The organism is Aeromonas sobria (assembly GCF_000820145.1).
GTDB lineage: Bacteria > Pseudomonadota > Gammaproteobacteria > Enterobacterales > Aeromonadaceae > Aeromonas > Aeromonas sobria.
Genome location: NZ_CDBW01000029.1, coordinates 57672 through 115342 on the forward strand (window position 1 = coordinate 57672; position 57671 = coordinate 115342).

At 57.7% G+C, this 57671-nt stretch carries 51 protein-coding genes and 1 other annotated feature (1 of these 52 only partly in view); of the genes, 31 read left to right on the top strand and 20 right to left on the bottom strand.

From position 1 onward, the window contains the following. The 3 genes from BN1135_RS13360 to ppnP form a co-directional block, all read right to left on the bottom strand. A protein-coding gene (locus BN1135_RS13360; RefSeq protein ID WP_042021848.1) for an L-serine ammonia-lyase crosses the window boundary here: on the bottom strand, window positions 1-71 show its 5' portion. Its footprint begins 1300 nt before the window's first position; 71 of the gene's 1371 nt are visible here — the first part of the coding sequence; the start codon lies at window positions 69-71; its stop codon lies beyond the left edge, outside the window. A 275-nt stretch (window positions 72-346) separates the two neighbouring features. Further along, complete coding sequence (locus BN1135_RS13365) at window positions 347-1732, bottom strand: L-serine ammonia-lyase (RefSeq protein ID WP_042021850.1); 1386 nt, start codon at window positions 1730-1732, stop codon at window positions 347-349. 154 nt (window positions 1733-1886) lie between these two features. Further along, window positions 1887-2171, bottom strand: a complete 285-nt coding sequence (gene ppnP, locus BN1135_RS13370; protein WP_042021852.1) for a pyrimidine/purine nucleoside phosphorylase — start codon at window positions 2169-2171, stop codon at window positions 1887-1889. A 270-nt stretch (window positions 2172-2441) separates the two neighbouring features. Here ppnP and BN1135_RS13375 point away from each other — a divergent pair, with 270 nt between their 5' ends. Further along, entirely contained in the window at window positions 2442-3683 is a 1242-nt protein-coding gene (locus BN1135_RS13375; protein WP_082186799.1) for a dicarboxylate/amino acid:cation symporter, read from the top strand. A gap of 1420 nt (window positions 3684-5103) precedes the next feature. On the opposite strand, the gene pfkA is transcribed toward BN1135_RS13375, so the two are convergent. From pfkA to elyC, 3 genes are all read right to left on the bottom strand, one after another. Then, entirely contained in the window at window positions 5104-6075 is a 972-nt protein-coding gene (gene pfkA / locus BN1135_RS13380; RefSeq protein ID WP_042021853.1) for a 6-phosphofructokinase, read from the bottom strand. A gap of 147 nt (window positions 6076-6222) precedes the next feature. Further along, window positions 6223-6978: a triose-phosphate isomerase gene (gene tpiA, locus BN1135_RS13385; RefSeq protein ID WP_042021855.1), complete on the bottom strand. Its 756-nt coding sequence runs from the start codon at window positions 6976-6978 to the stop codon at window positions 6223-6225. Between the two features lie 135 nt (window positions 6979-7113). Further along, window positions 7114-7884 carry an envelope biogenesis factor ElyC gene (elyC, locus tag BN1135_RS13390; protein ID WP_042021961.1) on the bottom strand — a complete coding sequence of 257 codons (771 nt, stop codon included), beginning with the start codon at window positions 7882-7884 and terminating at the stop codon, window positions 7114-7116. Window positions 7885-7994: 110 nt separating this feature from the next. Between elyC and cmoM the strand changes: the two genes are divergently transcribed. The 6 genes from cmoM (at window position 7995) to BN1135_RS13420 (ending at window position 16472) form a co-directional block, all read left to right on the top strand. After that, complete coding sequence (gene cmoM / locus BN1135_RS13395; RefSeq protein WP_042021857.1) at window positions 7995-8771, top strand: tRNA uridine 5-oxyacetic acid(34) methyltransferase CmoM; 777 nt, start codon at window positions 7995-7997, stop codon at window positions 8769-8771. Between the two features lie 89 nt (window positions 8772-8860). Then, window positions 8861-10195 carry a chromosome partition protein MukF gene (mukF, locus tag BN1135_RS13400; protein ID WP_042021858.1) on the top strand — a complete coding sequence of 445 codons (1335 nt, stop codon included), beginning with the start codon at window positions 8861-8863 and terminating at the stop codon, window positions 10193-10195. Next, window positions 10176-10913, top strand: a complete 738-nt coding sequence (gene mukE, locus BN1135_RS13405) for a chromosome partition protein MukE (RefSeq protein ID WP_042021861.1) — start codon at window positions 10176-10178, stop codon at window positions 10911-10913. The genes mukF and mukE overlap by 20 nt, the downstream gene beginning before the upstream one ends. A 66-nt stretch (window positions 10914-10979) precedes the next feature. Next, window positions 10980-15407: a chromosome partition protein MukB gene (gene mukB / locus BN1135_RS13410; protein WP_082186800.1), complete on the top strand. Its 4428-nt coding sequence runs from the start codon at window positions 10980-10982 to the stop codon at window positions 15405-15407. Between the two features lie 225 nt (window positions 15408-15632). Next, a complete protein-coding gene (locus tag BN1135_RS13415; protein ID WP_042021863.1) occupies window positions 15633-16019 on the top strand; it encodes a septal ring lytic transglycosylase RlpA family protein in 387 nt (128 codons plus the stop codon). A gap of 141 nt (window positions 16020-16160) precedes the next feature. Next, on the top strand, window positions 16161-16472 hold the full coding sequence (locus BN1135_RS13420) for a putative quinol monooxygenase (RefSeq protein WP_042021865.1): 312 nt from the start codon (window positions 16161-16163) through the stop codon (window positions 16470-16472). 443 nt (window positions 16473-16915) lie between these two features. Here the strand turns inward: BN1135_RS13420 and hisIE are convergent, their stop codons facing one another. Genes hisIE through hisG form a run of 8 tightly spaced genes read right to left on the bottom strand, consistent with a single transcriptional unit; the run spans window position 16916 to window position 24182 of the window. Continuing rightward, entirely contained in the window at window positions 16916-17566 is a 651-nt protein-coding gene (hisIE, locus tag BN1135_RS13425) for a bifunctional phosphoribosyl-AMP cyclohydrolase/phosphoribosyl-ATP diphosphatase HisIE (RefSeq protein WP_042021867.1), read from the bottom strand. Further along, window positions 17559-18332, bottom strand: coding sequence for an imidazole glycerol phosphate synthase subunit HisF (hisF, locus tag BN1135_RS13430; RefSeq protein ID WP_042021868.1), 774 nt, complete (start codon window positions 18330-18332; stop codon window positions 17559-17561). Before hisF ends, hisIE begins: the two co-directional genes overlap by 8 nt. Next, window positions 18332-19093: a 1-(5-phosphoribosyl)-5-[(5-phosphoribosylamino)methylideneamino]imidazole-4-carboxamide isomerase gene (gene hisA, locus BN1135_RS13435; protein WP_042021869.1), complete on the bottom strand. Its 762-nt coding sequence runs from the start codon at window positions 19091-19093 to the stop codon at window positions 18332-18334. Before hisA ends, hisF begins: the two co-directional genes overlap by 1 nt. Continuing rightward, the gene (gene hisH / locus BN1135_RS13440; protein ID WP_042021871.1) at window positions 19094-19735 is read right to left on the bottom strand and encodes an imidazole glycerol phosphate synthase subunit HisH; all 642 of its coding nucleotides are present in this window, start codon (window positions 19733-19735) and stop codon (window positions 19094-19096) included. It lies immediately after the preceding gene. Then, window positions 19735-20865, bottom strand: coding sequence for a bifunctional histidinol-phosphatase/imidazoleglycerol-phosphate dehydratase HisB (gene hisB, locus BN1135_RS13445; RefSeq protein ID WP_042021873.1), 1131 nt, complete (start codon window positions 20863-20865; stop codon window positions 19735-19737). The genes hisH and hisB overlap by 1 nt, the downstream gene beginning before the upstream one ends. Window positions 20866-20880: 15 nt before the next feature. Next, window positions 20881-21951 carry a histidinol-phosphate transaminase gene (gene hisC, locus BN1135_RS13450; protein ID WP_042021874.1) on the bottom strand — a complete coding sequence of 357 codons (1071 nt, stop codon included), beginning with the start codon at window positions 21949-21951 and terminating at the stop codon, window positions 20881-20883. Further along, on the bottom strand, window positions 21948-23273 hold the full coding sequence (hisD, locus tag BN1135_RS13455; protein WP_042021876.1) for a histidinol dehydrogenase: 1326 nt from the start codon (window positions 23271-23273) through the stop codon (window positions 21948-21950). The genes hisC and hisD overlap by 4 nt, the downstream gene beginning before the upstream one ends. Before the next feature lie 12 nt (window positions 23274-23285). Next, the gene (gene hisG / locus BN1135_RS13460; protein WP_042021878.1) at window positions 23286-24182 is read right to left on the bottom strand and encodes an ATP phosphoribosyltransferase; all 897 of its coding nucleotides are present in this window, start codon (window positions 24180-24182) and stop codon (window positions 23286-23288) included. A gap of 25 nt (window positions 24183-24207) precedes the next feature. After that, window positions 24208-24336 (bottom strand) — a sequence feature (His leader region). A gap of 187 nt (window positions 24337-24523) precedes the next feature. Between hisG and BN1135_RS13465 the strand changes: the two genes are divergently transcribed. The 7 genes from BN1135_RS13465 (at window position 24524) to rnd (ending at window position 32156) form a co-directional block, all read left to right on the top strand. Then, window positions 24524-24769 (top strand): hypothetical protein, encoded by a 246-nt coding sequence (locus tag BN1135_RS13465; RefSeq protein WP_042021880.1) that lies wholly within the window; start codon window positions 24524-24526, stop codon window positions 24767-24769. Between the two features lie 67 nt (window positions 24770-24836). Next, window positions 24837-26756, top strand: a complete 1920-nt coding sequence (locus tag BN1135_RS13470) for a DNA repair helicase YoaA (protein ID WP_042021881.1) — start codon at window positions 24837-24839, stop codon at window positions 26754-26756. 90 nt (window positions 26757-26846) lie between these two features. Further along, a complete protein-coding gene (gene tsaB, locus BN1135_RS13475) occupies window positions 26847-27548 on the top strand; it encodes a tRNA (adenosine(37)-N6)-threonylcarbamoyltransferase complex dimerization subunit type 1 TsaB (protein ID WP_042021882.1) in 702 nt (233 codons plus the stop codon). Window positions 27549-27659: 111 nt separating this feature from the next. Beyond that, window positions 27660-28175, top strand: coding sequence for a Slp family lipoprotein (locus BN1135_RS13480; protein WP_042021965.1), 516 nt, complete (start codon window positions 27660-27662; stop codon window positions 28173-28175). Between the two features lie 23 nt (window positions 28176-28198). Continuing rightward, complete coding sequence (locus BN1135_RS13485; RefSeq protein WP_175479114.1) at window positions 28199-29062, top strand: alpha/beta fold hydrolase; 864 nt, start codon at window positions 28199-28201, stop codon at window positions 29060-29062. Between the two features lie 197 nt (window positions 29063-29259). Further along, a complete protein-coding gene (gene fadD, locus BN1135_RS13490) occupies window positions 29260-30936 on the top strand; it encodes a long-chain-fatty-acid--CoA ligase FadD (protein WP_139245207.1) in 1677 nt (558 codons plus the stop codon). Between the two features lie 107 nt (window positions 30937-31043). Beyond that, window positions 31044-32156 carry a ribonuclease D gene (rnd, locus tag BN1135_RS13495; RefSeq protein ID WP_042021888.1) on the top strand — a complete coding sequence of 371 codons (1113 nt, stop codon included), beginning with the start codon at window positions 31044-31046 and terminating at the stop codon, window positions 32154-32156. 462 nt (window positions 32157-32618) lie between these two features. Here the strand turns inward: rnd and rne are convergent, their stop codons facing one another. After that, window positions 32619-35753 (bottom strand): ribonuclease E, encoded by a 3135-nt coding sequence (rne, locus tag BN1135_RS13500; RefSeq protein WP_042021890.1) that lies wholly within the window; start codon window positions 35751-35753, stop codon window positions 32619-32621. 414 nt (window positions 35754-36167) lie between these two features. On the opposite strand from rne, the gene rluC reads away from it, so the two are divergent. Together rluC and BN1135_RS13510 are read left to right on the top strand one after the other, a co-directional pair. After that, complete coding sequence (gene rluC, locus BN1135_RS13505) at window positions 36168-37112, top strand: 23S rRNA pseudouridine(955/2504/2580) synthase RluC (RefSeq protein WP_213391084.1); 945 nt, start codon at window positions 36168-36170, stop codon at window positions 37110-37112. Beyond that, window positions 37112-37756: an HAD-IA family hydrolase gene (locus BN1135_RS13510; RefSeq protein WP_042021894.1), complete on the top strand. Its 645-nt coding sequence runs from the start codon at window positions 37112-37114 to the stop codon at window positions 37754-37756. Before rluC ends, BN1135_RS13510 begins: the two co-directional genes overlap by 1 nt. Before the next feature lie 62 nt (window positions 37757-37818). Here the strand turns inward: BN1135_RS13510 and BN1135_RS13515 are convergent, their stop codons facing one another. The 5 genes from BN1135_RS13515 to BN1135_RS13535 form a co-directional block, all read right to left on the bottom strand. After that, window positions 37819-39312: an efflux transporter outer membrane subunit gene (locus BN1135_RS13515; protein WP_042021896.1), complete on the bottom strand. Its 1494-nt coding sequence runs from the start codon at window positions 39310-39312 to the stop codon at window positions 37819-37821. Beyond that, window positions 39305-42379, bottom strand: coding sequence for an efflux RND transporter permease subunit (locus BN1135_RS13520; RefSeq protein ID WP_042021898.1), 3075 nt, complete (start codon window positions 42377-42379; stop codon window positions 39305-39307). Before BN1135_RS13520 ends, BN1135_RS13515 begins: the two co-directional genes overlap by 8 nt. Next, on the bottom strand, window positions 42376-43527 hold the full coding sequence (locus BN1135_RS13525; protein WP_052443845.1) for an efflux RND transporter periplasmic adaptor subunit: 1152 nt from the start codon (window positions 43525-43527) through the stop codon (window positions 42376-42378). Before BN1135_RS13525 ends, BN1135_RS13520 begins: the two co-directional genes overlap by 4 nt. 108 nt (window positions 43528-43635) lie before the next feature. Beyond that, window positions 43636-44520: a LysR family transcriptional regulator gene (locus BN1135_RS13530; protein WP_042021900.1), complete on the bottom strand. Its 885-nt coding sequence runs from the start codon at window positions 44518-44520 to the stop codon at window positions 43636-43638. 112 nt (window positions 44521-44632) lie between these two features. Then, window positions 44633-45214 carry a Maf family protein gene (locus BN1135_RS13535; protein WP_042021902.1) on the bottom strand — a complete coding sequence of 194 codons (582 nt, stop codon included), beginning with the start codon at window positions 45212-45214 and terminating at the stop codon, window positions 44633-44635. A gap of 120 nt (window positions 45215-45334) precedes the next feature. Here BN1135_RS13535 and yceD point away from each other — a divergent pair, with 120 nt between their 5' ends. From yceD to BN1135_RS13610, 15 genes are all read left to right on the top strand, one after another. After that, complete coding sequence (gene yceD / locus BN1135_RS13540) at window positions 45335-45856, top strand: 23S rRNA accumulation protein YceD (protein ID WP_042021904.1); 522 nt, start codon at window positions 45335-45337, stop codon at window positions 45854-45856. A 19-nt stretch (window positions 45857-45875) separates the two neighbouring features. After that, window positions 45876-46043 carry a 50S ribosomal protein L32 gene (gene rpmF / locus BN1135_RS13545; protein ID WP_042021907.1) on the top strand — a complete coding sequence of 56 codons (168 nt, stop codon included), beginning with the start codon at window positions 45876-45878 and terminating at the stop codon, window positions 46041-46043. Between the two features lie 9 nt (window positions 46044-46052). Further along, the gene (gene plsX, locus BN1135_RS13550) at window positions 46053-47072 is read left to right on the top strand and encodes a phosphate acyltransferase PlsX (RefSeq protein ID WP_042021909.1); all 1020 of its coding nucleotides are present in this window, start codon (window positions 46053-46055) and stop codon (window positions 47070-47072) included. A gap of 7 nt (window positions 47073-47079) precedes the next feature. After that, the gene (locus tag BN1135_RS13555; RefSeq protein WP_042021911.1) at window positions 47080-48039 is read left to right on the top strand and encodes a beta-ketoacyl-ACP synthase III; all 960 of its coding nucleotides are present in this window, start codon (window positions 47080-47082) and stop codon (window positions 48037-48039) included. Between the two features lie 73 nt (window positions 48040-48112). Then, the gene (fabD, locus tag BN1135_RS13560; protein WP_042021913.1) at window positions 48113-49048 is read left to right on the top strand and encodes an ACP S-malonyltransferase; all 936 of its coding nucleotides are present in this window, start codon (window positions 48113-48115) and stop codon (window positions 49046-49048) included. Window positions 49049-49061: 13 nt separating this feature from the next. Then, the gene (gene fabG / locus BN1135_RS13565; protein ID WP_042021916.1) at window positions 49062-49796 is read left to right on the top strand and encodes a 3-oxoacyl-ACP reductase FabG; all 735 of its coding nucleotides are present in this window, start codon (window positions 49062-49064) and stop codon (window positions 49794-49796) included. 157 nt (window positions 49797-49953) lie between these two features. Then, window positions 49954-50190, top strand: coding sequence for an acyl carrier protein (acpP, locus tag BN1135_RS13570; protein ID WP_042021919.1), 237 nt, complete (start codon window positions 49954-49956; stop codon window positions 50188-50190). 81 nt (window positions 50191-50271) lie between these two features. Then, on the top strand, window positions 50272-51513 hold the full coding sequence (gene fabF, locus BN1135_RS13575; protein WP_042021920.1) for a beta-ketoacyl-ACP synthase II: 1242 nt from the start codon (window positions 50272-50274) through the stop codon (window positions 51511-51513). Window positions 51514-51581: 68 nt separating this feature from the next. Beyond that, window positions 51582-52388, top strand: a complete 807-nt coding sequence (gene pabC / locus BN1135_RS13580; RefSeq protein ID WP_042021921.1) for an aminodeoxychorismate lyase — start codon at window positions 51582-51584, stop codon at window positions 52386-52388. Beyond that, window positions 52378-53379, top strand: coding sequence for an endolytic transglycosylase MltG (mltG, locus tag BN1135_RS13585; protein WP_042021922.1), 1002 nt, complete (start codon window positions 52378-52380; stop codon window positions 53377-53379). The genes pabC and mltG overlap by 11 nt, the downstream gene beginning before the upstream one ends. Continuing rightward, window positions 53379-54020: a dTMP kinase gene (gene tmk / locus BN1135_RS13590; protein WP_042021923.1), complete on the top strand. Its 642-nt coding sequence runs from the start codon at window positions 53379-53381 to the stop codon at window positions 54018-54020. The genes mltG and tmk overlap by 1 nt, the downstream gene beginning before the upstream one ends. Continuing rightward, entirely contained in the window at window positions 54005-54952 is a 948-nt protein-coding gene (gene holB, locus BN1135_RS13595) for a DNA polymerase III subunit delta' (protein ID WP_042021924.1), read from the top strand. The genes tmk and holB overlap by 16 nt, the downstream gene beginning before the upstream one ends. Window positions 54953-54976: 24 nt before the next feature. Further along, the gene (locus BN1135_RS13600) at window positions 54977-55756 is read left to right on the top strand and encodes a TatD family hydrolase (protein ID WP_042021925.1); all 780 of its coding nucleotides are present in this window, start codon (window positions 54977-54979) and stop codon (window positions 55754-55756) included. Window positions 55757-56042: 286 nt separating this feature from the next. Continuing rightward, window positions 56043-57071, top strand: a complete 1029-nt coding sequence (locus BN1135_RS13605) for a site-specific integrase (protein ID WP_139245204.1) — start codon at window positions 56043-56045, stop codon at window positions 57069-57071. Between the two features lie 161 nt (window positions 57072-57232). After that, window positions 57233-57523 carry a RepB family protein gene (locus BN1135_RS13610; protein ID WP_042021926.1) on the top strand — a complete coding sequence of 97 codons (291 nt, stop codon included), beginning with the start codon at window positions 57233-57235 and terminating at the stop codon, window positions 57521-57523. Window positions 57524-57671 lie beyond the last annotated feature (148 nt).

Here is a 57671-nt window from a genome sequence, read left to right on the forward strand (position 1 = left end):
TTCATCGGGCCAACTGTGTGGGAAGAAGAGGGGCCTACACCGATTTTGAAGATATCAAAAACGCTGATCATGTCACAATTACCTCAGGGTAGAAGGGGGCGGCATGCCCACTCACAGAAATTTGGAAGATCCATGGGACGCGCTTGTCAGCGCAGGTCACAGAACCAGATAACCGTAGTGTAACGGCTCAAGACCTAAAAAAAGTTGAAATAGATCTATTTTTGTTGAATCTGAGGCGGGATTATAAAATTAATTTTGTTGCTTATCCATTTTGTTAAGCGTTTACCCATAAAAATACCCGGCGATGCCGGGCATTTAGGAACCAAATGGAGTCAGTTTCTGTTTTTTAACATTCAGTAATGTTAACTGCCAGGCCACCGCGGGCGGTCTCCTTGTATTTGGTCTTCATGTCGTTGCCGGTCTCCCACATGGTTTTGATCACCTTATCCAGCGATACCTTGTGCTCGCCGGTGCCGCGCAGGGCGAGGCGGGCGGCATTGATCGCCTTGACTGCCCCCATGGCGTTACGCTCGATGCAGGGCACCTGTACCAGCCCGCCGATGGGATCGCAGGTGAGGCCAAGATTGTGCTCCATGCCGATCTCGGCGGCGTTCTCGACCATCGCCGGACTGCCGCCAAACAGCTCGGTGAGTGCCCCGGCGGCCATGGAGCAGGCGACCCCGACCTCACCCTGACAGCCCACTTCCGCCCCCGATAGCGAGGCGTTCTTCTTATATAAGATGCCGATGGCGGCTGCGGTGAGGAAGTAGCGTACCAGCATCTCGTCATCCACCTTGTGGACGAAACGATCGTAGTAGTGCAGTACCGCAGGAATGATCCCGGCCGCCCCATTGGTAGGGGCTGTGACCACCCGGCCACCGGCGGCGTTCTCTTCATTGACCGCGAGGGCAAACAGATCGACCCACTCCATCACCATCAGCGGATCCTTGTTGAAGTTGGTCTCGCAGCTGAGCTGGCGGAACAACCCCGGCGCGCGGCGTAGCACTTTGAGGCCGCCTGGCAGCACCCCTTCGCTTTTGCAGCCCCGCTCGACGCAGCCTTGCATCGCTTGCCAGATCTTGCGCAACCCTGTTTTTATCTGTTCATCACTGCGAAATACCCGTTCGTTAGCCAGGATCAGACCAGAAATAGAGAGGCCGCTCTCCTGGCAGTGGGCGAGCAGTTGGGCCCCGCTGTCAAACGGGTAGGGGACCGGGTGCTCGGCATCTGTTTTGATGGCTTCTTCCTTGGCGGTGGCGAAGTGGCTCTCTTCAATGATGAAGCCGCCCCCGATGGAGTAGTAGGTCTGGCTAAACAGCAGGACGTTGTCGGCGGCAAAGGCGCGCAGGGTCATGCCGTTGGTGTGCGCCGCCAGCGTCTTGCGGCGGTTGAAGATGATGGCCCCGCTGCGGGGGAAGTGGCTCGGTTGTTCACCGGCCAGTAGCAGGCTTTGTTCTTTATCCACCTTGGCCAGCAGATCCGGAATAGCATCGATATCGACCGATTCCGGTTCAAAACCGGCCAGTCCCAGAATGATCGCCTTGCCGGTCGCATGCCCTTTTCCGGTCTGGCCCAACGAGCCGTAGCACTCCACTTCGACCCGCGCAGTGTGTGGCAGCTGACCTTGCTGGCGGAGCAGCTGGACGAAGGCATAAGAGGCCCGCATAGGACCGACGGTATGGGAAGAGGAGGGGCCAATGCCGATGGAAAACAGGTCAAATACGCTGATCATGACATCAATCCGGTGATGGTTTATGTCTGTTTATTCTAGGATTTTTGCCGTAGATAGAAAGAGGGGAGATGCAGTGCTGTGACATGGACACAGATAAAGTGGTGACGGCGTGTTCATCCAGGTTGAAGGGGACTTGCCCCTTCAACCTGCGGGATCAGTCGAGAAATTCGCACAGATAGGCGGTGGGGGTTTTCACTTCCAGCTTGAAGGAGGAGTGGCCCGCGACCAGGAAGGATTCACCCTGGTGATAGGTGTGCCACTGATCTTCATCAGCCAGCTGAATGGTGAGTGCGCCCTTGATCACCGTCATCCGCTCGGGGGCGGCGGTGTTGAACAGGTAGTCACCGGCGTTCATCACCCCAACGGTAGATTTTTCGCCTTTTTGTTCGAAACCGATGGATTTTACATTTCCGTCAAAATATTCGTTAACTTTCAGCATCTTTACATCCCTGTGTGTACGTTTGTGCCGCCAAGCTAGCACAATCTTTTGCCAGTTGTCATGGGGGGATGGGCTAAAAATCACCGTGGCCGCGTTGAATCTTTACTTTTTAGCAAACTTATTAATAGTTAAGGTTAACGACTTGCTGATTTAAAACAGCTATTAAATGTGAGATAACACGTGCAAATAGGGGAATGAGCCGATGCTCATTCCCCTATTTGGTTTATTGCACTGGGAAAGTGTGAATTTTGCTACATAAAGGAACATATTGTGTTAACTAAAGGACTCATTAAAAACATCGGCTTCCAGGTTGTGGTAGCCATGGTATTGGGCGCAGTAGTCGGCGCCCTCATGGGTGAACAAGCAACTGTGTTTGCACCGCTCGGTACCCTGTTTATCCAGCTGATCAAGATGCTGGTGATCCCGCTGGTGGCGGTTGCCATCCTCTCCGGCGCGGCCAATCTGGGTGCTAGCCCGGCGGCTGGCAAGATCGGCGCAGCCACCCTGGCCTTCTTCCTCGGCACGTCAGCACTGGCTGTGCTGCTGGCGCTGGTGATGGGGCAGATCTTCAAACCCGGTGTCGGGGTCGATTTCGGTTCAGCCTCCGCCATGTTTAGTGGTGACTACGCCGATAAAGGGGCGTTGCCGGATGCGGTTGCCACCCTGCTTGGCATGATCCCCACCAACGTGTTCCAGTCGCTTAACGAGGCGAACATCCTGCAGATCCTGGTGTTCTGTATGTTCCTCGGCATTGCGCTGGCCAAGCAGCCGCGCGAACGCGCCAAGCCACTGGTCGATGGGCTCAATACCCTGGTGGATGCCTTCGTCTGGATGATCAACAAGGTGATGATCATCGCGCCGCTCGGGGTGTTTGGTCTGATGGCTGAAGCCATCGGTACCTATGGCTTCGACGTGCTGACGCTGGTGCTCAAGTTGTTCGTGGTCTACGTGGCTGCCATCCTGATCTTCGGCTTTGTGGTCTATCCGCTGCTGGTGATGGCGTTTTCCAATACGCCGGTGATGAAGTACCTCTCAGCCATGAAGAAGCCGCAGATCGTGGCCTTCTCCACCGCCTCCTCCATGGCGACCCTGCCGGTCAACATGGAGACCTGTGAGCATGATCTGAAAGTGACCAACGCGACCGCCTCCTTTGTGCTGCCGCTGGGTGCCACCATCAACATGAGCGGTAACGCCATCTATTACGGTCTGGTCGCCATCTTCTTTGCGCAGGTTTACAACATCGACCTGAGTGTCGGTGCCTGGGCTGCCATCATAGTGACCTCCACCCTGGGGGCGATCGGTCAGGCCGGTGTGCCGGGCCCCAGCTTCCTGGTGGTTGCCGTGCTGCTGGCGGCCGGGATCCCCATTGAAGGGCTGCCGCTGCTGTTTGCGCTGGATCGTCTGTTTGACATGATCCGCACCTCCCTCAATATCACCGGTGATGCGGCCTGTGCTGTCATTGTTGACCGCTTTAGCCCGGAATATGACCCACAGCGTTGGAACAAGGCATGACAGCGTTGAGTTGAACTAAAACAGCGCTGAGATAAACAGCTTTGAGCTGAAACTGTGTGACGCGAGCCCCTGCCATGATGGTGGGGGCTTTTTTATATCTGCCGGACAGGTATCAGGGGGAAAGTGTGAGCAAGGTGCTGCTGGCGGTTTGCGCTGCAGTGAATGGGTATCTCTGGCTGGGGAACAATGTCGAGTGTAGAGACGGTCAACCTGTAGCTGCGGCTGGGGGGTTGAATGGCGGGCAACAAAAAGGGGAGCTTGGCTCCCCTCGGATATGATCTGCTGCTGGTTAAATTCCATCAGGCCAAACAGAGTGTGGTTAAACCATCCTGGTTACACCCTTGTGGCGAAAGAAACAGCGTCAACGTACAGAAATCATATCTATGTTGGCTATCACGACAGTGCTGCTGAAAAACGCCAGTTAGTGGCGATGAAACAGGCATGCCTGACAGGGATGTTCCGGATTGATGTCTCTCTATCCGGCTCAGAACTGTGACAGTGAGGGCAGAGAGACAGCAACCAGGGTAAAAAACACCGTAAAGACGGCAGTAACAACAAATTCTTTCATTTTCTTCTACCCAGATTGTTGGTTGATGCAGTCAAGATACCATAACCAGCCCTTAAAACAAGCGTATTATTGTTTAAATGGGTGTTTTGGTAGCTGCCGAAAGCGAACGGTCTGTTTTTGTCATCTTGCGATGTTTTTATCTACTGTTTGGCTTGGTGGCGTTTTTTCAATCAACTGGTTTGGATAAATGTATTATAAATCAGTATTTTATGTTTTTGATGAGGATGCTTTGAATGGGGTTTATGTGGCTCCATCTATATTTTTGGTAAATTAACACAGCTATTATGGCGCTGGATGGGTGATGAAAACTGTCGCAATCATGCGGTTGACCATTTCTGGCGAAGATAACCCCGCCAAAAAAAGTAACCACTGGTAATGATGACCGCAAATCGGGGGCTGCTTGCACGACATGCCTCTGGTTGAGCCGCCAAGTCACTGTAATCCCGCTGTCATATGGACGATGGGTGGTGGACAGTCAGCTATCGCGCATTGAGAGGTCTATGTGATCGTCAACCATCAAGAGGGGCCGCCGGAGCCCGTCGTCATTGATATGGGTTGGATGCTGGGGGATAGTTGCGGCGGATGTGTGTGTTGTAACTGCAGCGGCATGCCCATATTCCCTGATTGGGCCAAGGGGGAGAGCAGAGACAATGCAGGGGAGGATGAGCGCGCTTCCCGTGCGCAGGGTTGCGAAATAGGAGCAGGATGATGGCGGCACGTTGCCAGAGAGGCCGTTAGCCGTTCCGGGCGATGGATGAGCAGCCATGCTGGCGCTATGGCTGGTTGCTTCAAATAGAAAAAACCCTCCAGCGGAGGGTTTTTGCATTACCAAGCTATCTAAACGGCAGTCGCTTAGAACAGGGTGGTAGAGAGATCGTAGAGTTCCTGATTGAACGGACGCTTCAGATTCTCGATGCAGTCGATGATGTCGTGATGCACCATGACGTTACCCTGAATACCGACGCAGCGACCACCCTGGCCAGCCAGCAGTTGCTCAACAGCGAAGGCGCCCATACGGCTGGACATGATGCGATCGCGCGCAGTCGGGGCCCCGCCACGCTGGATATGGCCCAGAATGGTGGCGCGGGTTTCACGCCCGGTCAGCGCTTCAATGTCCTTGGCCAGTACATTGACGTCGGTGACGTGCTCACAGATGGTGATGATGGCGTGACGCTTGCCTTTGGCTTCGCCTTCCTTGATCTGTTGCAGCAGCTTCTCTTTGTCGAAGGCCACTTCCGGCACGATCACGTACTCGGCACCACCAGCAACGGCCGCAGACATGGCCAGATCGCCACAGTGGCGACCCATGATCTCGACCACTGAGATGCGGTGGTGGGAGCTGCAGGTGTCGCGCAGACGGTCGATGGCGTCAACAACCACGTTCAGTGCAGTATCAAAGCCGATGGTGAAGTCGGTACCGGCGATGTCGTTGTCGATGGTGCCCGGCAGGCCGATGCAGGGGAAACCCTCTTCGGTCAGCTTTTTGGCACCCATGTAGGAGCCGTCACCGCCAATTACCACCAGCGCATCGATGCCATGCTTTTTCAGGTTCTGGATAGCTTCGGCACGTACCGCCGGATCTTTAAAGGCAGGGAAACGGGCAGAACCGAGGAAAGTACCACCACGGTTTACCACGTCGGAGACGCTGTGGCGCTCCAGCTTGACGATGCGATCCTGGTGCAGGCCGAGGTAGCCATCATAAATACCGTAAACTTCCAGGCCATGATGCAAACCGGCGCGAACCACGGCGCGAATAGCTGCGTTCATACCCGGTGCGTCGCCACCACTGGTCAAAACACCAATACGTTTGATTTGTTTGGTCATGAGTGCCTCTGGATCTGAGTTGTCAAATACGAATGTTGAAATAGACAAGCCACTTTTACTATATCGGCTTTCCTATGGAATGCGGGGTGACCATAGGAAAAGCGATATAGAGAGGGGACGTGCCCCTCTCTTATTAGTAATCGAGGATTACTGGGCTGCGCCCGCGATGATCTGGGAGAAGTCGTCCACTTTCAGGGACGCACCACCGACCAGGCCACCGTCGATGTCCGGCTGACCGAACAGGTCGGCAGCAGTGGCACCAGTGACGGAACCGCCGTACAGAACCTGTACTTTAGCAGCGATAGCAGCGTCAAAACCGGCCAGATACTGACGGATGTGCGCGTGAACGGACTGAGCGATCTCCGGAGTGGCAGTCTTGCCAGTACCGATGGCCCATACCGGCTCATAGGCAACAACGGCGTTGCTGAAAGAGGCGATGCCGCAACGGTCGATAACGGCTTTCAGCTGGGTCTCAACCACGTTCTTGGTCACACCGGCTTCGAACTGCTCCAGAGTTTCACCGATGCACAGAACCGGCACCAGGCCACCTTTCTGGATCGCTTCGTACTTGGCAGCAACCACGTCGTCGGTCTCTGCGTGCAGGGTACGACGCTCGCTGTGGCCGACCAGGGAGTAGGTGCAACCGAACGCTTTCAGCATGGAGGGGGCGTTTTCGCCGGTGAAGGCGCCAGACTCGTGAAGGTCAGCGTTCTGGGCACCGTAAGCAATTTTGCTGTCAGCGGTCAGCTGCTCAACCAGACCCAAAAAGATAACCGGCGGGCAGACGGCGACTTGCACAGAAGGATGAGCGGCAGCAGCCGGGGTCAGTCCTTTGATCAGAGCTTCAACAGAAGCTTTGGTGCCGTTCAGTTTCCAGTTACCCATTACCAGGTGCTGTCTCATCTTGTATATCTCCTAGGCATTTGATTGCGCGACATTATATGAATTGAACCGAGCCCAAGATAGCTGACCCGGCGGCAAATGACGTAATTTTTTTTCGCTTTCCTGATCCAAATCAGAAATGAAACGCTTGATCGCTCATTCGTTAACCTGCTCCCGCAAGCGGGCCCACCATACTCCAATCCATTCGTGGATGGCAGCCTCGGAATACATCAGATAACGCCCTTTGGGTAAATAGCTGTAGAGCGGCTGTGCTACCTGGCTCTGCTTGGCGGTGTAGTCGGTGGGGGCTGGCACGGCATTGAGTCCCTGGCTCTCATAAAGTGCCATGGCGCGGGGCAGGTGAGTGGCTGAACTCACCAGTGCCACCTCTTTGCCCTTGAGATGGGCACTGATGCTGACCGCTTCGTCATGGGTGTCTTTGTTGTTTTCAAACAACGTCATTCGCGCGCGGGGGATGCCGAGGCTCATCGCCATCCGGGCGTTGACCTCGGCGTTGGAGAGGGGATCCCCTGATACATAACCCGAAAAGATTAGCTCGGCTTGCGGATAGGCCTGGGCGAGGCGTACCCCTTCGAGGGTGCGGGCCAGGGCGATATTATTCTGCCAGGAGCGCTCGGGCACCGCCGGATCGCTGACATGGCCGTTGCCAAGCACCACGATCGCCTCGATCTTGGGATGCTGGCTCACCTCGAACGGTGGGAAGGTCTGCTCCAGCCCTCTGGCCAGTTCATAGCTCACCGGTCGCATCCCCATCAGGGTGACAATCAGCAGTGACAAGGTGGCCAGCAGCTTGCCGGTTTTTTGGAAACGGGTGAACCAGAGCAGCAGCAGGGCGACAAGCAGCAGGGAGAGAGAGAAGGGGAGTGGCATCAGCAGTTGGCCTAGCCACTTCTTGACCACAAACAGGTTGAGCTCAAACACGAGTCACACTTCCTTGAGTTTTCAGCAAATTCGGGATGTGACAGAATACCCTTCTTTTTCGTCATGCCCAATGCAGCGGCTAAAGTTGAGTGTTTTTGAAGCAAGATCAAAGTTTTGACGGCCGCACCGACAAGTTCGCCCGTAACATTTATGACTCCACCAAGGGGCGCATTCGCACCACCATCGTCTGGAGTGACATCGAAGCCTGCCTGGCCCGGCTTGGCAATCGACCGCTGCGCATCCTCGATGCGGGGGGCGGTTTTGGCTATTTTGCCCAGAAGTTGGCGGCCATGGGCCATCAGGTGGAGCTGTGCGATCTCTCTGCCGACATGCTTGAGCTGGCGCGCAGCCAGATCGCCGAAAAGGGGCTGCAAGACAGAATTCGTCTCATCCATTGCCCCATTCAGGATCTCAAGGCCCATGTGACCGGCACCTTTGATCTGGTGCTCTGCCATGCGGTGCTGGAGTGGCTCGCTGAGCCGCGCCAGACCCTGCTAGGTCTGTTCCCTTTCGTCAAGGCAGGGGGCATACTGTCGCTGCTTTTTTACAACCGCCATGGCTTGCTGTTTCAGAGTCTGGTGGTGGGCAATTTTGACTATGTGCGACTCGGCCTGCGCAAGAAGCGTCAACTTCCGTTGACCCCCACCAATCCCCAGTTGCCGGAGCAGGTCTATGACTGGATCGGGCGAGGGGGGCTCAAGATCATCGGCAAGACCGGGGTGCGGGTGATCCACGACTATATGCGCAACCGGCAGGATCAGAGCGAGAAGTTCGACGATCTGCTGGCCATGGAGCAGCAATATTGCCGTCAGGAGCCGTTTGTCGGACTGGGGCGCTATATCCATGTGATGGCGCAGAAACCGGCCAGCTGATGCCCTGAATAATGTGATTTTTTTGATGCTACCGGATGTAGCCGCGTGCAAGTTTGTGCGCTCAATTACAACAACGAGATGACAACGTCATGATGAGTACATCCCGTGCCCTGCCCGAGCGTTCTTTGCCGGAGATAGTAGGGTGGGTCAGGCAGGAGGGGTTGGCGCTGAGCCTGCCTACCGACCGGCTGGCCTTTCTGATTGCAATCAAGACACTGTCCGAAGATGAGTCGGACTTGTCGGAAGCGGCGCTGCACGATGCCTTTGGCTACGTCAGCAACGCCTTTGGCCAGATGGACGAGACCCTCACCGGTCGCGCCAACAATGCCATCAACGACCTTATTCGTCAGCAGATGCTGTCTCGCTTCAATACCGACATGGTGGCGGGGGAAAGCCTCTATCGCCTGTCGCGCCTTGGGGTCAGCATCGTTGACTTCTTTCTCGATCAGCGACCGGTTGACTCCATCAAGCTCTCCATTTTGCTCGAGCACTTGGCGGCCGAGCTCGATACCGCCCGCAAGGCGGCGCTTGAGACCAACACCCGCGAGCAGTGGGATGCCGAGGTGCTGCCACGGCTCACCTTCTCGCTGGAAGAGACCCTGGGGCGCATCGATCTGACCCAGCGCGCCATGGATGAGCAGCAAAATCAGGTCAAGAGCGAGATCGCGGCCCTGCTGACCCAGAACTGGGTCGATGCCATTCACAGCTGCGAAAAACTGCTGCACGAGACCGGCCAGACCCTGCGCGAACTGCAAGATACCCTGGACGCCGCCGGTCACCGCCTGCAGGCGGGGCTGCTCAACATTCAGGAAGCGGCGCAAGGGCGCGACGATCTGTTCCACGTCGAGGAGTTGACTCACGCTTTGCAGGGGCGCCTTGACGTCATCACCAGCTGGGGCCAGCAGTGCATCGAGCTCTGGTCCCGTTACGATCGCCACGTCCACAAATTTATCCGCAACGCCATCGACATGGATAAGAACCGCGCCTTCAGCCAGCGGCTGCGCGACTCCATCCGCAATTTCGAGCAGCATAACTGGCTGCTGCGTATCGCCGAGGAGCCCCGTCTGCTGGAGCTGCGCGACGAAACCATCGCCATTCACGATGAGGAGGTGACCGGCGAGGTGCCCCTCGAGATGGAGTACATGGAGATGGTGGATATCAACCAGGAGCTGGCGGAGCGCATCGAGCGTTATCTGGCCCGCTATCCCGAGCAGGGCCAGCAGCTGGATGTGGCCGATGTGCTGCGGGAATACCTGCTGGACTACCCGGCTCACGCCCATTTCGATGTGGCGCGCCTTCTGATCGACCAGGCCGTGCGCCTGGGCCATGCCAGCGGCGAGCGCGATCTGCACCGCCAACCCGCATGGAAACCCATTAACCAAGCTGGATCCAAGGTTCAGGCCTATGTCATTGATCAATACTGAGTTTCCCTTGCCGCTGCGACTTGCAGAGGCGATTGCCAACCCCTTGTTTCCGCGCATCGACACCGCCTTGCGCTCCGGCCGTCACATCACGGCCGACGATTTCGAACCCCATTCGGCACTGGTGGAGTACCACAACGAGCTGGAGATCTTCTACGGCCGTTATCAGGTTGAACTGATCAAGGCGCCGGAAGGCTTCTTCTACCTGCGCCCGCGCCCCAGCGCCGATATCGGCACCACGGTTTTGTCTGAGCTCGATATGCTGGTGGGCAAGGTGCTCTGCTACCTCTATCTGAGCCCGGATCGCCTCGCCTCGGAAGGGGTGTTCGCCATGGGCGAACTGCAAGAAGAGGTGCTGAGCCTGGCTGACGAGAAGCAGCTGCTGCGGATGGTCAACAGCCGCTCTGGCGGTACCGATCTCGACAAGAAGAAGCTGCTCGAAAAAATCCGTACCTCCATGCGCCGTCTGCGTCGCCTCGGCATGATCACCGCCCTTGGCAACAGCGACAAATTCCGGGTCAACGAATCGGTGTTCCGCTTTGCCGCGGATGTGCGCTCCGACGAAGATCCGCGCGCCGTGCAGCTGCGAATGATCCAGGAAGGGGAAGCCATCTTCCACGACGACGAGATGCCGAGCAGCGATTCGCTGTTTGACGATATCGAAGCGGATCTTGATGAAGAACAGCTTGAACTGGAGGTGGAAGATGACCTGCAGCGTTAAAAATCAGGCCCTGATGGAGATGATTGGTTTGATGGCGCCCAATTTTGCTTTTATGGAGAGTGCTGCGTGAGAGGTAAATTCAAATCCCTGACCATGGTCAACTGGAACGGCTTCTTCGCCCGAACCTTCGATCTCGACCAGCTGGTCACCACCCTCTCTGGCGGTAACGGTGCGGGCAAGTCCACCACCATGGCGGCCTTTATTGCGGCGCTTATTCCCGATCAGTCGCTGCTCCATTTCCGTAACACCACGGAAGCGGGCTCCAGCAGTGCCTCCCGTGACAAGGGGCTTTACGGCAAGCTGCAGCGCGGCCACTGCTACTCCCTGTTGGAAGTGATGAATAGCCGCGAACAGCGGATCTGGGTCGGCGTCCACCTCGAGCAAGTGGCCAACCGTGACAACAAGGTCAACATCACCCCGTTCGCGCTGGTGGATGTGCCGGAGCAGCTGCAACCCACCGATCTGCTGCTGGAAAAACTCGAGGACGGCAAGGGCCGGGTGCGCGCCTTTACCGATCTGAAAGGGGCCGCCGCCGAGCTGGGGGCCATGAAGGTCGCCAAGTTCAATACGGTGACCGACTACCACAACTTCATGTTCGAGTTCGGCATTACCCCGAAGAAGTTGCGCGACCAGAAGGATCGCGGCAAGTTCTATCGCCTGATCGAAGCCTCTCTCTACGGTGGCATCTCCTCGTCCATCAGCCGCTCCCTGCGTGAATATCTGCTGCCGGAGAACTCCGGGGTGCGCAAGGCGTTTCAGGACATGGAGGCGGCCATCTATGAAAACCGCCGCACCCTGGAAGCCATTAAAGAGACCCAGGGTCAGCGGGATCTGTTCAAAAACCTGATCACCGAGACCACCCACTATGTGGCGGCGGACTATGTGCGCAACGCTGCCGAAAAGAGCCGTCTCTCCGAGCTGGCCCTCAAGGCGCGTCAGGAGCTGGCGGAGAAACGCCGTATCTTGGCCGAAGAGCGCCAGCGAGCCATCTATCTGGCCGACGAGGTGGAGCAGCTTACCAACCGCGAGAAATTGCTGACTGCCGAGGCTGAGTCTGCCGCCGATCACTTGGCAAAAGTGTTGGCTGCGGTGGCGCTGCAAAAGAAGATCGAGATGTACCGCGCCGATCTGGCGGATCTGTGCGACAAGCTGGAGCAACAACAAGCGATCGTCGAGGAGATCCACAGTCAGCTGCTGGAGGTGGAAGAGTGCAAGGAGCTGGCGCAGGCCGAAGTAGACAGCCTCAAGACCCAGCTGGCCGACTACCAGCAGGCGCTTGATATTCAGCAGACCCGCGCCATCCAGTACCGTCAGGCGGTGCAGGCGCTGGAGACTGCCCGCGAGCAGTGCGAGCTGGCGGGGCTGACCGCCGAACAGGCGAGCGACACCCTGCACCAGTTCCGCGCCGCCGAGCAGAGCCTCACCAGCCGGGTATTGGGCGCCGAGCAGCAGCTGGCACTGGCCAAGGCGGCGGTGGCCGAGCACGAAGCGGCGCTGGCGCTGCTTTTGAGCATCGCCCCCGAGACAGTGCGTGAGGCCGCCTGGCCTACCGCCCAGGCGCTGCTCAAGCGTCACATCGAAGACAAGGCCCGCATTGCCCAGGGGCAGGGACTGCGCGCCGCGCTGGCTCGCCTCGAGAAAGAGAGTGAAAGCCAGAAGAATCTCTTCAAGTTGCGTGACGAGCTGCAGCAGGCCTCTGGCCAGCTTATTGCCAGCAGCGATGAGCTGGAGATCTTCCTCGAAGCCCAGCGCACCCGTCAGGAGGAGCTGGCCGAGCAACAGGCCGAGGTCAACCAGCGCCGCGCCAGCCTCGAGCATCAGGGTGCCCAGCTGGGCCGCGATATTAGCGATCTCACCAAGCTGGCCCCGCGCTGGCTCAAATCCTTTGAAAAGCTTGAGCAGCTGCGCGAGCAGAGCGGATTGCCGCTCGCCACTGCCGAGGCGCTTTCGGCCGGCATGCAGAGCGTGCTCGACAAGGAGCGGGAGTTCGAGCAGGAGAGCAACCGCATCGCGGCGCAGAAACAGGCGCTGGAGCTGCAGATCCGCAACCTGCAACTGGGTGCCGGTGAGGCGGATCCGCGCCTTGCTCGCATCGCCGAGCAGGTGGGGGGCGTGCTGCTCTCCGATGTCTATGACGACATCTCCATCGACGATGCCCCTTACTACTCCGCGCTTTATGGCCCGGCTCGCAGCGCCCTGGTGGTGCTCGATCTCGAGGGCGCCATCGAGCGACTGAAAAAGCTGGAAGATTGCCCGGAGGATATCTACCTCATTCAGGGCAACCCCGACTCCTTTGACGAAGATCTGGTGGAAGCCGACGAGCTGGGGGACGCCGTGCTGGTGCGCACCAGCAAGCGTCAGGTGCGCTTCTCCCGCTACCCCGAGCTGCCGCTGTTTGGCCGCGCCGCCCGGGAAAAACGGATCGAGCAGCTCGACCTTGAACGCGAAGGTCTGATCGAGGGTTACGCCAAGGCCGCCTTCGAGCAGCAGAAGTACCATCGTCTCTACGGCCACTTCCGCGACTTTATCGGCCAGCATCTGGATATCGCCTTCCGCCCCGACCCCGAAGCCGAAGTGCAGGCCAAGCAGGCCGAACTTCGCACTTTGCAGGGTGCCATCAGCGAGTGCGACAAGCAGCTGGCCGAGGCCAAAGCGGCCGCCGCCCAGCTGACCCGCCATATCCAGCTGGTGCAGGGGATGCTGCCCTTTGCCCACCTGTTTGCCGAGACAGACTTGGCGGCCCGTCTTGAGGCGGCCCACGCCGATGTGGAAGCGCTAAAACAGGCCGAAGCCTTTATCGCCAAGCACGGCAAGGCGCTGGAGAAACTCGAGACAGTGGTGCAGGTGCTGCGTCAGGATCCGCAGGATTTGGCCGCGCTGCAGGCGGCCTACGATGAGGTGAGCGACTTGCTGGCCGAGCAGAAGCGCCGTTGCTACGCCCTCGATCAGCTGGTGGCCCGCCTGCCGCACTTTGCCTATCAGGATGCGCAAGACCTGCTGGGCAAAGCGTCTGAAATGAGCGAGCGACTCAAAGAGAAGCTCAAGGCTGCCGAGCTGGCGGCTCGCACCGCTGGCGAGCAGCACAAGCAGATTGCCCAGCGCCATACCGAGGCGTTGCAACTGCGTACCGCCCTTGATTCCAGCGCCTCGGCCAAGCGCCAGACCCTGACCGAGTTCGAGCAGGAGCTGGCGGCCATGGGCCTGACCCTCTCTGACGACATGGAAGAGAAGTCCCGCGCCCACAAGAAAGAGATTGAAGAGCTGCTGATCCGCACCCGTTCCCGTCGCACCAGCGCCGAGGCCCAGTTGCAGGTGACCAAGCGCGAGATCGAATCCCTCGGTGGTCGTCTCACCCTCGAAGGCAAGGATTACTTCAGCGCCCGTAAGTCTCTGGTGGGTCACAAGGCGAGCTGGTCGCGGGTGGTGCGGCTGGCGCGGGAGACCGACGTCGAGAAGCGCCTAAACAAGCGGGAACTGGCTTATCTCGACAGCGACGAGCTGCGTTCCATGTCGGACAAGGCCCTCGGCGCCCTGCGGGTGGCGGTGGCCCACGACGAGGCCCTGCGCGATGCGTTGCGCCTGTCGGAGGGCAACCGCAGTACCGAGCAGAAGGTCGCCTTCTACGTGCAGGTCTACCGTTACCTCAAAGATCGCATCCGCAACGACATCATCCGCTCCGATGATCCGGTCGAAGCGATCGAGGAGATGGAGATCGAGCTGGCCCGTCTGGCCGATGAGCTCAAGCAGCGGGAAAATCATCTGTCGCTCTCCTCCCACGAGGTGGCGGCCAAGATCACCAACATCATCCGCCGCGAGCAGAACCGTATCCGGGTGCTCAACCAGGGCTTGCAGAACATCGCCTTCGGTCTGGTGCGCGGGGTGCGCCTCAACGTCAATATCCGCGAGGCTCACACCCGTCTGCTGACGGCGCTGGCCGATCAAACCGCCATGCACAACGATCTGTTCGCCGACAAGGAGCTGAGCTTCTCCGAGGCGATGGCCAAGCTGTTCCAGCGCCTGAACCCGCAGATCGAGCAGGGGGATCGCAGCTATCAGGTGATGGGCGACGTGCTGCTCGACTATCGCAACTATCTGGAGCTGGAGATCGAGGTGCAGCGCGGTGCCGATGGCTGGCTGCGTGCCGAGAGCGGCGCGCTCTCCACCGGCGAGGCGATCGGTACCGGTCAGGCCATCCTGCTGATGGTGCTGATCAGCTGGGAGGAGGAGTCTCGCCGTCTGCGCGGCAAGGATATCGCCCCCTGCCGCCTGCTGTTCCTCGACGAAGCGGCCCGTCTGGATGGCAAATCCATCGCCACCCTGTTCGAGCTGTGCGAGCGGCAGGATATGCAGCTTCTTATCGCGGCGCCCGAGAACATCAGCCCCGAGAAGGGCACCACCTACAAGCTCATCCGTAAGGTGCAAGGCAAGCACGAGCATGTGCATGTGGTGGGTCTGCGCGGCTTCGGCTTTAGCGATGACAAGCTGATTGCCTGATCAGCATCTGGTTCATCCTGACATGGGATGACGGGTAAATAGGTGAAAGGGAGGCATTTGCCTCCCTTTTTGCATGAAAGCTATGGCAAAGTAACCGCGCGGTCGCTGCTGCCTGGCAACAAGGCGAGTAACATGGCGAGTGCATTGGAGCGATGGCAAGTAAGAAAGCTGGCTATCGAACGCCACGGACCACATAAACAGTAGAAAGAAGAAGAGAGGGGAAAGGTGCAACATATCCAGAAAGGGCTGCTGTTATCTCTTTGCTTATTGCTGGCCGCCTGTAGCAGCCGTTATGACGAGAGCCACGGTGGCAGCTGGCGCGGCTATAGCGAGACTGGCTATGCCAGCTATTATGCCGACCGTTATCACGGCAAAAAGACCGCCAGCGGTGAGCTCTATCGAAACAATCTCAATAGCGCCGCCCATATGGAGCTGCCGTTTGGTTCAATGGTGCGGGTCACCAACCTCGCCAACGGCAAGAGTGTGGTGGTCAAGGTCAATGATCGCGGCGCCTTTAAAAACGGGCGAATTATAGATCTCTCCAAATCCGCCTTTAGCTCTATCGGCAATATTCGTGACGGCATTATCAAGGTAAAAATAGAGGTACTCTAGCAGCCAACTTGTTCAGTGGTGTGAACAGTGTGTCCGTTTTGCATGGCTATATTTCGCACTGTGCCCCCTCTTACACTGCTCCTATCCAAGAGGCGCCCCAAATTGGAGTGTCTCTTTGCAAATACCTGAACAATGGAGCAGATGAAGATGAATGAAGAGAAACTGGTATCTATCGCCGTGCTTAAAGCCAGAGCCGGTATGAGAGAGCAACTGCGCCGTGAGCTACTAAAGCTCATTGAACCCACGCGGCGTGAGCAGGGCAATCTGGATTATGTGCTGTTTGAATTGCGGGGTGAGCCGGACACCTTTTACATGCGTGAGGCTTTCGTCAGCCAAGCTGCGCTGGATTGCCATTGTCAGACGGACTATTTCCAGGCTTTTGCCAAGCAGGCTGAGTCACTGCTTGCAGAGCCACTGCGGCTTATTTTTCTGGATGAGGTGAGCAACTCTTAATTCATTCGGGCCAGTGGTAGGCCCGATTTTTATTCACGTTTCAAGTGCAGGATAAGACGCTTTTCCAGCCCGTTATCGCGTTAATGGTTTACCAGCCTGCATCTACTGATCCTCTGATATCTCACAACCCTCTCCTGTTTATATCTAGACATTTTCATCGTCCTGCCAACCGTGAAGGTATCCAAATGAGGGGTTGTCTTGGGCCCTAGCTTAGTGGGGTATTACAACTATGTATTTATACAAGGTATTGAATTTAATGTGTTTTAATAGATCTGTTTGTAGTCTGAAATGGAACTGCTTTTCAGAATAAATGGTAGAAGTCGCAACCTTGAATATCATCTGGCGAGTCACAATTTCACTTTGGATGATTATAGTGATCTTGTTGAATTAGCTTGTTGTTTAAGATGATAGATGGGCTATACGCCCATCTATCACAGTACAGTTTATTTATTATGCCGCTTATAAAGCCGCTGTACGACATCCTGTAATCCCAGCCCTTCGTTTTGCAGCAGCACGGTTAGGTGGTAGAGCAGATCGGCGGATTCGTTGATGAGCTCCTCCCGATCCTTGGCCATGGCGGCCAGCGCCACTTCGACACCTTCCTCACCTACCTTCTGGGCGATGCGCTTGGTGCCTTTGCCGTAGAGGCTGGCGGTGTAGCTGGTGGCCGGATCGGCCCCTTTGCGAGAAGCCAGTACCTGCTCCAGCTCTGCCAAAAAACCGAGGGGCGGCAGCGGGTGGCCATTAAAGCAGGAGGTTGTCCCCTTGTGGCAGGTGGGGCCGACGGGGTTGGCGGCGATCAGCAGGGAGTCCTGATCGCAGTCGGTGCTGATGGCCACGAGTTGGAGCACATTGCCCGAGCTTTCACCCTTGGTCCAGAGCCGCTGTTTGCTGCGGCTAAAGAAGGTGACCTGACCTGTGCTCTGGGTCTTTTCCAGCGCCTCGCGGGTCATAAAGCCCTGCATCAGCACCTCGCCGCTGGCGGCGTGCTGGACGATGGCGGGGATCATTCCATCGCACTTGGCCCAGTCGAGCTGTTCGGCAAGGAGGCGCGCGCTGGCGGTTGTTTGTGTGTTATCAGAGAAGTTATTCACGGATGGCGACTCCTTCGGTTTTCAGCCAGCGTTTCAATTCGGGAATGGGGATAAGGCCCTTGTGGAACACAGAGGCAGCCAACGCCCCGTCCACATCTGCGAGGGTGAAGGCATCGCGAAAGTGTGCCATGGCACCGGCGCCGCCGGAGGCAATCAGCGGCACCTTGCAGACGCTGCGCACCAGCTTGAGCTGGTCGAGATCATAACCCTGGCGCATGCCGTCCTGATTCATCACGTTCAGCACAATTTCGCCCGCGCCGCGCTTTTGCACCTCCTGCACCCAGTCGAGGGTGTGCCAGGCGGTGGTGCGGGTACGGCTCTCGTCACCGGTAAACTGTTTGACCTGATAGTGGCCCGTCGCGGCATCAAAGTAGGAGTCGATCCCCACCACCACGCACTGCACGCCAAAGCGCTCGGCCAATCGGCTGATAAGGGTCGGGTCGGCCAGAGCAGGGGAGTTGATGGAGACCTTGTCGGCGCCAAATTCGAGGATCTGGCGGGCGTCCTCCACACTTTTGATGCCACCGGCGACGCAGAAGGGGATATCGATCACCTCCGCCACCCGGCTCACCCAGCTCTTGTCCACTACCCGGGCATCGCTGGAGGCGGTGATGTCATAGAACACCAGCTCGTCAGCGCCCTCTTCGGCGTAGCGGCGCGCCAGCTCGACAATGCCGCCCATCACCTCGTGGTTGCGAAACTGCACCCCTTTGACCACCACGCCATCTTTCACGTCGAGGCAGGGGATAATGCGTCTTGCCAGCATCAGTTGCCTCCTGTGGTAACGGCTGCGGGAGCTTGCCAGCAGGCGATGGCATCACCCACCGAGAACTTGCCCTCCAGCAGGGCGCGGCCAAGGATGATCCCCTTGACGCCGGAGCCCTTGAGCGCCTCGATATCCGCGATGCCGCCAATGCCGCCTGAGGCTTGAAAGGCGACGCTCGGGTAGCGGGCGCAGAGATCCCGATAGAGCTCGACGTTGGTGCCAGCCAGGGTGCCGTCACGGCTGATGTCGGTGCAGAGCACATGCTTGAGACCGGCGGGGAGGAAGCGCTCGATCAGCGCTTCTATGGTCACGCAGCTGTTCTCCTGCCAGCCCGCCACCGCGATATGACGATTGCCCTGCTCATCGATATTGACGTCCAGCGCCAGCACTATCTGCTCGGGGCCATATTTCTCCATCCAGCTGGCCACCAGATCCGGGGATTTGACCGCGGTGGAGCCGATCACCACCCGGCTGGCACCGGCGGCCAGCAGATCTGCCACATCCTGCTCCGTGCGCACGCCGCCGCCAACCTGCACCGGCGCTTCGGTGGCCGATAGCAGTTGGGTCAGCAGGGGCAACTGGCGCGCCTTGGCGTCTTTGGCACCGTCCAGATCCACCAGATGGAGCTGCACCGCCCCCTGGGAGACATATTCATCGAAGCGGGCCTGCGGGCTGCTGCTGTATTCGGTCTTCTGCTCGTAGTCCCCCTGATAGAGGCGAACTACCTGACCGTTGATAAGGTCAATTGCGGGAATGATCATTCATAGCTCCAGAAAATTTTGCAGCAAACGGGCACCGGCTGCGCCTGAGCGCTCCGGGTGGAATTGGGCGCCAAAGAAGTTGCTGCGCTCAGCAACCCCGGCGACGATGGCGGTGAAAGGCTTGCCGTAGTCGCAGGTCGCCAGCGTCGCCCCGGTCACTTCCAGTGCATAGGAGTGAACGAAATAGAAGTAGCTGCCGCTCGGGATCCCCTTGAGCAGAGGATGGGTCTCGTCATGCTCAATCTGGTTCCAGCCCATATGGGGCAGGCGTAGGTTGCCCACCTCCATCAGCCGGATCTTGCCCGGCACTATGCCAAGACAGTCGATAAGCGTATCTGGCGAACCCTGCGTGCCCATGCTCTCTTCGGAGGCTTCCGCCAGCATCTGCATGCCGAGGCAAAAGCCCAGCAGCGGCTGTTTGGCGGCGCGAATAAGGGGCACCAGCCCCCGCTCGTTGAGGTTCTTCATGGCGGCCACCGCAGTGCCGACGCCGGGCAGGATCAGCTTGTCCGCCTGCTCGATATCAGCCGCTTGGCTGGAGACCAAGGGCCGCACGCCGAGGCGTTCGAACGCCATCCTGACCGAGGCCAGATTGGCGCAGCCGGTATCGATAATGACCAGCTTCTGCTTGCTCACATCCATCACAGCACTCCCTTGCTGGAGGGAAGGTCACTCCCTTCCACCTGAATAGCCTGACGCAGGGCGCGGCCAAAGCCTTTGAACAGCGCCTCCACCTGATGGTGGGTGTTGCCGCTGCCCACCTTCATCTGCAGGGTGATGGCCATGGCGTCCGACAGCGAGCGGAAGAAGTGGGGCACCATCTCGGTGGCCATCTCGCCCACGTTGTCGCGGCCAAAGCCGCTCGGGCAGTCAAACACGAAGTAGGGGCGGCCGCTCAAATCCAGCGCTGTGCTCACCTCCTGCTCGGTCAGCGGGGTCTCTTCATCCGCACGCGGGCGGCCATCGATCACCGCCTGCACCTCGTCCATCGCCAGCACGAAGCCGAAACGGCCGATACCGCGCTTGTTGCCAAGGGCCTGACGCAGCGCCTGACCCAGCGCCAGCCCCACATCTTCCACCGTGTGGTGATCGTCGATATGCAGATCGCCGCTGACGTTCAGCTTGAGCTGGAAACCGGCGTGGGTGGCAATTTGATCCAGCATGTGATCAAAGAAGCCGATGCCGGTGGCGATCTGGTTGCCGCCGCTCTTGTCCAAATCTAGGGCCACCTGAATACGGGTCTCCTTGGTGTAGCGCTCCACCGAGGCTACGCGTCCCTTGGATAACAGCTGATCACGGATGGCGAGCCAGTCGTGATCCTGCGGGTGGTAGCTAATACCGCCAATGCCCATGTTCTCGGCAAGCTGCAGATCGGTCTGGCGATCGCCAATCACGAAGGAGTTTGCAAAGTCGATACGGCCCGAGGCGAGATACGCCTTCACCAGTCCGAGGTGGGGCTTGCGGCAGCTGCAGCCGTCAGTGGGGAAGTGCGGGCAGATCAGCACCTGCTCCCACTTCACCCCTTGCGATTCAAATAAATGCATCATCAGGTCGTGGGGTGGCTGGAAGTTCTCCAGCGGCAGGCTGGCGGTGCCCAGCCCATCCTGGTTGGTCACCATCACCAGCACGTAACCGGCGGCCTGCAACTCGCGCAGCACCGGAATGACCATGGGCTCGAAGCGCAGCTTGGCGAGGCTATCCACCTGCTTGTCGGTCACCGGCTCTTCAATCAGGGTGCCGTCGCGGTCGATAAACAAAAACGGGGTCTTCATCGCTACATCCTTGTCTTACAAAGTGGGAGAGGGCAGATCACGCAGTACCGCCAGCACGGCGTCCATCTCGCCCTGATAGCCGATGGTGACGCGAATGCTGTTATCAAGGCCGGGTTTGGTCGAGAAATCCCGCAGTATGATGCCGGCGGCCTTCATGGCGGCAAAGACGGCGGCGCCATCCACAAAGCGCACCAGCACGAAGTTGCCCTTGTCTTCGAACACCGCTTTAACGCAGGCAAGCTTGGCCAGCTCTGCCTTGAAGGCGGCTTTTTGCTTGTTGAGCTCTACCACTCGTTCGCACATCAGCTCCAGTCCCATGGGGGAGAGGGCCTGCGCCGCGATCTGGGCGATGGGCTCGGGGATGGGATAGGGGGCGATCACCTTGGCCAGCATGGCGATCACCTCGGGATGGCCTAAGGTAAAGCCGCAGCGGATCCCCGCCAGGGCAAAGGCCTTGGATAGGGTGCGGGTCACCACCAGATTGGGGAAGCGGGCCAGCAAGTCCACCACGGACGCCTCGGGGCAGAACTCGATATAGGCCTCGTCCACCACCACGATGGCGCGATCCCGGGCCTTCTCCAGCAGGGCGATCAGGCCATCGCGGCCCACCAGATCCCCGGTGGGGTTGTTGGGGGAGCAGAGAAACACCAGCTTCACGTCACTGAGGCGATCGGCAATGGCGGGCCAGTCCGGCTGGCGGCTGGCGGTCAGCGGCTGCTCGACGATACCGACGCCACAGGTCTCGGCGCTGATGGCGTACATGCCGTAGGTGGGCGGGCAGATGAGGATTTGATCTTCACCCGCTTCGCAGAAGGTGCGAATAAGCAGCTCGATGGCCTCGTCGGCGCCGCGGCTCACCAGCACCTGATCGGGATTGACCCCGGCATAGGCGGCATAGCCGTTCACCACCTCGGCCGGTTGGCACTCGGGGTAGCGGTTGAGGCGGCTCCCCTCGATGGTAAAGGGATAGGCCTGCGGCGCCTCGTTGGCGTTGAGCCAGACGTGGCCCTTGCCGCCGATGCGGCGAGCGGATTGATAAGGGGTGAGGGCCCGCACCACGCGGCGCGCCAGATTGGCAATGCTCATGACAAATCCTTCTGCTGTGCTGTTTGTTGGGGCGCGGTGGCCAGAGCGTTCAACCTGAGGGTGACGGCATTTTTGTGGCCATCAAGCCCTTCGGCCTGAGCGATGCGCTCGACAATGGGGCCGAGGCCCTGAATGCCACGCTCGCTCAGCTCCTGCACCGTGTAGCGGCGCTGATAATCCGCAAGGCCAAGGCTGGAGCAGGTACGGGCATAGCCATAGGTGGGCAAGGTGTGGTTGGTGCCGCTGGCGTAATCGCCGACTGATTCCGGTGTCCATGCGCCCAGGAAGATGGAGCCGGCATTTTCAAGCTGATCCAGCAGCTCGCGCGGGGTGCGGGTCTGTACGATCAGGTGCTCCGGCGCATAGGCGTTGGAGATGGCGCAGGCCTCGGCCAGATCGTCGCAGAGGATCACCAGACTGCTGCCGAGCGCCTGCGCGGCGATATCGCGGCGGCTCAGCTTGGCCAGCTGGCGTTTGATTTCCTCGGCAATGGCATCGGCCAGCAGGGGGGAGGTGGTCACCAGCACAACTTGGCTGTCGGGGCCGTGTTCGGCCTGGGAGAGCAGATCCGCTGCCACGAAGGCCGGATTGGCGCTCTCGTCGGCAATGACCAGTACCTCGGAGGGGCCAGCTGGCATATCGATGGCCGCGCCGCGCCAGTCGCGCGAAACCTGCCCCTTGGCTTCGGTCACATAGGCGTTGCCCGGGCCGAAGATCTTGTCCACCTTGGGGATGCTCTCGGTACCGTAGGCCATGGCGGCGATGGCTTGTGCGCCGCCGATGGCGAACACCTTCTCGACACCGCAGGCGCGGGCGGCAAACAGGATCTCGTCGCTGGCGGGGGACGGGGTGCAGAGCACCACTTCACGGCAACCGGCGATAGCAGCTGGAATGGCCAGCATCATCACGGTGGAGGGGAGTGGTGCGCTGCCCCCCGGTACATAGAGGCCAACCCGGCTGATGGGCTGGGTGCGCAGCTCGCACACCACCCCGGGCTGGGTCTCGACTCGCACCACCGGCTGCACTTGCGCTGCGTGGAAGGTGCGAATATTGGCAATCGCCGCTTCGATGGCATTTTTGATGTCGTCATCCAGCCGCGCGCAGGCAGCTTCGATTTCGGCCTCGCTAACGCGCAACCGCTCACGGGGGGCGCGCTCGAAGCGCAGGCTGAGCTCGCGCAGGGCCTCATCGCCACAGCTGCGCACCGCTGCGATGATCTCTTTGACCACGGCGCCGATATCGGCCTCGTCATTGAGGGCCGGTCGGGTCAGTACGTCGGCCTGCTGGGCAGGAGAGAGGGTCTTCCAGATCAGGGTCTGCATGATGTCCCTTCCTTATTCCATCATTTTTTCGATGGGCAGCACCAGAATGGAGCTGGCGCCGAGGGCCTTGAGCTGCTCCATGGTCTCCCAGAACAGGGTTTCGCTGGAGACAACGTGCAGGGCCACCTGATTGGTGTCACCGGCCAGCTGCATGATGGTGGGGCGCTCGGCACCCGGCAGCAGATCGGTGATGGCATCGAGCTTGTCCTTGGGGGCGTGCAGCATGATGTACTTGCTCTCGCGGGCCTGCTGCATCCCCTGAATGCGGGGCAGCAGTTTGTCGATGAGCTTCTGCTTGGCATCGGACAAGGGGTTGGGGGCCTGTACCAGCACCGCTTTGGAGCGGTAGATCACCTCCACCTCTTTGAGGCCATTGGCCTCCAGGGTCGCACCGGTGGAGACCAGATCGCAGATGGCATCGGCCAGGCCTGCGCGGGGGGCCACTTCCACCGAGCCACCCAGCATCACGCTCTTGAAGCCAAGACCCTTTTCGTCGAAGAAGCGCTTGAGCAGCCCGGGGTAGGAGGTAGCGATGCGCTTGCCCGCCAGACTTTGTGGCCCTGTGTAGGTCACATCTTCCGGCACCGCCAGCGAGAGGCGGCAGCCGCCAAAATCGAGCTGCTTGAGGGTTTTGACCTGTGCAGGCAATCCTTGGGAAGCGCGAATAAGCTGTGCCTCTTCCAGCACGTTCTCGCCGATGATGCCAAGGTCGACCACCCCTTCCATCACCAGACCCGGGATATCGTCATCGCGTACCCGCAGGATATCGATGGGCATGTTCTCTACATGGGCGATAAGGCGCTGCTCGCGCAGGTTGATTTTTAGGCCGCAGCTCTTGAACAGGGCCTGGGAGTCCTGGCTCAGACGACCGGACTTTTGCATAGCGATACGCAGACGTTGTGTTTCCATTTGCTCGATTTCCTTCTAGTCAAAAACGAAAAAACCCTCGGAAGTGTGTGCTTCCGAGGGTTTATGAATCTTGCGGTCCTTTTGGAAGTCACCAGTTAAGTGTCTTCCAGCAGTCAACCTCCTGAAAGACTAGTCGGGATGATGATGGTGGTGATGAGTCTTCAGGGTGGTGAACTTCATGTAATCAATCCTTTACAAAATAAGATGTCGTAATTGACGCCTGATTTAAACTACCTGCCTTGACAGAAAATGCAACCCGAAATTGTGATTTGATCGATTAAAGTGGAGAAAACGGTTTTTTGGTCGATAACTAGACAATAACCCCTGCAGGAGTCGCCATCATGCCCAGCCAGGACCTGTTGTTCCCCATTTTGCCCCGGGCGCCCGCCACGCCCGGCAGCGAAGAGATCAAGCGGGAAGTGAACCAGATCAGCAAAAAGCATCAGCTGCGCAAGACCAGCACTGACAACAGTGACTCCCAGCAGCGCCAGCAGGCGTATAACACCCCCGCCAAGCGTGATCAGCCAAAGGCGGAAGAGGACGATCACAAGCCGGATCCCGAGCATCAGATCGATCTGTTCGTCTAAGTAGATTATCTGTCCCGCTTTTGCCGCGCTTTTGGCATAATGGCCGCTTTTGCTGCGGGACGCCCTTTTGACCATCCAGACCCTGTTCAAGCCAGATGGCCCTCTGGCCAGCCATATCGACGGTTTCAAAGCCCGAGCTCCCCAACTGGAGATGGCAGAAGCGGTTGCGAGCGCCATCAAAAGTGGTGGCCGTCTGCTGGTGGAGGCGGGAACCGGTACCGGCAAGACCTACGCCTATCTGGTCCCTGCGCTGGAGTCCGGCAAGCGGGTGGTGATCAGCACCGGCTCCAAGAACCTGCAGGAGCAGCTCTTCTATCGGGATCTCCCGACCATCACAGACGCGCTCTCCTATACCCCGCCAGTGGCACTGCTCAAGGGGCGCAGCAACTATCTCTGCATCGAGCGGATGAACCGCCTCTTGAGCGAATCCCATCTGCAAAAGCCTGAAATTCTCAACGATCTGGTGAAGGTCAAATCCTGGTCCACCGCCACCGATAACGGCGATGTGGGGGATATTCCGGGATTGCAGGAGAACGCCGAGATCCTCGCCCACGTCACCAGCACCAACGACAACTGTCTCGGTCGCGACTGCCCCTATTATGATGATTGTCATCTGGTGGTGGCCCGACGCCGCGCCATGGATGCCCAGGTGGTGGTGATCAATCATCACCTCTTCTTCGCCGATATGGCGGTGAAAGACACCGGATTTGGCGAGTTGGTGCCCCAAGCGCAAGTCTATGTGTTTGATGAGGCGCACCAGCTGCCGGAGATCGCCACCAACTACTTCGGCAAGTCGGTGGGCAGCCGTACCATCCAAGATCTGGCGCAGGATATCCAGCTGGCCTATCGGGCCGAAGCCCACGATATGGCCCAGCTCGGCAAGGCGGCGGACCGGCTCTCGATTGCCAGTCAGGATCTGCGTCTCGCCTTCGGGGTGGATGGCGGTCGCGGCAATACCCGCGACATGCTGCGCCAGCCGCTCTGGGGGCAGGCTTTGGCTCGTCTCAACGACGCCATCGGGCTCTGCTACGAGGTGCTCAAACTGGCTCTCGGCCGGGGCGAGCAGCTGGACCACGCCTTCGAGCGTATTAGTGAACTGCGCACCCGCCTGGGTGAAGTGCTGGCGGTCAACCAGACTGGTTTTTCCTACTGGTATGACTGCTCGCGGCTTCATTTCACCCTCAATCTGACGCCGCTTTCGGTGGCCGAGCGATTCAGTGCCGAGGTGCAAAGACCGGAAGTGGCCTGGGTCTTCACCTCCGCCACCCTGACGGTGGATATGCGTTTTGATCACTTCAAGGCCGAGCTGGGGCTGGCGGGCAGCGCCGAGCTTATTCTCGACAGCCCGTTCGACTATGGCGAGCAGGCGCGGCTCTGTGTGCCCCGCTATCTGCCGGAGCCCAACGCCTTTGGCCGTGGCGAGCAGCTGGCCAATCTGATGATCCCGCTCATCAACAAGACGCCGGGGGGCTGTTTCTTCCTTTGCACCAGCCATCAGGTGATGCGTCAGGTGGCCGAGGTGCTGCGCCGGGAGATTGGCCGCTCCGTGCTGCTGCAGGGGGAGGACAACAAGCAGCGGCTGCTCAAGGAGTTTGTCGAGAATGGCCGCGCCGTGTTGGTGGCGACCAGCAGCTTCTGGGAGGGGATCGACGTGCGAGGGGCGGCGTTGTCGTGTGTTATCATCGACAAACTGCCGTTTGCCAGCCCTGATGATCCGCTGCTCAAGGCGCGGGTGGATGATTGCAAGCTCAAGGGGGGGGATCCCTTCGCCGAGCTGCAGTTGCCCAAGGCGGTGATAGCCCTCAAGCAGGGGGTGGGGCGGCTTATTCGTGATCGCAGTGATCACGGGGTGCTGGTGATCTGTGATCCACGAATGGTCAACAAACCTTACGGCGCCACCTTTATCAAGAGTCTGCCCGCCATCCCTCGCACCCGGGAGTTGGGGACGCTGGGGAGCTTTTTCGATCGTACTGAACGCGGTGAATAAGTGTGACGCCAGCTAACAGATTTGAACAACGGGTGAGCATATCTCGCTTGCCGGTTATGTAATTGACTGATTTTATAGAGATTGGAAAGCATGAACGAGTTGAAGATCCTGGCCGTAGATACCGCCACCGAAGCCTGCTCCGCCGCCTTGCTGGTGGGTGACACGCTGTTCTCCCGCTGGGAGGAGGCGCCACGGGATCACACCCGAAAAATCCTGCCCATGGTTCAGGCTGTGTTAGACGATGCCGGGATAACCTTGAATGACCTCGATGCCATCGCGTTCGGCCGCGGCCCGGGCTCCTTTACCGGCGTGCGGATCGGCATCAGCGTGGCGCAGGGGCTGGCGTTCGGGGTGGGTGTGCCGCTGATAGGCATCTCGACCCTGGCCGCCATGGCGCAAGGCGCCTATCGACTGGATGGCGCCCAGCAGGTGCTGACAGCCATCGATGCGAGGATGAACGAGGTCTATTTCGGCCGCTATGAGCTGATCGATGGTCGCATGCAGCTGGTGGGCGACGAGGTGGTGAGCGATCCCGCGGCACTGGTTGACGCCCGTGGCAAGCAGGCGGGCCCTGTGACCTGCGTCGGCACCGGTTTTGAGACCTATGGCGAGACCTTGGGAGGTCTTGCCGATGAGCTGGCGGTGAGTCAGGTGCGCTTCCCGGCGGCAGAAGACATGCTGCCGCTGGCCCGCGCCGCTTGGCAGGCGGGGGAGGCGGTGCCGGTGGAGCAAGCAACGCCGGTCTATTTGCGTGACAAGGTGACCTGGAAAAAACTGCCGGGTCGCGAATAAGGGCAAGAGGCATGTCGCTCTTGCCGCTCATCAGCTGCAACACAAGCGGATGGCCCCTACGGGCCACGCTGGCAACAGGAGAGTGACATGATGCGTAATACCAAGAGCGACATGATGAAACGCGGGATGGTGGTCGGGGCGCTGGCCCTGCTGCTCGGGGCCTGCAGCTCGGTTCCCAGGGAGCTGGCTTATGAGCCAGAAAACCAGCTGGTGGCCTATCAAGCTGCCCTTGGCGGGATGGAGGGTAAACCCGCCCGCTGGAGCGGTGTTATCTCTGCTGTGCACAACAAGGCAGATCAGAGCGTTATTGAAGTGGTCTATCTGCCGCTCAAGTCCAACGGGGTGCCGGAGCAGACCGAGCAGAGCCCGGGTCGTTTTCTGGCCATCATGAAAGGCTTTGTCGATCCGACCCTCTATGCCAAGGGGCGCAGCCTGACGGTGCTCGGCACCATAGGTCAACCGGTAGATAGCCAGATTGGCGAACACAAGTACCGCTTCTCGGTGCTCAATGTGACGGGCAGCAAGCTGTGGCCGCCAGTCAAAGAGGTGGAGGTGCGCTATATGGACCCCTACTTCTATGACCCCTTCTATGATCCCTTCTGGCCGAGACGCCCGCTGCGTCGCTAAGGCTGGCCATGAGCAACCCCATGATGAACACGCTGCACGAACGTCTACTCACCTTGGCGGATGGTCGGCAGGTGGCCCTGCTGGAGAACCAATCCGCTGAGCATGATCAGCAGGGCAAACCCCTGCTGATTGCCCTGCATGGCTGGCTCGACAACAGTGCCAGCTTCGTGCCGCTGGCGCCGCATCTGGGTGATTTTCATCTCATCTGTGTCGATCTGCCGGGGCACGGTCACTCCGATCACAAAACCACCTCTTATGTCTTTGTCGACTGGCTGGACGATCTCTACCAGATCGTGCAGGCGGCAGGCTGGTCGCGTTTCACTCTGCTTGGTCACTCCCTCGGTGCGCTGATCGCCTCGGCCTATGCCGGGGTGTTTCCCGAGCAGGTAGAGCGGCTGATCATGCTGGAGGGGCTGGGGCCGCTCAGTCAGCCCGATGAGGAGGTACCGGCCCAGCTGCGACGAGCGATTTTAAACCGCAGTCGCACCCGGGAGCGCAGTGCCAACGGTTTTGCCTCCATCGATGAAGCCGTAGCCGCCCGTTGCAAAGTGGCGGATATCACGGCGCAAGCGGCGCGCCTGATCTGTGAGCGGCAGCTTGAAAAGCGGGCAGGGCGCTGGCACTGGCGCAGCGATCCCCGTTTGCGGGATCTTTCGCCCCTTAGAATGAGCGAAGGGCAAGCCCGGGCACTGATGGCGGCCATCCGTTGTCCTGTACTGTTGATCCAGGGGGAGCAGGGCTTTGCTGCGCTGGAAACCCAATGGCAAGTCCGTCAGGATGCCTTCCAGCAGATCGAGCGGGTCATATTGGGTGGAAACCACCATTTTCATATGGAAAATTCGGCTGATACGGCCGTTTGTATCGTAAAGTTTTGTCAAGTTCGGTAGAATCACCGGCTTTCAATAATTCCAAGTTTGTCATCCCCCTCACATTTTTTCATTGTTAATTCGCTGTTAATTAATGTTGCGCTGTGTAAGTATGGGCGCATTAGAGTATCAGCTTAAAACGACCGATTTAAATGGATGTGAACAGGGACGGAGGCAACACAGTGAGTGCACAGGTGCTAGTTATGCAGGAGAAGTTCGTGGAAAAAGTCTGGCTGAAGCGTTATCCAAAAGGGGTTCCCGCCGAGATTAATCCAGACCAATACAGCTCCCTGGTAGAGATGTTCGAATCCTCGGTGACCCAGTTTGCCGACCAGCCCGCCTTCGTCAACATGGGACAGACCATCACCTACCGCCGACTGGAAGAGCAGTCCCGCGCCTTTGCTGCCTATCTGCAAAACGAGCTGAAGCTGGAGAAGGGTGATCGGGTCGCGGTGATGATGCCGAACCTGCTGCAATACCCCATCGCTGTGTTCGGCATCCTGCGGGCCGGCATGATAGTGGTTAACGTCAACCCGCTCTATACCCCGCGCGAGCTGGAGCACCAGCTCAAAGATTCCGGTGCCAAGGCCATCGTTATCGTCTCCAACTTTGCCCATACCCTGGAAAAAGTGGTCTACGACACCCCGATCAAGCACGTTATCCTGACCCGGATGGGGGACAACCTGGGGCTGGCCAAAGGCACCCTGGTCAACTTCGTGGTCAAGTACGTCAAGAAGCTGGTGCCGAAATACAATCTGCCCCACGCCACCACCATGCGTCAGGCGCTCACCAAGGGGCGTTTCCTGCAGTACATCAAGCCGGAGATCACCAACGACGATCTCGCCTTCCTGCAGTACACCGGTGGTACTACCGGCCTCTCCAAAGGGGCCATGCTGACCCATCGCAACATGATTGCCAACGTCGAGCAGTGCCTCGGCGTCTACGGCCCCATGCTGGAGCGCGGCAAGGAGTTTGTGGTCACCGCATTGCCGCTCTATCACGTCTTTGCCCTGACCGTGAATTGCCTGCTCTTTATGCGAGTCGGCGGCTACAACTTGCTGATCAGCAACCCGCGCGACATCCCGGGCTTTGTCAAAGAGATCAAGAAGTACCCCTTCACCTGCATCACCGGCGTCAACACCCTGTTCAATGCGCTGGTCAACAACGAAGAGTTTCAAGGCATCTCCTTTGACAAGCTCAAGCTGACTATCGGCGGCGGCATGGCGGTGCAGCGCGCGGTTGCGGAAAAGTGGAAGACACTGACCCATACTCCGCTGCTGGAAGGCTACGGCCTGACCGAGTGCTCGCCACTGGTGAGCGTCTGCCCCTACGATCTGACCGATTACAACGGCTCCATCGGCCTGCCGGTCTGCTCTACCGAGATCCGTCTGGTAGATGACAACGGTCAGGTGATCCACGCCCTCGGCACTCCCGGCGAGATGCAGGTACGCGGCCCGCAGGTGATGACTGGCTACTGGCAGCGCCCCGAAGCGACCGCGGAAGTGATGCAGGATGGCTGGCTCTGTACCGGTGATATCGCCGTATGCGATGAGCAGGGCTTCTTCAAGATCGTTGACCGCAAGAAGGACATGATCCTGGTCTCCGGCTTCAACGTCTATCCGAACGAGATTGAAGATGTGGTCGCATTGCACCCGAAAGTGCTGGAAGTGGCCGCCGTCGGCGTGCCGCACCAGGTTTCTGGCGAGCTGGTGAAGATCTTTGTGGTCAAGAAAGATGCAAAATTGCAGGAGGACGAGATTATTGCCCACTGCCGCAAACATCTGACTGCCTATAAGGTGCCGAAACTGGTAGAATTTCGCGACGAACTTCCCAAGACCAATGTGGGCAAGATCCTGCGCCGCGTACTGCGCGACGAGGAGATTGCCAAGCAATAACCGGACTGCGGCTGCAGAACCCTCTGCACACCCAACCGTCGTTATGCAAAACCGTGGGTCATCCCACGGTTTTTTCTTTTTGGCCCTGATCAACCGCGCAGGCACAGATGCACTATCAACTTATCACTCAGCAAGCCGAACTTGAGCACTATCTCGCTTCTCTGGCCGAAGTTCCCCTGGCTATCGATACTGAATTCGTTCGCACCCGCACCTACTATCCCCAGCTTGGTCTGTTCCAGATCTATGACGGCGAGCATCTGGCGCTGCTGGATCCGCTGACGCTGGATCTCTCCGCCCTCTGGCAGCGACTGGGCAGGGAAGGGCAGATCGCCATCCTGCACGCCTCTGGCGAAGATCTGGAGCTTATTCAACATCAGGCGGGCCACCTGCCCAACCAGATGCACGACACCCAGCTGGCCACCGCCTTCCTCGGTTACGGCGTCTCGGTCGGTTTTGGCGCGCTGGTTAACGAATTCCTCGGGGTCGAGCTGGAAAAAGATCAGGCGCGCACCGACTGGCTGGCCCGTCCGCTCACCGATCGTCAGCTCGAATACGCAGCGGCGGATGTGTTCTACCTGATGCCGCTCTACGAGAAAGTGATGGCCAAACTGCGGGAAAGCGGCAAGTTTGCCTGGTTCGAGCAGGAGTGCCAAAACCACTCCGCCCGCAAGACCCAGGGTAGCGATCCCCGTCAGGCTTATCTTGAAATCGTCAACGCCTGGCAGCTGGGTCGCCGTGAGCTCGCCATCCTGCGCGAGCTGGCCGCCTGGCGTCAGCAAGAGGCGGTGCGCCGCGATCTGGCCCTCAACTTCGTGGTCAAAGAGCTGCACCTGTTCAAGGTAGCGGAGCGTCGTCCGACCTCCATGCGTGACCTCAACGAACTGGGACTGGCCCCCATCGAGATCAAGATCCACGGCAAGCGGATGCTCGATATCGTCGCCCGTGCCCAGCAGAGCGATCCTGACAGCTGGCCCGAGCCCATTCGTCGGCTGGTGGACTTCCCCCAGTACAAGGCCGAGCTCAAGCGCATCAAGGCCATGGTGGAAGAGAAGGCCAAGGCCAGCAACATTCCGCCCGAGCTGATTGCCAGCAAGAAGATCATTCACCAGTACTTCACCTGGAGCTGGCGGATGAATGACGAAGAGCGGGCTCGCAGCGACAAGCCGATGCTGCTGCAAGGGTGGCGTCATGAGCTGGTAGGTCACCTGCTGGCACAATAAGCGCCGATGAGGCAATTTGACCCTGTTACCGGGGTTCGGATTCAGATCATGGTCAGCCAGATCCACAGCCCAGCAAGCTAAGTTTGCTGGGCTGTTTCTTTTTTAAATCCGCAGGAAGAGAGGGATGAGCTCGATATCGGCAAGCACGCCCATATCGCTATATAGCACCCATAGGGGAAACCACTTATTGCAGTGGGGTGAAGTGGGCGCAGATGCTTGCTCAATATTCACGCCTATTCATATGCCAACAAACTGGATATTGAACACAACATATAAAATTAAGTATCGAGTTCTCTATCGGAAGATATTTGCGGTTTGATCAAAACGGTTGAGCAAAGGCTAAAGGGGGGCAGGACTAGCAGGGCGGCACTAAAAGAGAGCGACAAGATGAGCGTGTGAGAGGCAATAAAAAAAGCCACACCGGATGGTGTGGCTTTTGGCAAATCAGGTAACTCTGATCTGTTATGGTCGACCAGCTGGGCTGGTTGCCACGTTAACTGCAGCAGTGCTGCCACCGTGACGGCCAGAACTGGCCACTTCACTGCGAACGAGTGGCGGATGGCTCACTGGCTCACTGCTAACCTGCACGACAGGCACCTCGGCAGGGGTGGCCATAGGTGCAGAGGCTTTGCGAGCGCGAGCCAGCAAACCGGCACCTTTGTTGACCTGCTTGGCCACTGGGGCGGCGACCGCTTCCTTGGCAACAGGTTCAACAGCGGCCACAACGACGGGCTCGATCACGGCTACCTCAGCAATGACCACAGGTGCCGTTACTTCGGTAGTTGGCGCAGCTTCAACGGCAACTGCAGCTACTGAGGCAGTTTCTACCAACGAAGCAGGTGCAATCACCACGTCAGCCACTTCAACTACGTCGGCAACAGGAGCGACTACCACATCAGCAACCAGCTGCACAGGTGCGGCAGTCGGTGCTGTTGGAGTAACGTCAGCCACGGCAGCGTGAACCTCGGTTGCGACGACCTGATCACGGATGTCATCCGCAACAGCTTCTACAACATGTTCAGTCAATGCTGAAGATGCCTGCAGTGCCGCAGCAATGGCGTCTGCGCTAGGAATAGTGACGACTGGTACGGCAGGCTCTTCCACTTTGACCTGAGCAGCATCGGCCTGGGCCGCGGCTGTCAGAGTGACATCTGCTTGCTGCTCTTCATCACGCTGGCTACGAGTATCTTCGTTGATACGCTTGCGACGCTGACCTTCAATGCGCTGACTACGTGGGGTACGACGGGAGCGGCGTTGACCTTCGGTCTGCTCTTCCTGCTCATTACCCACTGTTGCCTCGTTCACTTCAGCTGGCGCCTCGTCAACCGGCAGGGCAGGGGCATCGGTAGCAACGACATCGACACGGATCTGCTTACGCAGTTGACGACGTTCGCGGCGCTCAGCCACTTTCTGCTCTTTTTCCTGACGCGGCTCGATCGCGGCTTCCACAGTGTCAATGGCTTCTACTGCTTCAACAACGACTTCAGCACGCTGCTCACGAGGAGCGCGTGGCTCACGGGCCGGACGTGGTGCACGGGGCTCGCGCTCTTGACGAGGTTCGCGAGGCTCACGCTCAACGCGAGGTTGCACGTCACCACGAGGTTCACGTTCCATGCGCTGCTCATTACGAGCTTCAGCGCGCGGTTCGCGTTCCTGACGGGGCTCACGCTCTTTACGAGGACGACGATTGCGGTTTTCACCACCTTCACGGTTACCGTTTTCACGTTTCTCGCCAGCTTCCGCGTTGTTGCGGTTGTTGCGATTGTCGTCACGACGAGGGCGCTGACCACGGCCACGGGCGTCATCACGCTGGTGACGATGACCGTCATCCTTGCGAGCTTCCCGCTCAACCGGTTGTTCGGCAGGCGCTTTCACTGCGGCAGGAGCGGCATCATTGCTGAACAGACCTGCAATACCCTTGATCAGTTTGCCAAAGAAACCGGCTTGAGCTGGTGCGGCAGTGGCTGCTGCAATGGGGGCCGGGGCGGCCACAGGAGCAGGTTGTACCGGTTGGGCAAAGCCTTGCAACAGGGGCTGTTCACGCTCGATCACCTGGGCCTGTTTCGGCTGGTAAGTCGGCTTGGCCACTTCTGTTTTCAGTTCATAGCTGGCCGCTTCCGCAATCTCGTTTTGACGAATGCGGGTGACTTCGTAGTGCGGCGTTTCCAGATGCTGGTTCGGAATGATGTAAACACGGACATCATTACGCTGTTCCAGGCTGGCGATGGCGGCGCGCTTCTCGTTGAGCAGATAAGCGGCAACATCGACCGGCACTTGACCGTGCACCTGCTCGGTATTGTCTTTCATGGCCTCTTCTTCGATCAGGCGCAGGATGGACAATGCGAGGGATTCGTTGTCACGAATGACACCTTGACCCTGACAACGAGGGCAGATGTGGCTGCTGGACTCGTTGAGAGAGGGGCGCAGACGTTGACGCGACATTTCGAGCAGACCGAAGCGGGAAATACGTCCCAACTGAATGCGGGCGCGATCCTGATGCACAGCTTCACGCAGACGGTTTTCCACTTCGCGTTGGTTGCGAACCGGGGTCATGTCGATGAAGTCGATGACGATCAGGCCACCCAGGTCGCGCAGGCGCAATTGACGGGCAATTTCGTCGGCCGCTTCCAGGTTGGTTTGCAGCGCAGTCTCTTCGATATCGCCGCCCTTGGTGGCGCGGGAGGAGTTGATATCGATGGAGGTCAGTGCTTCGGTCGGATCGATAACGATGCTGCCGCCGGAGGGCAGGCGCACTTCGCGCTGGAAGGCCGACTCGATTTGGCTCTCAATCTGGAAGTGGTTGAACAGAGCAACTTCACCCTTGTACAGCTTCACCCGATTGAGGAAATCGGGACGAACCAGCTCGATGTGAGCACGGGCACGTTCAAAAATCACCGGGTCATCGATCAGGATTTCACCCACATCGCGACGCAGATAATCGCGAATGGCACGTACGATCACGTTGCTTTCCTGGTGGATAAGCACGGGCGCAGTGCGCTCTTGTGATGCCTTGTGGATGGAGTCCCAGTGGTTGAGCAGAACATTCAGGTCCCATTCCAGCTCTTCGGGCGATTTGCCAACACCGGCAGTACGCACGATCAGGCCCATGCCTTCCGGCACGGTCAGTCCGTTCAGGGCTTCTTTCAGTTCCGTTCTTTCATCACCCTCAATGCGGCGGGAGATACCACCGGCACGGGGGTTGTTCGGCATCAGTACCAGATAGCTACCAGCCAGGCTGATAAAGGTAGTGAGGGCTGCACCCTTGGTGCCACGCTCTTCTTTATCAATCTGAACGATCACTTCCTGGCCTTCGCGGACCACTTCTTTGATGTTGGGACGACCCTGATAGGAGTAACCGGAGGGGAAATAGTTGCGGGCGATCTCTTTCAACGGCAGGAAACCGTGTCGTTCGGCGCCGTAGTCGACAAAAGCAGCTTCAAGGCTGGGCTCTACGCGGGTGATTTTACCTTTGTAAATATTCGCTTTCTTTTGCTCGTGTCCCGGACTTTCAATATCCAAATCGTAAAGCTGTTGTCCGTCAACCAGCGCTACGCGCAACTCCTCTTCTTGAGTTGCGTTGATTAGCATTCTTTTCATTGAGTTCTCATTATTGTGTCATTTTGATTTCCTCCACTTGGGTCCTGCCGGCGCCGGCCTCGGGTCTTCAGCATACTTGGGCAACCTCCCGGCTGGGGTATGCATGAGGCGCAAACTAAGGGCGCTCTGGTCGTCACTTCTCGAGAGGTGACGAGTTAAGGGTGCCGCAGTGGAGACAAATAAACGGTAATGTTTGTGTTCTCCATGCGTTGTACCTCGCACCCGGGAACCGTCATGTTCTTGTATACACGGTGTTTCGGGATTGGGTGGCATACTATTTGGCCACTTAGTACAAGGCTTGAACACAATGACAAAACCTTGTTTATTATCCCATTTAAACCTCTTTTATAGCAAGGCGCCATTTTTCAACAAACCATGCAGCCAAGGGGCCTTGGCAGTGTTAAAATCCGCGCCATGACACAGATACAACAACAAGTGCAGCTGCTCACCATCGAAGCTGAGCATGACGGGCAGCGCATAGACAATTTTCTCAAGACTCAGCTAAAGGGCGTCCCCAAGAGCCTGATCTATCGCATCCTTCGCAAAGGCGAAGTGCGGGTAAACAAAAAGCGCATCAAACCGGAGTACAAACTCTGCGCGGGTGACGTGATAAGGGTGCCCCCTGTCCGCGTTGCCGAAAAAAATGAATTGCCGTCGGCTAATCTGGGGGTTATCCAGCGTCTGGAGAGCCAGATCCTGTTCGAAGACGAGGCGATGATCGTGCTGAACAAGCCCTCTGGCATGGCAGTACACGGTGGCAGTGGCCTCAGCTTTGGCGTCATCGAGGGGCTTCGTGCTTTGCGTCCGGACGCTCGCTTCCTCGAGCTGGTACACCGTCTCGACCGCGATACCTCCGGCGTGCTGCTGGTTGCCAAAAAGCGCAGCGCCTTGCGTAGCCTGCATGAACAACTGCGGATTAAGACCATGCGCAAGCAGTATCTGGCGCTGGTTCGCGGCAAGTGGCAGGCTCACGTCAAAGTGGTCAACGCACCGCTGCGCAAAAACGATCTGCAATCCGGTGAACGGGTGGTGCGGGTCAGTGCTGATGGCAAACCGTCTGAAACCCGGTTTCGGGTCGTGCGTCAATTCGCCGAAGCGACCCTGGTCGAGTGTAGTCCGATCACCGGTCGCACCCACCAGATCCGCGTTCACACCCTGCATGCCGGTCACCCGATCGCTTGCGACGATAAGTATGGCGAAGCGGCGTTTGATGAGAAAATGCGCAGCCAAGGGCTGAAACGACTGTTTTTACATGCCTGGAAGCTGAGCTTTATTCATCCTGCCGATGGTCGCGAGATGCAGATGGAGGCTCCTCTTGCTCCTGAGCTTGATGGCTTCCTGGAAAAACTGGCTCGCTAATGCAAGATATCCGGCTCGCCATTTTCGATTGGGACGGTACCCTGATGGATTCGGTGGGCCGGATTGTTGCCTGTGTGCAAGGGGCCGCCAGCGATTGCGAACTGGCGGTGCCAGCACCGGCTCAGATCCGGCAAATTATCGGATTGAGTCTCGATGTGGCCATGTCCCACCTGTTTGGTTGTGGCGATGATGAGTGTCAGATCACCGCGCTGACCGATCGCTATCGCCATCACTATCTGCACGATGTGACTCCCAGCCCTTTATTTGTTGGGGCAGAGGCGTTGTTGCGTGGCTGGCACACCCAGGGGTTGCTGCTGGCGGTCGCCACCGGAAAATCACGTCGTGGTCTTGACCGGGTATTGGACGAGACTGGGTTGCGCCCCTTGTTCATCACCAGCCGGGGGGCCGATGAGGCGCGCTCCAAGCCTGATCCTTTGATGCTTGAGCAGATCCTGGCCGAGCTGGGGCTATTGCCCCGGCAGGCGGTGATGATCGGTGACTCGGTGCATGATATGGCGATGGCCGAGGCGATTGCCATGCCCCGGATTGGCGTTAGCTGGGGGGTCGATAACCGTGATGCCCTCAGTCGTCACCGGCCATCGGCAGTGGTGGATACCATGGCAGCGCTGCAACAGTTATTGTGAATGCCTGAATCCCATCGATAAAAAAGAGCCCGGCCAATTGGCCGGGCTCTTTTTTATCTTGCTTATCCTGCCGTTTCTTCATGCGCGGGGGCTTGTGGCACTGTCCATTCGCCACCCAGTGCCTTGTGCAACATCACCACTGTGGTGGCGGTATTGAGCCTGGCCTGTACTTTGGCATCCTGCAGGTTGTTGCTGACGCGCTGGGCATTGAGCACGCTCAGATGGTTTTCGAGCCCGGCCCGATAGAGGCTGGTTGCTTTGTTGACCGCCAGGCGCGCCTGCTGGTCGGCTTGGTTGAGCAAGCGGTAATACTCCTGGCTATTTGCATAAGCATTGAGCACCGTATCTACCTCGTTGAAGGCGCCATTGACGACCTGCTGATAGGTGAGGGCGGATTCTCGAAATGCCGCTTCTTGCAGATCCACCATGGCAGCACCTCGCCCGCCGTCGAACAGGTTCCAACTTATGCCAGCCCCAAGGGACCAACCCACGGAACCCGAGGAGAGCAGATCGTCCAGGTTGTGGGCCGATACCCCGGGAGTACCGGTCAACATCAGTTTCGGGTACTGGTTGGCGATGGTGGCGCCCAGCTGCTGGTTGCGCGCAGCCATCTCCCGCTCGGCCAGGGCGATATCCCATCGTCTGGTCAGCAGATCCGATGGCAGGCCCACCGGGATCAGCCCCTTCATCTGTGGCAAGACGCCGTCACCGAGCCGGTTGCGGGTCTGGGCGGTGGTCTCCCCCAGTAAAATGGCCAGCCGACCAAGATGGACGGCGCGAGCACTGTCGAGCATCGGTAGCATGGCTTCTGTGGTGGCCTGGGCGGCGCGGGCATTGGCTATATCCAGCTCAGATCCATAGCCGTGGCGCTGGAGGGAGAGCACCAGATCCAGCACCTGTTGCTGTTCTGTGATGGTCTGGCGGGTGATGGCCATGCGCTCTTCAGCGGCGCGGTACTGCAAGTAGTTGTTGATCACCTCGGCGGTCATCAGGGTGGTGAGGTTGCGCTGCAGCAGCTCGGCCTGCTCAACCCGGATGCTGGCAGCCTGGCTCATGGCATCGATCCGGCCAAACAGGTCTGCCTCCCAGCCGATGGATGCGCTGGCCAGATGGGCATGGCTGTCGCGATCGATCAGGCTGATGCTACTGCCCCCCAGCTGGGGCGGCAGCGCATATTCGGTGACGGCAGGGCCGCTCAGCGGCCCATTCTCGCTCAGCCGCATATCCAGATAACCGGCATTAAGGGAGACGGTAGGCACTTTAAGGGAGGAGACCGCCGCCTGATAGGATTGCGCAGCGTTGATCCGCTCCTTGGCCATCCTGATGGGGATGTTCTGTTGCTGGGCGGCCACGATCAGCTGGTCGAGCTGCGGATCATTGAACTGCTGCCACCAGTGCACCCCAGCCACGGGCTTGACCGCGCTGATCCCCGCTGTTCCCTGGCTATTGAGATAGACATTCCCCACGGCCACCAGCGGCACCTCATAGTCTGGGGTCATGCTGCAACCGCACAGCAGCAGGGCGGCGGCCACCATGGTGAGTCGATAGTCAATCATGGCACTGCTCCTTGCTGATCGAGGGGGTGATGGCCGCCTGCTTGTCGCCGCGATAGAGCAGTTGATAGAGGGCTGGCATCACGAAAAGGGAGAGGAATGAGGCGGCGGAGAGCCCGCCCACTATGGTGGCCGCCATCTGATCAAACAGCCGGTCGGTCAGCAGCGGTATCATCCCGAGTACCGTGGTGAGGGCCGCCATCGAGATGGCCATGGTGCGGTTGAGGGTCGCGACTTTCACCGCCTCTGCCAGCGCTCTGCCATTCTTGCGTTCCAGTTCGATCTGGTCGATCAGCACTATGCCGTTTTTGATGATCATGCCGCTCAGGCAGATCAGGCCGACAATCGCCATAAAGCCGAACGGTTTGTCCAGTAACAACAGGCTCCAGACAACGCCGATGGAGGCCAATGGCAGGGTCACCAAGATGATGAACGGCTGGCGATAGGCACTGAACATGGCGACCAGGATGATGGTCATCAAGATCATCGCCTTGGGGGTCTGGGTCATCAGATCATCGACCGACCGCTTCTCGTCATAATATTCGCCGCCCCACTCCATGGTGTAGCCGGGGGGCAGGGCAATGGCTTCCAGCTCACTGGCCACGGCCTTGCGCACATTGGAAGGGGTATCGCCGCGCACGTCAGCCTGCACTGTGATGGCCGGTTGACGGTTGTAGCGCCAGCGCATGCTCTCTTCCCCTTTGAATTCGATACCATCGACAACCTGTCCCATCGGGACGCTGTGGCTACCGAGCAGGGATCGCACCGGAATATTGCCAAAGTGCTCCAGCGAGGCGTTGCTGCTGCGCAGTTTGATGGGGATCAGATCATCATCGCAGCGCATCAGGCCAATCAGGCTACCATCGGTTGCCCGGGAAATGGCGTTGGCAATATCAGTGCGATTGACGCCGGCCATTCTTGCCGCATCCTGGTTGATGAGGGGCACCAGCACCTTGCTCTCCTGCCGCCAGTTATCCCGGATGTAGATGAGGCGGGGGTTAGCCGCCAGCAACTGCTTGGCCTGATTGGCCAGCCGGTGTAGCTCTTGAGGATCCGGTCCAACGAAGCGGGCTTCAATGGCAAATTTATCCTTGGTGGCCAGCTTGAGCGGACGGAATCTGGGCTCGGCATAAGGGAACTCGGCCTGCAGCCAGGCATCTCCTGCCGCCGTCAGAGAGGCGATATCGTCATAACTGCGGGTATTGATCAGGATCTGGCCATAGCTGTTGTCAAAAGGCTCGGGCTCCACGGTGACCGAGAAGCGCGGGGCACTCTCGCCAACGTGGCTGGAAATGCTGATCACCTGGGGTTGACGCAGCAGCCACCGCTCAATTTTGTGCATGTCAGCGGAGGTTTGCGCAATCCGTCCCCCGTTGGGCAGCCAGTAGTCGAGAAACAGCATGGGGCGATCCGAGGAGGGCATGAAGTTGACCTGCAGCAGCGGAATGGCGACCAGGGTCAACAGCAGCACAGGGGCCACCCCGAGCAGCAGTTTGACCGGATGGTCTACCGACCAGAACACGGCTTTTTGGTAGAGCTGGGCCATGGCTGAGACCCGTGCCGTGCCGTCGGTTTGGCTCGGTGTTGGAATGAAATACCAGCAGAGCAACGGGGTGACCGTCATGGCGATGAGCCATGAGAGCAGCAGGGAGCTGCACAGCACCTGGACGATGGAGAGGGCAAACTCGGCGGCATCAGTCTGGGAGAAAAGTACCGGTGCGGTTCCCAGTGCGGCGATCAGGGTGGCAGCCAACAGCGGCAGCGCCATTTCGCGGATGCTGTCGCTCACCGCCTGATGGCGAGCAATCCCCTGGCGCAATTTGGACTCAAAGAGATCGACGATGACGATGGCATTGTCCACCAGCATGCCCAGCGCCAGGATAAACGAGCCGAGCGATACCCGCTGCAGATCGACCTGGGTCAGATTGAGGTAGATCAGGGTAAACAGGATGGTCAGCAACAGGCTGGCACCGACGATGGCGGCACTGCGCCACCCCATGAAGATCAGCAATACAACCACAACGATGATCACGCTCTCGGCCAGGTTGAGGATGAAGTTATTGACCGACTTGGCCACCTCCTCCGGCTGATAGGCGATGATGCCGATATGCACACCCTCCGGCAGGGTGGCTTCGAACTGTACCAGTTCCTGTTTGAGGGTGTCCCCAATGCTGACCACGTTGATGCCGTTGACCGGGCTCACCGCCAGGGTGATCGCTTGCTGGCCATTGAAGCGGCTCAGGGTCATGGCGGGATCCTGGTAGTCCAGATAGATGTTGGCGATATCACCGAGCTTCACCGTGGCGCTTTCGAGACCATTGATACCGGTCTTGATGCTGAGGTTCTGGATATCCTCCACGCTGTTGAACGCACCGCCCTGCTCAACGCGCAGTTGCTCGATGCCAAGGGGGAAATCCCCACTGTGCAATGGCATGTTTTGACTGGTTAGCTGATCGATCAGCTGCAGGGTGGTCAGGTTGGCTTGTGCCAACCGTTCATCATCGAGATCGATGTTGATCACCTGCTCCCGAATGCCGTGCAACTGAACTTTCTTCACCCCCTCGACGGCCTTGAGCCGGCGTTGCAGCTCGCGGGCATGATCCTTGAGATCGGCCATGGCGACGTTATCGCCATAAAGGGAGAAGAGCATGCCATACACTTCGGAAAATTCATCCTGCACTATGGTGAGCTGGGCTTGGGGTGGCAGGGACAGCTTGACGTCATCCACCTTGCGGCGCAGCAAGTCCCACTGCTGGGGGAGCTCGGCAGAGTTCACCTGCTCCTGCAGATCGACAAAAATCATCGAACTGCCGGGACGGGAGAGGGAGCGCAGCTTCCATAGCGGCGCCATCTCCTGCAATTTGGTTTCGATCTGATCGGTGACCAGCCGCTCCACCTCACCGGCATCGGCACCGGGGTAGAGGGTGACAATCACCGCACTTTTGACGGTGAAGGCGGGATCTTCCAGCTTGCCAAGTTGGAAGTAGGAGACCAGCCCGACGAGGGTGCAGAGCAGGGTGAAGAAGATCACGAAGGTCTTCTGGCGTAGCACAAAGGTCGAGAGATTCATGATTTGCCGACCTTTTCCAGTGATTGGTTTGCCATGATAGCCACCTGATCCAGCGAGTGGTTGGCAATAATTGCGACCTGCTCGCCTTCGCTGACGAAGGCGCTGCCAGCGACCACCAGTTGATCACCTGCCGCCAGTTCACCACTGACACACAGGGTATTTTGCTGCTGATCATGGAGTGACACCGGGATTCGGGTTACGTGGTCTTGCGCCACCCGCCAGACATGCCACTGGCGATCCTGACTGTTGACCGCCATCGCGGGCAGGCAGAAGAGCGGGTTTTCAGCTTGCTGCGGCTGTTCGAGGGTGACATTAACCGACTTGCCCGCCACCAGATTGACCTGATCCCGAGGCAGGGAGAGGGTGACCTCATAGGTGCGTTTGAGCGGGGAGGGGATGGAGGCGATATCGGTCACCATGACGGCGAGATCTTGCTGGCGCTGACCCCAGGCGAGATGACCCAGCTGACCGGTTTTTATCCTGCTGACCTGGCGTTCCGGTACATCGATCACCACATTGAGCTGATCTGGCTGATGCAAGGTGAGCACCTTGATACCGGGCAGCACGAACTCGTGATTGTCGATATGTCGCTTGCCAATCACCCCGTCAAAGGGAGCGCGCAGTTCGCTATATGCCAGCGCATCACGGGCTTTTTGCAGCCCCTGAGTGGCCAGCTTGACCGCTGCGTGCGCACGGGCTTCGCCGCTGATAGCCCGATCGAGATTGACATCGGCGATGGCGTTATCGGCGCAAGCACGCTTGATCCGAGCTAGCTCGATCCGTGCAAGTTGGTGGGCGGCGGTTGCTTCAGCTAACTGGGCCTCTCCCTGGCTCACTGAGACCTGAAAATCGTGCGGGTCGAGTCGCGCGAGTAGCTCCCCTTTGCGGACCCGCGAGCCTTCGGTCGCTACCAGCTCCTGTAACATGCCGTGAACGCGAAACGAGAGGTCAGTGGTGTGGGCTGATTTCAGCACCCCGCTAAATTTGTGCGCTCGGGTGACAACGGGGTCAGCCAGGGTCATCACCTGGACGGCGCGCAGTTGTGCTGGTTGCTGGGACGGGGGCGTGGTGGCGTCGGCGCCACAGCCGCTTAACAGCAGCAGGAGTGTGCTGCTAAGCACTGTTGTACCGGGATGGGAAAGTGCCATGGGAGGATTCCTTTAAACAGGCGTTATCATATGGCGCCAGTTTAATTGAATCATGAAGCGTTAATAATCCCGTCTATCTGTGCTTCAATGTCTCGAAATGCGTGACAATTAGTCCAGTAGTAGCGCCGATTCCGCCAGCAAACTATCGATCAGTAGGCGGGCGGCATGGGTCATCCCCTTGCGACTGGGATAGACCAGCCAGGCATCATCGAGATAGACCTTGTGGGCAGGCAGGATCTCCAGCAGTTCACCACTGGTGACGTGTGCCTTGACGCTCAACTCGGGCAGCAGGCTGATACCGGCGCCCTTGAGCACGGCGTAGCGGATATAGTGGCTGCTGTTGGAGATGAGTCGGCTACTCACTTTGAGTGGGCCCGTGTTGAAGTTCCAGCAATCTTCCAGTTCACCGCTGGCCAGTCGGTGGATCAGCAGTGCGTGTTGCTGAAGATCCTCAAGTTGTTGCGGCATGCCGTGCTCGGCCAGATAGCCCGGACTGGCATAAAGCTTGCGCGATACCGTGGTCAGGGGTCTGGCAATAAACGAGCTATCTTGCATCTTGCCAATATGGACACAGGCATCGAGTCCGTAGTTCATGATGTCGTGATAACCCAGATTACTGACGTGGGTTTCCAGCGTAATGAGCGGGTACTGGCTGAGAAAATTAAGCAACAGATCGTGAGCCAGAATATCGGCATCCCCGATCAACCCCAGTTTGACCGAGCCGGTGGGGGCCGAGCTCTGATTCTTGATACTTTGGTTCAGGGTTTCGAGCCGGGGAATAATCTCCTGCAACTGCATAAAGTAATCAGTGCCGGCTGGCGTCAGGGCCAGTTTGCGGGTGGTGCGCGTAAACAGCTTGCAGCCAAGGGCCTGCTCCAGATCGCCAATCCGCCGACTGACCTGGGCTCGTGGCACATCAAGGGAGTGTGCCACGGCGGCAAAATTGCCCAGTTCAACCACTGAGAGAAACAGCCTCAAATCATCTATACGCACTATCTGGTTCCCGATGGATAAGAGTGAAACAGCAAGATAACGGACTGTGCTTGCCAGACGAGGCGGCGATCCTGCCGCTGGTCATGGTTATCTTTCTTTGTGCAATGAGACATCAGGGCAGGGCGATGCCGTGGCGATCCAGTAACTCGATCAGGCCGATCAGTGGCAGACCGATCAAGGCGTTGGGGTCGCGTCCCTCCAGCCCCTTGAACAGCACTATCCCCATTCCTTCGCATTTAAAGCTGCCGGCACAATCGAGGGGCAATTCAGCCTCTACATAGCGGCGAATGGCGGCTTCATCGAGATTGCGAAAATGAACGGTGAAAGGTTCCACCAGTTGATGGGCCTGCCCGGTCGCGGCATCCAGCACACACAAACCGGTATAGAAGGTCACGCTGCGACCCTGTGCCGCCATTAACTGCGCTACCGCATTGTCGATAGTGCCCGGTTTGCCGAGGGTCCGGCCATCGCAGACACACACCTGATCAGAACCTATGATCAGGCCGTGATCACGACCATCGGCGATGGCTTGTGCCTTGGCGCGGGCCAGTCTGGCCACTAACGCCTGGGCCGATTCTCCCGCCAGTGGGCGCTCATCCACATCCGGTGCGGCACAATCAAAGGGCAGGCCGAGCTTCTCCAGCAAGGCTTTACGGTAACGAGAAGTTGAGGCGAGGGTCAGATTCTGTGGCATAATATCAGGCACCGATGAAAGCAAGTACCGGCATTCTAGGGACTTGTGACGTTAAAATCATCGGCGGTAAGGACTTTTTCCTTTGACTATCCATTGTTGGACCTATAATATTCGCGCCCTATGCAAAAGGTGAAGTTGCCCGTTAAGGTTGATCCAGTCCGTAGTGCCTTGAAACTGCTCGATTATGTCGGGATAGTGGAAAAGTCGCAGATGCCCAGGCTGGAAGAGTCAACCGCTGGCTTGCAGAGTGATATCGATGTATCACTGCAATTTGGTAAAGATGTCCAGAAGTTGACCGTTATGAAAGGCACTGCCCATGCCAAGGTTGACCTGGTTTGCCAACGTTGTGGTGAAACGTTTGAATACCTTTGTGAAGCTGAATATATCTACACTCCGCTGTTTGAAAAAACAAACGAGGAAGAACTGCCGGAAGCTTATGAGCCCATTGAGTTGGATGAAAACGGCGAGATAGATCTTCATCAAATCCTCGAGGATGAATTAATCCTCACGTTGCCTCAAGTCGCAATGCACCCTATGGATGCTTGCCCGAGAGGGAATATGGAGATGAGTTGGGGTGAAATCGAACCTGCTGATGAGCGGCCGAATCCCTTTGCAGTTCTTGAAGCGCTTAAACGTAAGTGAATTTAGGAGTTAGCCTACAATGGCCGTACAACAGAACCGTAAAACCCGTTCCAAGCGTGGCATGCGTCGTTCCCACGATGCACTGACCTCCGCTGCACTGACTGTTGATCAGACCAGTGGTGAAATTCATCGTCGTCACCACGTGACTGCCGATGGTTTCTATCGCGGTAAAAAGGTAATCGCTTAAGGATTGCCTTTGTCTACGCAAACTGTCGCGCTAGACATCATGGGGGGAGATATTGGCCCCTCTGAAACAGTGCCTGCCGCCGTGCAGGCACTGTCTCTTTTGCCCCAGCTAAAACTGATCCTGGTCGGCGACCAGCACCAGACCTCCTCTTTGTTGCAGCAACATGGCTTGCTCAATCATCCCCGCGTTCGTTTCGTACATGCATCCCAAGTGGTTGGCATGGGCGACAAGCCGATCGTAGCACTGCGTACCCTTAAAGACTCCTCCATGCGAGTTGTGCTCAATCTGGTGAAAGCCGGTGAGGCCGATGCTTGTGTCAGTGCCGGTAATACCGGAGCCTTGATGGCCATGGCCAAATGCGTGCTCAAGTCTTTGCCGGGGGTAGACAGACCGGCGCTCATCAAGGCATTGCCGACCTTGAGCGGCCAGCGCACCATGATGCTGGATCTCGGCGCCAACGTAAGTTGTGATGCCGATACCTTGCTGCAATTTGCGGTAATGGGCTCCGTTGTGGCCGAGAAGGTAGAAGGCATATCGGCGCCTCGGGTCGCCTTGCTTAATATTGGCGAGGAGGAGATCAAGGGTAATGATCTGGTGCGGCACAGTGCCGAGCTGCTGCGACAGTGCAGTGCACTCAATTATGTTGGCTTCATCGAAGGTGATCGTATCTTCAGTGGTGAGTGTGATGTGATTGTCTGCGATGGTTTTGTTGGTAATGTCGCGCTCAAGACGGCAGAAGGTGTGGTACGGATGATGGCTGAGCTGGCCGGATATCCCCGCAAGAAACGCAGTTTTCTTGGCCGTATCGCCGGGTTTATGTTCAAACGACGCTTTTCTTACCTGAACCCCGACCAGTATAACGGGGCAAGTCTGTTAGGATTGCGCGGCATTGTGGTAAAAAGTCATGGGCGTGCTGAACGGCGTGCCTTGTGTAATGCGATCCTGCTGGCCGCACAAGAGGCCAAACATCAACTTCCACTGCAAATAGCAGATCGCCTTGAAGCTGTCTTCTCTGACAGGGATCTATAAGAACTCTATGCATAGCAAAATTCTGGGTACTGGCAGCTACTTGCCGAGTTCAGTGCGTACCAACGCCGATCTTGAGCAGATGGTCGAGACCAGTGATGAGTGGATCGTGGAACGAACCGGGATCCATGAGCGCCGCATTGCCGGTGCTGACGAAACAGTGGCAACCTTGGCTCATCAGGCGGCTCTGCGCGCCCTGGATGCGGCAGGTCTGACCGCAGCCGATCTCGACATGATAGTGCTGGCGACCACCAGTGCGGAAAATGCCTTCCCGGCCGCAGCCTGCGAGCTGCAGGGATTGCTCGGCGTACCAGGTATTCCTGCTTTTGACGTGGCAGCAGCCTGCGCTGGGTTCACCTATGCGCTCTCCATTGCCGATCAGTTTGTCAAATCCGGCGCGGCACGTAATGTGCTGGTTGTGGGGGCCGATGTGCTCTCCCGCATGTGCGATCCGCAAGATCGTGGCACCATCATTATTTTCGGTGATGGGGCGGGTGCGGTGGTGATTGGCGCCAGCGAGACCCCCGGTATTCTCTCTACCCATCTGCATGCTGATGGCCGTTATGGTGACTTGCTCAAGTTGCCACATCCGCGCCGTGGCATGCCGGGTGCCGAGCTCGAAGCCTACATGTATATGAAGGGCAACGACGTATTCAAGGTAGCGGTCACCCGCCTGAGCGAGATCGTGACCGAAACCCTGGCGGCTGCCGGTATCGCGCCAAGCGAGCTGGACTGGCTGGTGCCGCACCAGGCCAACTTCCGCATCATCAACGCGACGGCCAAGAAGCTTGGTATGAGCCTCGACAAAGTGGTGTTGACTCTCGACAAACATGGCAATACCTCTGCGGCATCTGTGCCGATCGCCTTTGATGAGGGGATCAGAGATGGCCGGATCAAACCCGGTCAGCTGGTGTTGCTGGAAGCATTTGGCGGCGGTTTCGCCTGGGGTTCGGCGCTGGTTCGCCTCTGATCCTCGTCGGGATGAGGCATTAGCCTCATTCCGTTTCAGATTTCATTTTCATCTTTTCTAACAGGAATCAATGATGACCCATTTTGCCATTGCCTTCCCGGGACAAGGTTCCCAGTCCGTTGGCATGTTGGCCGAGCTGGCCGAACAACATGCCGTGATCAAGGAGACCTTCGCCGAGGCGAGCCAGGTGCTGGGTTATGACCTGCTTGCTCTGGTGATGGATGGTCCACTTGAAGATCTGAACAAAACCTGGCGCACCCAGCCTGCGCTGCTCACTGCCTCTGTCGCCCTGTGGCGTTTGTGGCAACAGCAGGGTGGGGCAACGCCTGCTGTGATGGCGGGTCACAGCTTAGGTGAGTATTCGGCGCTGGTTTGCAGCGGTGCACTCAATTTTTCCGATGCAGTCAAACTGGTCGAACTGCGTGGTCTGGCCATGCAGGAAGCGGTACCGGAAGGCACTGGCGCCATGGCCGCCATCATCGGTCTGGACAACGAATCTATCGCTGCCAACTGCGAAAAAGCGGCGCAAGGGCAGGTGGTCTCTCCGGTCAACTTCAACTCCCCGGGCCAGGTAGTTATTGCTGGTCACAAAGAGGCCGTTGAGCGTGCCAACGTGCTGATGAAAGAGTCGGGCGCCAAGCGTGCTCTGCCACTGCCGGTCTCAGTGCCGTCTCACTGCGCCCTGATGAAACCTGCCGCAGAAAAACTGGCAGCAGCGCTGGACGGGATCGAGATCAAGGTTCCAACCATCGCAGTCATCAATAATGTCGACGTATCCTGTGAACAGGATCCGGCCGCCATCAAGCAAGCCCTGGTGCGTCAGCTGTTCAGCCCGGTTCGTTGGACCGAGACTGTTGAGCAGATGGCCAATGACAGTGTCACTCTCGCGATTGAGATGGGGCCGGGTAAGGTATTGAGCGGGTTGGCCAAGCGCATCGACAAGCGTGTGGAAGGTATCCATGCCAACGATGCGGCCTCTTTCGAGCAGGCGCTGGCCCAGTCCAAGTAAACAGGAGCAAGTGATGAGTTTTACCGATAAGGTTGTGTTGGTGACCGGTGCCAGTCGTGGTATCGGTCGTGCGATTGCCGAAACGTTTGTGGCCCGTGGCGCAAAAGTGGTCGGTACTGCAACCAGCGAGAGCGGTGCCGAGGCGATCAGTGCCTATTTGGGCGACAATGGCTGCGGTATGGCACTGAACGTGACCAGCCAGGAATCCATCGAAGCCGTCTTTGCCGCCATCAAGGCGCGTTTTGGCGACATCGACATTCTGATCAACAATGCGGGTATCACCCGTGACAACCTTTTGATGCGGATGAAAGATGACGAGTGGAACGAGATCATCGATACCAATCTGACCTCTCTCTACCGTCTGAGCAAACCGGTGTTGCGTGCCATGATGAAAAAACGTCATGGTCGCATCATCAGCATTGGCTCCGTGGTGGGAACCATGGGTAATGCGGGTCAAGTCAACTATGCGGCCGCCAAGGCCGGTCTGGTTGGCTTTACCAAAGCGTTGGCACGGGAAGTGGCATCCCGTGGTATCACTGTGAACGCGGTCGCGCCAGGTTTCATCGAAACCGACATGACCCGCGCACTCAATGATGATCAACGCAGTGGCATCATGAGCCAGGTGCCTGCCGCCCGTTTGGGTGATCCAAAAGAAATTGCCGCTGCTGTGGTATTCTTGGCTTCTGATGAAGCAGCTTATATCACCGGCGAAACCCTCCATGTTAATGGCGGGATGTACATGGTGTAATCAATTTGTCGTGAGATCTGTTCAAATTTGCGATAATACGCCGAAGTTTGGCGAATATCGTGGTTTGACCAGCGGCAAGCTACTTGCAAACTCACGTCAATTGAATAAACTACCCCAACCAGACGCAATAGCGTATTTTTAAAGGAAAATTCAGGTCATGAGCAACATCGAAGAACGCGTAAAGAAAATCATCATCGAACAACTGGGTGTTAAAGCAGACGACGTTAAGAACGCCGCCTCTTTCGTCGACGACCTGGGCGCTGACTCTTTGGATACCGTTGAACTGGTAATGGCGCTGGAAGAAGAATTCGATACCGAAATTCCTGATGAAGAAGCCGAGAAGATCACCACTGTTCAAGCGGCTATCGACTACATCACCGCTAATCAGGATTAATTTCCTGTTCTGAAAGAAGCGGCCCAAGGGCCGCTTCTTTTATATCTGCTTCCTTTCAAAAACCTCTCGGAGACTACCTCAGTGTCAAAACGCAGAGTCGTGGTGACCGGCTTGGGGATGCTTTCCCCGGTGGGTAACACTGCCGAATCCAGCTGGCAAGCACTGCTCAACGGGCAGAGCGGCATTTCCCTGATCGACCACTTTGATGCCAGCGAGTTTGCGACCCGCTTCGCAGGCATGGTCAAAGATTTCGATCCCGAGCAATACGGCATCAACCGTAAAGACGCTCGCAAGATGGATCTCTTTATTCAATATGGTATCGCTGCCGGTATGCAGGCGCTGGATGATTCCGGCCTGACCATCAATGAAGAGAATGCCGAGCGTATTGGCGTGGCAATTGGCTCCGGTATCGGTGGTCTGGGTCTGATTGAACAGAACCACAGCAGCCTGATCAACAGTGGTCCGCGCAAGCTGAGCCCCTTCTTCATACCATCCACCATCATCAATATGGTGTCTGGTCATCTCTCCATCATGAAAGGTCTGCAAGGGCCGAACATTGCCGTGACCACCGCCTGTACCACGGGTACCCATGCCATCGGCATGGCGGGCCGGATGATCGCTTACGGTGATGCGGAGGTGATGGTGGCCGGTGGTACTGAAAAAGCCTCCACCCCGATGGGGATGGGCGGTTTTGCCGCAGCCAAGGCGCTCTCTAATCGCAACGATGAGCCGCAAAAAGCGAGCCGTCCGTGGGACAAGGATCGTGACGGTTTCGTGCTGGGTGATGGTGCCGGTGTACTGGTGCTGGAAGAGTACGAACACGCCAAGGCCCGTGGTGCCCGGATCTATGCCGAGCTGGTCGGTTTTGGCATGAGCGGTGACGCTTATCACATGACTGCGCCTCCCGCCGATGGTAACGGTGGCGCGCGCGCCATGAAAAATGCCATCAAGGATGCCGGCATTGCCCCCGAGCAGATTGGTTACATCAATGCTCACGGCACCTCCACCCCGCTGGGTGATGTGGCCGAGCTGCGTGGCATGAAGTCAGTGTTTGGCGAGCACGCCAAATCCCTGATGATCAGCTCCACCAAATCCATGACAGGTCACCTGCTGGGCGCCGCCGGTGCCATCGAGGCGATCATCACCGTGTTGGCCCTGCGTGATCAGGTGGCTCCGCCCACCATCAACCTGGACAACCCGGATGAAGAGTGCGATCTGGATCTGGTGCCCCACGTGGCCAAGCCAGGCAACTTCGAGTATGCCCTCTCCAACTCGTTTGGTTTTGGTGGCACCAATGGCTCACTGATCTTCAAACGCGTATAATTTGCCGCAGGGCAAAGACACAGGCCCGATACTGCCGGTATCGGGCCTTTTTTATCGGAGGGATCCCTTTGCTTATCAATGGAATGAAGCTTAATAGCATCTCGGCATATGATCGGGGGCTGGCCTATGGTGACGGTCATTTCACCACCATGGCGGTCAGAGATGGTCGGGTGTTGCAGTGGCCTGCCCATCTGGCAAGGCTGCAGCTGGCCAACAACCGGCTGGGATTGGTTGAACCTGACTGGGATCTGTTGACCCAAGAAGTTGAAGAGATGGTGGCCAACCAGCCACAATGTGTGGCCAAGGTGATCCTGACCCGCGGAGAGGGTGGCAGAGGCTATGATGGCAGCGGTTGTCAGCACACCACCCGCATTATCAACCTGGCGCCATTTCCCACCCACTATGGCCAGTGGCAACAGGAGGGTATCGAGATGGTGGTGTGCCGCCAGCGGATCGGTGATGCCCCCATGTTGGCCGGGCTTAAAACCTTGAATCGTCTGGAGCAGGTATTGCTGAAAAGCGAACTTGTCAGCCGTGGTGCAGTCGAAGGGATAGTGCTCAACAGTCGCGGTTTTCTGACTGAAGGGGTCAGTGCCAATCTGTTTTGGCGTCGAGGCAAGACGGTATTTACACCGGATCTGGCCCGCGGTGGCGTCGATGGCATCATGCGCCGCCAGGTGATGGCGATGCTGAAACAGATGAGTATTGAGTTGCGTGTGGTGGAGGCTCCTCTGGAGTCACTATGGCAGGCAGAAGAGGTATGGCTCACTAATACCCTGATGGGGGTGGTACCGGTCAACGGTATCGAGGATATTTATTATCCCGCCGCGGTATTGAGTCGCCGTTTACAGGAGCGTTTGGTCATTGAAGTTTAATCGGCTTTACACCCTGCTTGCGGGGGCGGCACTGACTGTTGCCGTCTCCGGGGGCTATGTGCACTACAAATGGCAACAGGTGGAGACACTCACCAACAAAGGGCCGACCCGGCTCTTTACGGTGGAAAAAGGGGCTCATGCCGCCCGCTTGATCACCGAGTTGGGGGAGGGGGAAACCAGCCCATGGGCGGTGCGGCTCTGGCTGCGTGGTCATCCTGAATTGGTGGCCATCAAATCGGGCACCTATGAGATCAAGGAAGGGGCTCCCCTCAAGGATACCCTCTCCCTGTTTGCCTCAGGCAAGGAGTTTCACTTCAGCCTTACCTTCGTTGAAGGTTCCCGTTTCGAGGACTGGCAGAAGCAGCTCTCCAGCGCACCTTATCTTGAGCGTTTGACGGTCGAGCAATCAGAAGCCGATCTGGCGCAGGAGCTCGGCATCGAGAATGGCAAGCTGGAAGGGTGGTTCCTGCCGGAAACCTACGCCTATACCACCCATGCCAGCGATCTGTCGCTATTGCGCCGGGCCCATCAGGATATGGAGACCTTCTTGCAGCAGAGCTGGGAGAAACGTCAGGCCAACTTGCCCTACAAGACGCCCTATGAGGCGCTGATCATGGCATCCATCATCGAGAAAGAGACCGGCCAGCCTGATGAGCGAGCACAAATTGCCGCAGTATTTGTCAATCGCCTGCGTCTGGGGATGAAGTTACAGACTGATCCCACGGTTATTTACGGGGTGAAGGATCGCTACGATGGCAATATTCGCCGCAGCGATCTGACCGACAAGAATCCCTACAACACTTATGTGATCGATGGTTTGCCGCCCACGCCTATCGCCATGCCGGGCAAAGCCTCTATTGAAGCAGCGCTCAACCCGCTGGCGAGCAACTATCTCTATTTTGTCGCCAAGGGGGGCGGTGCCCACTATTTCTCCAAGACCCTCGATGAACACAATCGGGCGGTTCGCGAATTCATATTGAAGAAACCTTAATGTCTAAATTTATTGTGATCGAAGGATTGGAAGGGGCAGGGAAGAGCTCGGCTGTGCGTTATGTCACTGACTATCTGCAGCGCTACGGTATCGACAAGATCGAATGCACCCGCGAGCCGGGTGGTACCCCGCTGGCGGAGCGGATGCGCGCCATCGTCAAAGAGGTGCACGATGAGCGCCTTACCATCGAAGCCGAACTGCTGTTGATGTATGCTTCCCGGGTACAACTGGTGGAGACTCGCATCAAACCGGCACTGGCCGACGGTATCTGGGTAGTGGGGGATCGCCACGATCTCTCCTCCCAGGCCTATCAAGGTGGTGGCCGTGGTATCAATGCCAACCTGATCGGTGCCATCAAGCAGGCGGTGCTCGGTAACTTCAAGCCGGATTTCACCCTCTATCTCGATATCGATCCCGCCCTTGGCTTGCAGCGCGCCCGCCATCGCGGCGAGCTGGATCGCATCGAACTGGAGCAGCTCAGTTTCTTCGAACGTACCCGAGCGCGTTATCTCGAACTGGCCGCCAAGGATGATTCCATTGTGGTGATCGATGCGGCGCAAACGCCGGATCAGGTTAAAGCGGCCATCGAGCATGCATTGGACCACTATCTGTCGAACGAGCAGCTATGTATCCCTGGCTGATCCCGGATTGGCACCGTTTAAGCCAGACAGCTCAGTCCGGTCGGCTCGGTCACGCCTGGCTGCTGCTTGGGGATCCCGGTCTTGGCAAGGAACAGCTGGCCGAACGACTGGCTCGCTTACATCTTTGCCAACAACCGGATCGTGGAGAACCGTGCGGTCATTGCCACTCTTGCCAGCTGTTTGACAAGGGCAACCACCCGGATCTCGGCACCATAGCCCGTGACAGCAAGACCATCGGGGTCGAGGCCATTCGCGAGATCTGCACCCGGCTGCAGGGCTCTGCCCAGCTCGGCCGTGGCAAAGTGGTGATCATTCCTGATGCGGAGCGGATGACCGAATCGGCAGCCAACGCCCTGCTGAAAACCCTGGAAGAGCCGGCTGGCGACAGCTTGCTGTTGCTGATTGCCTCCCAGGTTTCCCGGCTGCTCCCCACCATTCTCAGTCGCTGTCACAAACATGTCTGCCAGTTGCCGGCGGAAGGGGAGACAGTACGCTGGTTGGCAGAGCAGGGTCATCAGGCCACCTTGGCCCAGGTGCGGATCTGTCAGGGCGCCCCATTGCGGGTACTCGATTATATCGAGCAGCAACAGGACGGAACTCGCCGTGAGCTGCTGGAAAATTTCGTCGCTCTGCAGCAAAGCCCCATCAAAGCAACCGCAGTTTGTAGCCAGTTGGGGCAAGAGACCCAGGTCAGGTTGCACTGGCTGCAGCTGTTTTTATGCGACGCGTTGAAAACCCAGGCGGGATGCGGTCACCACCAGTTGGCGATGCCGGATCTGGCGATCTTGAGTCAACGATTTGCAGAGCAGCACTCCAGCGAAAAACTGCTGGAGGCAGAACAAGATCTGGTTGCCCTCAAGGCCGCTTGTCAGCCGGGACAGCTCTCCAACCCCACCATCCATCTGATGAACTGGCTCAGTCGCTGGTTATAGTTCCGACAAGAATAAAGGTTTTATATGTTACTCGTTGATTCCCACTGTCATCTAGATCGCCTCAGCTATGGCAGCAAGCAGACCAGCATGGCCGATGTACTGGCCAAGGCCGCGAAACTGGATGTGGGATATTTTCTCTGTGTCAGTGTGACTCAGACCCAGTTCCCGACCATGCTCGAGGCGATCGCCCCGTATCCCCAGGTATTTGCCTCTTGTGGGGTGCACCCGCTCAATCAGGAACCCGGGGTGGATGCTGCCTTGCTGCTGACCCAGGCGACGGACGAACGAGTGATCGCCATTGGCGAGACCGGGCTCGACTACTTCTACTCCCCCGAGAATAAAGAGGTGCAGCAAGCCTCTTTCCGCGAGCATATCCGGGTTGCCCGCGCACTGAACAAGCCGCTGATCATCCACACTCGCGATGCCCAGCAAGATACCTTGCAGATCATGCGTGAAGAGGGAGCGGATCTGGTTGGTGGTGTGCTGCACTGTTTCACCGAATCTCTCGAGATGGCGCAAGCGGCGATGGCGATGGGGTTTTATATCTCCATCTCCGGGATCGCCACCTTCAAAAATGCGTCTGTACTGCAAGAAGTGGTCAAGGCTCTGCCCCTCGACAGATTGCTGGTCGAGACCGACTCGCCCTATCTTGCACCGGTACCCCATCGGGGGAGGGAGAATGAACCTGCCTTTGTACGAGACGTTGCCCAGTTTATTGCCGACCTGCGTCATATACCGCTCGCTGAATTGGCAGAAGAGACCAGCCGTAATTTCTTTGAACTGTTCAAGCTGGCGAAAAAATAACCCAAAGGCTCCGTTGTTCGGGGCCTCTTACATTTCAAATATCAAGCTGATTACCCCCGTCAATATCAACACAATGCCTCGTTATCTCTTACTTACTGTTGTGTCCACTTAGTCTAAATTCATGCCAAACAGCTGCTATTAACATCGCCATGTTCAATAGGTTCTATGGTGGTTAAGGGTATTAAATCAAGTCACATCAAGTATCGATAATATTCATTATCGATACTTGATGTGTGGGAAGGATCCTGTAAGATCCTCTCAAACTTCATATGAATCATAGTGTTCCGTGGTATATCCAAGCTTATCCAATCCGGCTCATCAGTCACTGCAAACCGTCTTCGATGCCCAGCTAAATAGTCGGGCTCGTCGCTTTTTGCGCAGTTCAAAAGCCGATTCAACCCTCAATGCTTATCAGGCCGATACCCGTATTTTTGTCTTTTGGTGCCAATTGCACGGGCTGGATCCGCTGCAAACGACCCATCACGACATTATGAACTTTCTGGCGGATCAGGCAGATGGGGTATTGGCCGACTGGATATGGCTCGATAAAGAGGAGGGGAAAGGGGAGCTACGTAACGGCGAGCCTCGAAAACCGGCAACCCTGGTAAGACGGCTGGCGGGGATCCGCTACGCCTTCAAACAAAAAGGCATTAACCCAATGCCCACCGAGCATCCCGAAATCAAGGAGATGATGCGCGGTATAGTGCGACTGGGAGATAACCGTAAGCGCAAGACAGGTGCATTAACGCTGCAACCATTAACTCGGGTATTGGATGGTATCGACACCAATGATCTGGCCGGCCTTCGCGATCACACCCTGCTGCTCTTGATGTTCAGTGGCGCCTTGCGCCGCTCGGAAGCGGCCAGAATTGAAGTGAGCGATCTCGATTTTGTAGGGCAGGGGATCCGCCTTCGCCTCAAACCGAGCAAGCATCAACTCCATGAAACCGAAATTGCGCTGATCCCGGGCAAGCATCATTGCCCGGTGTCGGCACTGCAGCACTGGCTGCGCAAAAGCCGGATCAGCGAGGGGCCGCTGTTTCGGAGAATGAACCGCTGGGGGCAACTCATGCCAGATCCCCTGGGGCCACAAGGGATAAACCTGATGATCAAACGGCGAACCGGTCAGGCCATCGATGATCTCTACGTCAGCGGCCACAGCTTGCGGCGCGGATTTATCACCTCGGCAGTCACAGCTGGCAAACCGATGAACAAGATCATTGAAGTCACTCGCCACAAGGATATGCGGACTCTGCAGGAGTACTTCGATGATGCCCATAAATTCTCTGATCACGCGCTCGATGGCTTGCTTTGATATAAGTGCGTCACTGCATTTTTTATGTTAAATGATATCTTGTTGATCTGATGATATATTTGTCGCGAAGCCAACAGTCCAAGGTAGAAGGGTCATCTTCCAATGGATAATGGCATGTGATGAGAGATAACAAATTCGAAAATGAAACATCGCAAGGACATATGAGCCAAGAAATGACAGTGAATGAAGAGCAAGAGGCGGTTCCCCAAAACAATGCCGAGCGGCAGCGCCTGCATGTAAAACGCAAACAGGAGACCCATACCCGATTGCAATGCTGGATCAGCAATCGCCACGCCGAGCGATTGGCTGATCTGGGTCTTCACCTCGAAGACAGTCAGGCATCACTGATAGAACAAGCGATCGATCTGCTTTATCAACATGAGTTGGGCAGGGGATCACCGCTTGAAAACACTGTCACCAGCCTGGTGGAAGAGACGGTTGTAAAAGCCTAGTGATGAAGAGTTGGCGGGACGATAAGAGATAAAAAGAGCCAGGTACGAATTCCTTGTACCTGGCATAGGGGAATTGGCTCCTTGCAGAGCCGTGCGCTAACTGGTGTTCGGATTGCCTTAAGCTTAGACAAGGCTCAAGGCTTTTCAA

Coding starts and splice junctions, on each gene's coding strand:
- BN1135_RS13480 (WP_042021965.1), top strand. CDS start 27,660: ATGATGAAACGCGGGATGGTGGTCGGGGCGCTGGCCCTGCTGCTCGGG.
- tpiA (WP_042021855.1), bottom strand. CDS start 6,978: ATGAGACAGCACCTGGTAATGGGTAACTGGAAACTGAACGGCACCAAA.
- hisA (WP_042021869.1), bottom strand. CDS start 19,093: ATGATCATTCCCGCAATTGACCTTATCAACGGTCAGGTAGTTCGCCTC.
- acpP (WP_042021919.1), top strand. CDS start 49,954: ATGAGCAACATCGAAGAACGCGTAAAGAAAATCATCATCGAACAACTG.
- rluC (WP_213391084.1), top strand. CDS start 36,168: ATGACACAGATACAACAACAAGTGCAGCTGCTCACCATCGAAGCTGAG.
- holB (WP_042021924.1), top strand. CDS start 54,005: ATGTATCCCTGGCTGATCCCGGATTGGCACCGTTTAAGCCAGACAGCT.
- rnd (WP_042021888.1), top strand. CDS start 31,044: ATGCACTATCAACTTATCACTCAGCAAGCCGAACTTGAGCACTATCTC.
- hisD (WP_042021876.1), bottom strand. CDS start 23,273: ATGCAGACCCTGATCTGGAAGACCCTCTCTCCTGCCCAGCAGGCCGAC.
- hisG (WP_042021878.1), bottom strand. CDS start 24,182: ATGGAAACACAACGTCTGCGTATCGCTATGCAAAAGTCCGGTCGTCTG.
- BN1135_RS13610 (WP_042021926.1), top strand. CDS start 57,233: ATGAGCCAAGAAATGACAGTGAATGAAGAGCAAGAGGCGGTTCCCCAA.
- rpmF (WP_042021907.1), top strand. CDS start 45,876: ATGGCCGTACAACAGAACCGTAAAACCCGTTCCAAGCGTGGCATGCGT.
- BN1135_RS13465 (WP_042021880.1), top strand. CDS start 24,524: ATGCCCAGCCAGGACCTGTTGTTCCCCATTTTGCCCCGGGCGCCCGCC.
- BN1135_RS13525 (WP_052443845.1), bottom strand. CDS start 43,527: ATGGCACTTTCCCATCCCGGTACAACAGTGCTTAGCAGCACACTCCTG.
- BN1135_RS13555 (WP_042021911.1), top strand. CDS start 47,080: ATGCATAGCAAAATTCTGGGTACTGGCAGCTACTTGCCGAGTTCAGTG.
- fabG (WP_042021916.1), top strand. CDS start 49,062: ATGAGTTTTACCGATAAGGTTGTGTTGGTGACCGGTGCCAGTCGTGGT.
- BN1135_RS13600 (WP_042021925.1), top strand. CDS start 54,977: ATGTTACTCGTTGATTCCCACTGTCATCTAGATCGCCTCAGCTATGGC.
- BN1135_RS13515 (WP_042021896.1), bottom strand. CDS start 39,312: ATGATTGACTATCGACTCACCATGGTGGCCGCCGCCCTGCTGCTGTGC.
- hisB (WP_042021873.1), bottom strand. CDS start 20,865: ATGAAGACCCCGTTTTTGTTTATCGACCGCGACGGCACCCTGATTGAA.
- BN1135_RS13520 (WP_042021898.1), bottom strand. CDS start 42,379: ATGAATCTCTCGACCTTTGTGCTACGCCAGAAGACCTTCGTGATCTTC.
- BN1135_RS13420 (WP_042021865.1), top strand. CDS start 16,161: ATGAAGATGAATGAAGAGAAACTGGTATCTATCGCCGTGCTTAAAGCC.
- mukE (WP_042021861.1), top strand. CDS start 10,176: ATGTCATTGATCAATACTGAGTTTCCCTTGCCGCTGCGACTTGCAGAG.
- BN1135_RS13510 (WP_042021894.1), top strand. CDS start 37,112: ATGCAAGATATCCGGCTCGCCATTTTCGATTGGGACGGTACCCTGATG.
- mukF (WP_042021858.1), top strand. CDS start 8,861: ATGATGAGTACATCCCGTGCCCTGCCCGAGCGTTCTTTGCCGGAGATA.
- hisH (WP_042021871.1), bottom strand. CDS start 19,735: ATGGATGTGAGCAAGCAGAAGCTGGTCATTATCGATACCGGCTGCGCC.
- pfkA (WP_042021853.1), bottom strand. CDS start 6,075: ATGACCAAACAAATCAAACGTATTGGTGTTTTGACCAGTGGTGGCGAC.
- hisC (WP_042021874.1), bottom strand. CDS start 21,951: ATGAGCATTGCCAATCTGGCGCGCCGCGTGGTGCGGGCCCTCACCCCT.
- hisF (WP_042021868.1), bottom strand. CDS start 18,332: ATGCTGGCAAGACGCATTATCCCCTGCCTCGACGTGAAAGATGGCGTG.
- BN1135_RS13535 (WP_042021902.1), bottom strand. CDS start 45,214: ATGCCACAGAATCTGACCCTCGCCTCAACTTCTCGTTACCGTAAAGCC.
- ppnP (WP_042021852.1), bottom strand. CDS start 2,171: ATGCTGAAAGTTAACGAATATTTTGACGGAAATGTAAAATCCATCGGT.
- tsaB (WP_042021882.1), top strand. CDS start 26,847: ATGAACGAGTTGAAGATCCTGGCCGTAGATACCGCCACCGAAGCCTGC.
- BN1135_RS13485 (WP_175479114.1), top strand. CDS start 28,199: ATGAACACGCTGCACGAACGTCTACTCACCTTGGCGGATGGTCGGCAG.
- tmk (WP_042021923.1), top strand. CDS start 53,379: ATGTCTAAATTTATTGTGATCGAAGGATTGGAAGGGGCAGGGAAGAGC.
- yceD (WP_042021904.1), top strand. CDS start 45,335: ATGCAAAAGGTGAAGTTGCCCGTTAAGGTTGATCCAGTCCGTAGTGCC.
- rne (WP_042021890.1), bottom strand. CDS start 35,753: ATGAAAAGAATGCTAATCAACGCAACTCAAGAAGAGGAGTTGCGCGTA.
- fabD (WP_042021913.1), top strand. CDS start 48,113: ATGACCCATTTTGCCATTGCCTTCCCGGGACAAGGTTCCCAGTCCGTT.
- BN1135_RS13365 (WP_042021850.1), bottom strand. CDS start 1,732: ATGATCAGCGTATTTGACCTGTTTTCCATCGGCATTGGCCCCTCCTCT.